This window comes from Enterobacter sp. Acro-832 (genome assembly GCF_011752745.1).
In the GTDB taxonomy this organism is placed as follows: domain Bacteria; phylum Pseudomonadota; class Gammaproteobacteria; order Enterobacterales; family Enterobacteriaceae; genus Enterobacter; species Enterobacter quasiroggenkampii.
Genome location: NZ_VWWX01000001.1, coordinates 459,956 through 516,362 on the forward strand (window position 1 = coordinate 459,956; position 56,407 = coordinate 516,362).

Below are 56,407 nucleotides of genomic sequence, written 5' to 3' on the forward strand. Positions count from 1 at the left end.
GAACGTGATGTTGGCGACTGGCTGTACGCACGCTTCCTGCAGGATAAAGCCGGTACGGATACCCGTTTCGCCGCAGAAATCATCGATATCAGCCGCGGAGGGATGCGCGTCCGTCTGGTCGATAACGGTGCTGTCGCGTTTATTCCTGCGCCATTCCTGCATGCTGTGCGCGATGAAATGGTCTGTAGTCAGGAAAACGGTACGGTGCAAATTAAAGGTGAAACAGTTTACAAAGTCACCGACGTGATTGACGTCACCATTGCTGAAGTCCGTATGGAAACCCGCAGTATTATCGCGCGTCCTGTCGCCTGATAATCTGTTCAATTGTCGGTCATTTCCTTTCCGGAAGTGCCGACAATTTTTCTTTTTACCCCCGCCACAAAAGCATTATTTTTTCTTACTATTTTCAGTCTCCCTTCGCCCAAATTCGCCATAATTATCTACAGTAAAAGAGTGTTGTTATATTCGGTTACGTGAATTTTTATACGCCCAGTATCCTTTTTAACCTGACTCGTTTTATTATCAGAAATCAGGGAAAAACAATAAGTTCACTTCGGTTTTACCGCTGTTTCTCAACGGAAAAGTCGACTGCAAATGAATAATTTGTGCGCTAATGAACAGCTGCGGGAGAAAACATGATGGACGATCTGGAGCAGAATTTGCTGTTTCGCTACATGGGGACTCACAGCCCATGGTGGCGTTTGTCAGCTGACAGCAATGCTCTGCACCTTGCCGCCAGTGAAAATGCCGATGTCACTCAGGTGATTGCGCTGGACGACGATCAGGCCGATCTTATCCGTCACTTAACCGTGATTACCTCCAGCATTTCCATGACGCTCTCGTTGTTCGGGGAAGACCTCCCGGTTCACCTTGTTGGGCGGAAAATTACCCGTAACGAGTGGGCCGGTACCGCTTCCGCCTGGCATGATACCCCCTCCGTGGCGCGCGACCTGGCTCAGGGGCTCTCTTTCGCGGAACAGGTCGTTTCAGAGGCTAACTCCGTGATTGTTATCCTCGATCAGAACGGCAATATTCAGCGCTTTAACCGACTGAGCGAAGAGTATACCGGCCTGAAAGAGCAGGAAGTGATTGGCCAGAACGTGTTTAAGCTGTTTATGAGCCGCAGCGAAGCGGCAGCCTCAAAGCGCAATATTTCCGGTTTCTTCCGCAACGGCAGTTCCTATGAAGTCGAGCGCTGGATCAAAACGCGTAAAGGGCAACGACTGTTTCTGTTCAGAAACAAATTCGTTCACAGCGGCAGCGGTAAAAATGAAATTTTCCTTATCTGTTCCGGTACCGATATTACCGAGGAACGCCGCGCTCAGGAACGGCTGCGCGTGCTGGCCAATACCGATACCATCACTGGCTTGCCAAACCGCAATGCAATCCATGACCTGATTTCTGACGCCATCACTCACCGCGGCGACACGCAGGTTGGCGTGGTGTATCTCGATCTGGACAACTTTAAAAAGGTCAACGACGCTTACGGCCATATGTTTGGCGATCAGCTGTTACAGGCTGTCGCGCTCGCCATTTTGAGCTGTCTGGATGAGGAACAGGTGCTGGCGCGACTTGGCGGTGATGAGTTTATCGTCATGGCCACCAATACCTCTCAGGGCTCTCTGGAAGCGATGGCGTCGCGCATTTTAACCCGCCTGCGCCAGCCGTTCCGAATCGGCCTGATTGAGATTTACACCGGCTGTTCCCTGGGCATCGCCCTCGCCCCGCAGCATGGCAACGACCGGGAAAGCGTGATTCGTAACGCCGATACCGCCATGTACACCGCCAAAGAGAACGGCCGGGGCAAGTTCTGCGTCTTCTCGCCCGAGATGAACCAACGCGTGTTTGAGTATCTCTGGCTGGATACCAACCTGCGTAAAGCGCTGGATAACGATCAGCTCCTGATCCACTACCAGCCAAAAATCACCTGGCGCGGCGAGGTCAGAAGCCTGGAAGCGCTGGTCCGCTGGCAATCACCCGAACGCGGTTTGATCCCACCGCTGGAGTTTATCTCTTATGCCGAGGAGTCGGGGTTGATCGTGCCGCTGGGCCGCTGGGTGATGCTCGATGTGGTTCGCCAGGTGGCAAAATGGCGCGATAAGGGAATAAACCTGCGCGTGGCCGTGAACGTCTCTGCGCGTCAGCTGGCCGACCAGACTATCTTTAGCGACTTAAAGCAGGCGCTGAAGGATCTTAACTTTGAATACTGCCCGGTGGATGTCGAATTAACCGAAAGCTGTCTTATCGAGAACGAAGAGCTGGCGCTCTCCGTGATCCAGCAGTTCAGCAGGCTGGGGGCGCAAATTCATCTCGACGATTTTGGTACCGGCTACTCCTCCCTTTCGCAGCTGGCCCGCTTCCCTATTGACGCCATAAAACTCGATCAATCGTTTGTCAGGGATATTCATAAGCAGTCCATCTCCCAGTCACTGGTGCGCGCCATCGTCGCGGTGGCGCAGGCGTTAAACCTGCAGGTGATTGCCGAAGGGGTCGAAAATGCAAAAGAAGACGCCTTTCTGACCAAGAACGGCGTCAACGAACGGCAGGGTTTTCTGTTTGCTAAGCCGATGCCCGCTGCCGCATTCGAGCGATGGCTAAAACGATATCAGGCGCGAAAGCAGCATTAACTGGCTTTACGCAAGCCCGCCGCGTGATGGCGGTTTTGCAGCATCACCAGACGCTCCATATAGGCGATATCTTTCGGTTCAAGGCAGAAAGCCGCGTCTACCCAGTCCTCCGTGATGTCCATCAGTTCACTGCGCGGCAATTGCAGAACGCGCGTCCGGGCGCGCAGCATCGCCCTCACGCCATTCAGTTTTGGCCGTAGCGTGTCGATGAAGGTTCGGGTGGAGACATAGCTTTGTCCGGGTTCAAACAGGAGATCCACCAGGCCGTGCTGTTCGTACCATTCCGCCGTATGGGATTCCCCTTTGTAGATGAGCTCCTCTGCCAGCTTCATGCCTGAACGGCGTGCAACCAGGGAATATCCCCCCATGCCCGGAAACAGGTTAAAGGCAATTTCGGGGAAACCTAAACGGGCATCGCGCTGAGCCAGAACGAAATGGTGCGCAAGAGCGGCCTCAAACCCACCTCCTAACGCGCTGCCTTCGACCATGGCCAGAGAGATGGCCCCCGTATCAAATCCCCGTGAGGCTGCATGCACGCAATCAACGCAGGCGCGCGCATAGGCCCGTAACGCTTCACGTCGACCGTGCTGAATGCACTCAACGAAGAACTGCAGGTCACCGCCCGCGTTATACATTTCGGGAACCAGCGATCCGGTCACCCAAAAATCAACCGCAAAACCAGACTGGCGGACGAGCCATGAAAAATTCATGATCTCCTCTATCAACGCATGGTTAAAGCAAGGCCGTGGCTGAGCCCGTAACATCATCCAGACGGTATGTCGCTCCGCCTCGTAATACCCTGACAGCTGGGTGAACCGTTCAGTATCGGTAAACAGTGTACAGGTAGGCTGATTGATAACTGTCATAGTCTACTTCCTCCTATAAAAAAGCGCGTTGCGCGCAGTTTTAGACTAATCCACTCAATAAGCCCGCTGTATGAGGGGGAATAATTTTATCACTTCCGTTTATGTAATTTAGTTATTGCATTTTTTCCCTTCTCTTTTGAACCCAATTTCTGCATCATTGAAAATATTAACTTTTCGCGCCTGGGGTGAGATTATGTCTACGATTGACGCACAAGCTGTAGCACAACGAATTGATACCGTGCTGGATATCCTGGTGGCGGGCGATTATCACTCTGCTATCCGTAATCTTGAGATCCTGAAGTCTGAACTTCTTGCTCAGCATGGCGCTGACGCTGCGCCCGAAAACAGACAGCCAAAAGCGCCGTGGGAAGTTTAACGCCCACCGTTTCCGACCTCGTTTCGCTTTATTAAATGGATGCTATGAATTCCCGACAACAACTCATTTTGCAGATGGTCATCGATCAGGGACGCGTAAGCGTAGTCGATCTCGCGAAAACCACTGGCGTTTCTGAAGTCACCATCCGTCAGGATCTTAATCTGCTGGAAAAACAGAGCTACCTGCGTCGCGCGCACGGCTATGCGGTCCCGCTGGACAGTGATGACGTTGAGACGCGCATGATGAACAACTATGCGCTCAAACGTGAACTGGCGGAATTTGCTGCCTCCCTGGTGAACAACGGTGAGACCGTCTTTATTGAAAACGGCAGCAGTAATGCCCTTCTGGCGCGAACACTTGCCGATCAAAAAGACGTTACCATCATCACCGTCAGTAGCTATATCGCGCATCTGCTTAAAGAGACGCGCTGCGAGGTGATTCTGCTCGGCGGTATTTATCAGAAAAAAAGCGAAAGCATGGTTGGCCCGCTGACCCGTCAGTACGTCCAGCAGGTTCATTTCAGTAAGGCCTTTATCGGGATTGACGGCTGGCAGCCGGAGACAGGTTTTACCGGCCGGGATATGATGCGCTCTGACGTGGTCAATGCCGTACTGGAAAAAGAGTGCGAAGCCATTGTGCTCACCGACAGCTCTAAATTTGGAGCCGTTCATCCTTACACGATGGGTCCCGCTTCACGCTTTAGCCGTGTGATTACCGATGATCGTTTGAGCGAAGCACATCGCAATAAACTCGAAGAGAGCGGTCTGATCGTCAATATTATTGAAACCAGCGCCTGATTTCCCTCCGCGCCCGAATTTCGGGCGCGCATGTTCTTTCTCTGAGATGATTCTTAACCCTGCTTTAAGAGTTTTTACCTGTATAACCTGCCCTAAAGTCGTAAAATTACTGTTAGCGATATAACAGGAAGTGACTATCACCTGCGTGATGAAGTAACGCCTGCGCGACCAGCTTTCACGGGGAAAAGAATTAAGTATTCGATTCGTCTATACTTAACGTGTACATCTTTCCGTGAATCGATAATTCAGGAGAAAGTATTATGACCTTAACCAGCAAAAAATTAGCCGCCGCTGTTCTGGCAATCACTGTAGCAATGTCCCTGAGCGCATGCTCTAACTGGTCTAAACGTGACCGTAACACCGCGATTGGTGCCGGTGCCGGTGCTCTCGGTGGTGCAGTATTAACGGATGGTAGTACGCTGGGTACATTAGGTGGCGCTGCTGTCGGTGGTATTATCGGTCACCAGGTTGGCAAATAATTATTATCTAAGCCTTCCTCGATATTGCGATATTTAAACGCATTTCAGGTCTGACATACGCACGTATATAACACGAGCCACGGCATTTGCCGTGGCTCATTTATTTTAGCCGCCTGCCAGTTTAACTTTCATGCCTTTGGCTTCCAGCAGTGATTTTATTAAATCACGTTTATCACCCTGGATTTCAATAACCCCGTCCTTTACGGCACCGCCGCAGCCACATTTCTTTTTCAGCTCGGCAGCCAGCTTAGTCAGTTCTGCATCATCCAGATCAATGCCTGAGATAAGGCAGACCCCTTTCCCCTTACGTCCGCTGGTTTGACGCTGAATCCGAACGATACCGTCTCCCTTTGGACGCTCCACTTTGGCTTTCGGTTCGTCTATCCGCCCGGAATCGGTTGAGTAGACCAGACGGCTGTTGGAATCGGTCATTACGCCCCCTTGTTCAGCGATGCATTGATAGCCTTAAGCGTCTCAGCCGGGTTTACAGACTGCGTCACCGGACGCCCGATAACCATATAGTCAACGCCCGCTGCCAGCGCCTGCTCAGGCGTCATAATGCGGCGCTGATCGCCCACATCGCTGCCCGCAGGGCGAATCCCTGGCGTGACGAGTTTAAAATCCTGGCCCAGTGCTGATTTGAAACGTACCGCTTCCTGCGCGGAGCAGACAACACCATCCAGGCCGCACTGCTGCGTCAGACGCGCGAGACGTTCAGCATGTTCCGCAGGTGACAACGTCACGCCGAGGTCGCGTAAATCACTTTCGTCCATACTGGTCAGCACGGTGACGGCGATCAGCAACGGCGCGTCCTTACCGAACGGCAGGAGCGCCTCACGGGCGGCGGTCATCATTCTTGCCCCACCCGACGCATGGACGTTGACCATCCATACACCCAGCTCTGCGGCTGCAGCAACGGCGTGGGCCGTGGTATTCGGAATATCATGGAATTTGAGGTCGAGGAAAACGTCAAAGCCGCGCTGTTGCAGATCGCGAACGATTTGCGGTCCAAACAGCGTGAACATCTCTTTGCCAACTTTCAGACGGCAGTCGCGAGGGTCGATACCGTCGACAAACGCCAGTGCAGCGTCACGCTTATTGTAATCAAGCGCAACAACAACAGGAGAATCCGTAATTACGCGGGAAGTGGAGGATGTAACAGACGTCATGACCAGCCCTTTTCGTCTATGGGCGCGCAGCGGCGCGGAACAGATAAACGGCCAGCATTCTACCTGCCGCCGCCGCAAATTGACAGAAGCCATTTATGTCCCTGCCAGGCTGGCAAACCGCACGGTGTTGAGAAAGTGCTAAAAGCTATCAGTATGTTGTAACTAAAATGAAGGCTTTTAAAAAATCACTGCCCGTCCAGGCCGCGGATTGGCTTGATGGTTGACCAGGCCCGGCATGAAGGACAATGCCAGTAGAGGGTATAAGCGGTAAAACCACACTTCTGGCAACGGTAGCGCGGCTTGCTGCGCACCTGTTCGCCAACCATGTCGCGCAGCACCATCAGGCTCTCTTTGGCGCGCCCTTCTTCCGCGTCGTTCAGGTGGTAATCCATCAGCTTATGGAAGACCCGCATCGTCGGATGACGCTGAAGCTGTCGGGTGATATAGACTTGCGCGGTGTCGCCACCCTCATACTGCTCAACAACGTCAGCGAGCATCAGTTCCGCGGTTGCGCCGGTATTCTCTTCCACGCAGCGACGCAGGAACGACACCCATTCTTCCTGCTTGTCCAGCTGTTGATAGCAGGTTTGCAGCATCTCCAGCGTTTCACTGACCAGCTCTTTGTCCTGATCGATAACCCGCAGCAGGCTTTCAACGGCTTTGGCGTAGTCGCCATTCGCCATAAAGACGCGCCCCATCATGATAGAGATACGGGCGCTGTTGCGGTCCGCGGCGGCACCTTTCTTCAGCAACGTCATGGCTTTATCCATGTCGTCGTTGCCCATCTGCTGAAGGGCAAGTTCACAGTAGAAATGGGCTATCTCAACGCGCTGCTTATCTTTACCCAGCTTCACCAGACGTTCGGCCGTATCAATGGCTTTTTGCCAGTCGCTGGTGGCCTGATAAATCTGCAGGAGCTGCTGCAACGCGCCGATGCGGAAATCTGTTTCATCCACCAGCTGAGCGAACATATCTTCAGCGCGATCGTATAACCCCGCGGCCATGTAATCTCGTCCCAGCTGTTGTACGGCCAGGAGTCGTTGATCGTAGGTCAGCGAGGCGCTTTCCATCAGGGTCTGGTGAATACGAATGGCGCGGTCAACCTCGCCGCGCGAGCGGAACAGGTTACCCAGGGTAAGATGCGCTTCAACGGTCCCCGTATCCTCTTTCAGCATGTCGAGGAACAGGTCCACCGCTTTGTCCTGCTGATTGCTCAGGAGGAAGTTGACCCCCGCAACGTAGTCGCGGGAGAGTCGGTTGGCCTCATCCTGTTTTGTTTGTTGCGCACTTCTGCGGCCCATATACCAGCCATAGGCTGCGGCGACAGGCAAAAGCAGAAACAACAACTCCAGCATCGTCGATTATTCCTTCACGACCGGCACGCCAGAGCTTTCCGGCATGTCGGACGCAGGCGCAATGTGATGTTCGAGTCGTTTGATTTTACGTTCTGCGCGCGCAAGCGAAACACGGACTTTTAACCAGAACAAACCGCAAACCAGCCAGCCAATGGCAAAGCCTGCAGCAAATAAGACCGCGAGCAGGCTCGACACACGGTATTCACCCTGAGCCAGCAGATAGTTAAACGTCACCTGCTGATCGTTTTGTGCACCCAATGTGACTGAAATGACAAAAATCGCCAATACCAGTAAGAAAATGAGTAAATATTTCACATTACTTCCCGTTATGTGGTTCAAGCGAATAAAGTGTGTTCAACTTAACGCAATCAGCCTTATAAACTACCATTTTAGTGACGGGCGCGAAACGGAAAAAGTGACGCGCACGTCATGGATCTATGGGCAAAATGCGGAATATCAACCGTCAGGCGTCCGTTTGGTCCCTTTCGGCTATTTCTTCTTTCTCTTCCGGCGGTGGCGTTAGCGGGCCGCAGAATCGTTCAGCCAGCCAGGTCGCCAGCATCACCAGCAGCCACGAGATGAGCGTGGCAACGACCAGATCCCGTGGCCAGTGCATCCCCAGCAGTAAGCGGCTGCCCATGACCGCTGTCGCCCAGCCCAGCAGAATCACGATAGTGACCGTTCGGCGTCTTGGCCAAAGCAGCCCAACCCCCAGCAGCGCCCAACTGGCGGCAAACATGGTATGGCCAGAAGGAAACGCGAACCCGGTCTCTTTCTGCCAGTGTTTTCGCAAGAATTTCGGGATATCCTGCTGTTCAGCAAGCTGTTCTTTGACCAGCGCGCCGCGATCTTTACGCTTTAAAGTGTAGAACTCATCCACCGGAACATGGTGCGTTTTTTCCAGCCAGACGACAAAAGGACGCGGCTCCTGAACGCGATCTTTCACCCAGGATTTTACGCCCTGACCGATAAGGATAGCGCCACCGAGGATCGCAAAGAGCATCAGCGCGGCGCGCAGACGAAAGCGCAGGCACCACAGAAACCAGGCGCAGAGGAGAACGTGGGTAATAATTCCCCAGGGCTGGGTGACCGTTTCCGTAATCCAGTATAACGTTTTCAACCACGTGGCGTTCTGCCCGGGCTGCCACATCCACCCGGAAAGCCATACGGCCAAAGGCATAATCAGTAAAATGGCCGCACCTGCTGCCGTACGTCTGGCGATTGAATGCATGTCTTCTCCTTTTTCGCTAAGCGTCACAATCATAACTGAAATTTATTCACCTGGTGGAGATGTCGGATCGTGCGTTTAACGTTCATATAGCATGGTGCCCATTAGGCGAACATGCTGAGCTTGTGGCAAAATAAACTGATACAGAAAGCAAAACAGGGCACAGGCACGAAACGTGTCAGCCTACTCTGGAGAATCACATGCAGCTTAAACGTGTGGCAGAAGCCAAACTGCCAACCCCATGGGGCGATTTCCTGATGGTGGGTTTTGAAGAACTGGCAACCGGACAGGATCATGTCGCACTGGTGTATGGCGACATTTCAGGGCAGACACCGGTGCTGTCCCGCGTCCATTCAGAGTGTCTCACCGGCGATGCGTTGTTCAGCCTGCGCTGTGATTGCGGTTTCCAGTTGGAAGCAGCCCTTTCTCATATTGCTGAAGAAGGCCGCGGCGTGCTGCTTTATCACCGTCAGGAAGGACGTAATATTGGTTTGCTGAATAAAATTCGCGCCTACGCGCTTCAGGACCAGGGCTACGATACGGTTGAAGCGAACCATCAGCTCGGTTTTGCCGCGGACGAACGTGATTTCACCCTGTGCGCCGATATGTTCAAGCTGCTGGGCGTGGACGAAGTACGTCTGCTGACCAATAACCCGAAGAAAGTGGAGATCCTGACCGAAGCCGGGATCAACATCGTTGAACGCGTACCGCTGATTGTCGGCCGTAACCCGAAAAACGCCCACTACCTTGATACCAAAGCCGCCAAAATGGGCCATCTGCTGAAAGAGTGATGCTACCTGAAATTGATGACAAACCCTGTTATCAACAACTTAGCCGTTTTTTGCCGGGTGACGCTGCGCTTACCCGGCCTACTGTAATTTGTAGGCCCGTGCAAGCGTAGCGCCGCCGGGCGAAACGTACATCAAGCACTTTGTCAGCAGTCTGAGCCCGGCACGCGTGCCGGGCTCGTTCATCAATCCAGCATCTTACGAATCACGTAATGTAAAATGCCGTCGTTCTGGTAGTAGGTCAGCTCGGTTGCCGTATCAATACGGCACCGGCAATCCAGCACCTCGGTTTTCCCGTCTGCCCGCGTTAACGTTACCGGCACCGTTTTACCCGGCTGCAGGTTTTGCAGGCCGCTAATGTCAATCTGCTCTTCCCCGGTCAGGCCCAGCGTTTTACGCGTCACGCCCTGCGGGAACTCAAGCGGCAGGATCCCCATGCCGATCAAATTCGAACGGTGAATACGTTCGAACGATTCGGCGATGACCACCCGAACGCCAAGCAGGCGCGGACCTTTCGCCGCCCAGTCGCGGCTGGAGCCGGAACCGTACTCTTTCCCGGCAATCACCGCCAGCGGCGTCCCTTCCTGTTGGTATTTAACGGCCGCATCATAGATCGACACGACTTCCGTTCCAGGCAGATGACGCGTCATGCCCCCTTCCACGCCCGGCACCATTTCGTTACGAATGCGGATGTTGGCAAAGGTCCCGCGCATCATGACTTCATGGTTACCGCGGCGCGAGCCGTAAGAGTTAAAATCGCGGCGTTCGACACCCCGGCTTTGCAGGTAACGGCCTGCCGGGCTATCGGCTTTGATGCTCCCCGCCGGAGAGATATGGTCCGTCGTGACGGAATCCCCCAGCATGGCCAGGATACGCGCGCCGTGGATATCCTTAAGCGGCGCGGGCTCGGCCTGCATCTCATCAAAGAACGGCGACAGACGAATATAGGTCGAGTCATCCTGCCAGCCATAGGTATCCGAACCTGCAACATTGATGGCTTTCCATTCCGGCGTGCCTTCAAAGACTTCCGCGTACTCTTTGCGGAACATCTCGGTAGAGACCTTCTCAACGGCCAGCGCGATTTCTCGCGAGGATGGCCAGATATCTTTCAGATAGACAGGGTCATTCTTGCGATCGTGACCAATCGGATCGGTCACCAGGTTGATATTCATGTTCCCTGCGAGAGCGTATGCCACGACCAGCGGCGGCGAAGCAAGCCAGTTGGTTTTTACCAGCGGGTGAATGCGCCCTTCAAAGTTTCGGTTACCGGAAAGAACGGCGCCTACCGTCAGGTCACCCTGCTTGATCGCCGTTTCGATGGGTTCAGGCAGTGGCCCGGAGTTACCAATACAGGTCGTACAGCCGTAGCCCACGAGGTTAAAGCCCAGCTCGTCCAGGTACGGCGTCAGTTTGGCCTGAGCCAGGTAGTCCGACACCACTTTGGATCCCGGCGCCAGCGAGGCCTTAACCCACGGCTGAGGTTTTAACCCAAGCTCGACCGCCTTTTTAGCCAGCAGACCGGCTGCCATCAATACGCTGGGGTTGGACGTGTTGGTGCAGGAGGTAATGGCGGCAATAACAACCGCGCCATCCGGAAGCTGATACTGATGCCCGTTCAGAACATAATCGACGGGACGATGGTCTTTCTGCGCCACGTTCACTTCCAGGGCATTGCTGGCGGCAAACGCTTTCGGCACGTCCGACAAAGCAACCCGATCCTGCGGACGTTTCGGCCCTGCGAGGCTCGCTTCGACGCTTCCCATATCAAGTTCAAGCGTGCTGGTGAAAACAGGCTCATCGCCCGGATTGCGCCACATGCCCTGCGCTTTGGTGTACGCTTCCACCAGCGCGACCTGCTCTTCGCTGCGGCCGCTAAGGCGCATGTACTCCAGCGTGACGTCGTCAATGGGGAAAAAGCCGCAGGTAGCACCGTATTCCGGCGCCATATTGGCAATGGTGGCGCGGTCGGCCAGCGGCAGCGAATCCAGACCGTCACCGTAGAATTCAACAAACTTGCCCACCACGCCATGCTTACGCAGCATCTGGGTGACGGTCAGCACCAGATCGGTGGCGGTAATGCCTTCAGAAAGCTTTCCGGTCAGCTTGAAGCCCACCACATCCGGGATAAGCATGGATACCGGCTGGCCGAGCATGGCGGCTTCCGCTTCAATACCGCCGACGCCCCAGCCCAGCACGCCCAGACCGTTGATCATGGTGGTATGCGAATCCGTGCCCACCAGCGTGTCCGGATAAGCGACCCACTCTTTATCCTGCAATTCGCTCCAGACGGCTTTACCCAGATATTCAAGGTTCACCTGGTGGCAAATGCCGGTGCCTGGCGGGACCACGCTAAACCGACTGAACGCCTGCTGTCCCCACTTCAGAAATACATAGCGCTCGTGGTTACGCTCCATCTCCAGACGCACGTTTTCGCCAAAGGCGTCATCATCACCGAAGTGGTCAACGGTGACGGAGTGGTCAATGACGAGGTCAACCGGGGAAAGCGGGTTAACTTTTGCCGTATCCCCGCCGAGACGCTTAACGGCTTCGCGCATCGCGGCCAAATCAACCACGGCCGGAACACCGGTAAAGTCCTGCATCAGCACCCTTGCCGGGCGGTAGGCGATTTCTCTGTCGGCATGGGCCTTCTCAAGCCACCCTGCCAGCGCCTGGATATCATCGAGTGTGACAGAGTCACCGTCCTGCCAGCGCAAGAGGTTTTCCAGTAAAACTTTCAATGACTTGGGTAAACGCGAAATGTCCCCAAGCGTTCTGGCAGCCAGCGGCAGGCTGTAGTAGTGCCAGGTTTTATTTTCTGCCTGTAATGTGTCCTTACTGGCTTCGCGTAGGGTTAACGACATAAGCTCCTCCTTAATCACAGAGATGCCCTGACAATCATCAGGGCCGTAATTAAAGATAACACAAAGATGTCGTAACGTTTTGATAACAACCCAAATTGATAAATTTAGGATTGGTCCAGCGCGGGGAAACAAAAAACCCCGCCGTAGCGAGGTTTTACAATTTAGTGGAGCGCCAGCCAGATGAGCTGACTCCAGAACAGAATCGACACGGTAAAAACGCCGATCCACGACCAGTATTTGTGAGACGTCATGTTATTCATCATAGGGACACCAGGCATTATTTATAAAAATTCCGAGGTCGTTCCTCAGTGCTATATTGCTGATGTGTATTTATTAAAGAGTACAAAAGCGCAGAGTCGATATTCAGACTATTTGCATCATTACGCAATAAACTAAATTATTGTTTTTTGGGTTCGTCTTCTGCGAACACATCAATAAAAGCCTGCTGCTGCGGCGTCAGTTTCCAGGACGCGGGTACAACAGTCGCAGGTGCTTTACGCCCTCTGTGGCCGCTGTCACGATGCTGACACATCTGTTTTACCGAAGCTGTACGTACCGTCACTGACATATTTAACCCCAATATTTCCAGGCCAGGAGAGCAACCACCACCCAAAACAGGGTAGAGACGAGAAAGACCGCCAGCCAGGCTTTACGCTTGAGCGCAGGATCCCTTTGCGGTTCTTCACTTCCTGAAGGCATTGCTAACCTCATACAATCGACATCGCTTATCATTTAGGACCAAACAATTGGTACAATTAATCATCTGTTGAGATAAATCCTAAAGAAACTTTAGCCGAAAAGCCAGTGAATTTACGCACTGGGAGGTATGAAATATTCAATCTTTTGACCAGAAATAAATAATTGAAAAGAAAAATTTGCGAAGGCGTAAATTAGTTTCTACTTTTGTCGCCAATTCACGACATTATAACCTTACGTATTAAATGGATAATGACATTATATGGCAGGGGAATCGCAGATGATGATAATTCTAATTTAGCTTTGAGAGGTTATTTCGGTATCTTTCCCTGGGGGAAAGATACCGGGTGTGATTATTTTTCGGGAAGTTTGATGTCTTTAAACATCTCTTCAATATCTTCATTTGAGCGTAATGCCACGGCGGTATCAACCACATCACGCGTTAAATGAGGGGCAAAGCGCTGAATAAAATCATACATATAGCTGCGCAGGAAGGTGCTGCGGCGGAAACCAATTTTTGTGGTGCTATGGCTGAAAACGTCGTGCGCATCAAGACGCACCAGGTCAGGGTCTGACACCGGATCCACCGCCATGCTGGCAATGACGCCCACCCCCAATCCAAGCCGGACATAGGTCTTAATCACGTCGGCGTCCGTCGCGGTAAAAACAATGCGCGGCATTAACCCTGCCCGGTTAAAGGCCGTATCAAGCTCAGAACGCCCGGTAAAACCAAAGGTATACGTCACCAGAGGATACTGGGCCAGCTCTTCGATAGTGACCGACCCTTTACCCGCCAGGGGGTGATCGGGGGTCACCACAATAGAACGGTTCCAGTGGTAGCACGGGAGCATGACCAGATCGTCATAGAGGTGAAGCGCTTCGGTGGCGATGGCAAAGTCTGCATTCCCCTTGGAGACGGCTTCAGCGATTTGCGTTGGCGAGCCCTGATGCATATGCAACGAGACGCGAGGATAACGCTCGATAAAGCCTTTGATCACGCCGGGCAGCGCATAGCGCGCCTGCGTATGCGTGGTGGCAATATACAGCGAGCCTTTATCCGGCCATGTATGCTCCCCTGCCACAGACTTAATCGCATCGACTTTGGAGAGGACTTCCCGCGCAATGCGGATGATTTCCTGCCCCGCCGGCGTCACCTGGGTAAGATGCTTACCGCTGCGGGCGAAGATCTGAATGCCTAACTCATCCTCCAGCATACGAACTTGTTTGCTGATGCCCGGTTGCGAGGTATACAACCCCTCGGCGGTAGAAGAGACGTTAAGGTTATGATTCACCACCTCAACGATATAACGAAGCTGCTGTAATTTCATGCCAGACCATCCGATTTAGCGCATGCGGTCAATCGCTTAAGACGATTTAATAATAAGAAACAGGTTAACTATAACCACTATATCATTTATAGCCTGACTGTATAGTACGGAACAAAAAATAATAACAAGGTAATAAAAAAGGGCCGGAAATCCGGCCCTTTCACAGGTAAGTTACGGTTAGGGAAGATTATTTCTTGCCTTCAACCCATTTGCCATCGACAAAGAAGGCTGACCATCCGGTCGCTTTACCCTCTTTCTCTGCCGCAACGTACTGCTGCTTAGTTTTACGGCTAAACCGCACCACGGTTTTGTTGCCTTCCGGATCCTGCTGTGGCGCATCGGCCAGATAACGCAGTTTCTCCGGCAGACGATCGCGGAAGCGATGCAGCTCTTCCACCAGCGGCGCGCGGGTTTCACGCGATTTCGGGAAGGTGTTGGCGGCCAGGAAGACACCTGCCGCGCCGTCACGCAGCACGAAGTGCGCGTCGGATTTCTCACACGGCAATTCTGGCAGCGGAACCGGATCTTCCTTCGGCGGAGCCACTTCACCGTTACGCAGAATTTTGCGCGTGTTTTTACATTCGTCGTTGGTGCAGGCCATGTACTTACCGAAACGCCCCATTTTCAGGTGCATTTCAGAACCACACTTCTCGCACTCCACAATCGGGCCGTCATAGCCTTTAATGCGGAACTCGCCCTCTTCGATCTCATACCCGTCACACGTTGGGTTATTACCACACACGTGCAGCTTGCGTTTTGGATCGATCAGGTAGCTGTCCATTGCCGTGCCGCATTTTTTGCAGCGGCGCTTGGCACGCAGAGCGTTAGTTTCCGCATCGTCACCTTCCAGCACGTTGAGAACTTCGTTCTCCGGCACCAGGTTAATGGTGGTTTTGCAGCGCTCTTTTGGCGACAGCGCATAGCCGGAACAGCCCAGGAACACGCCCGTGGTGGCAGTACGGATCCCCATCTTGCGGCCACAGGTTGGGCAGTCGATGCTGGTCAGTACCATCTGGTTAGGCAGCATGCCGCCTTCTTCAGGGTCTTTCTCCGCTTTTTCAAGCTGGTCGGTGAAATCGCTGAAGAAGCTGTCGAGGACCTTTTTCCATTCCGCCTGATGGCTGGCAACCTGGTCGAGACTGTCTTCCATTTGCGCGGTGAAATCGTAGTTCATCAGCTCGCGGAAGTTGGCTTCCAGACGATCGGTGACGATCTCACCCATTTTTTCCGCATAGAAACGACGGTTTTCAACACGGACGTAACCGCGATCCTGAATCGTCGAGATAATTGACGCGTAGGTAGACGGACGGCCAATACCGCGCTTTTCCAGCTCTTTTACCAGAGATGCTTCACTGAAGCGTGCAGGTGGCTTGGTGAAGTGCTGAGCCGGGATCAGCTCAACCAGAGACAGTTCATCACCTTTGTTCACCGCAGGCAGCGTTCGATCTTCATCACCTTTACGCAGCGCAGGCATCACTTTCGTCCAGCCGTCGAAACGCAGAATACGACCGCGCGCCTTGAGACGGAAATCACCCGCCCCGACGGTCAGCGTGGTGGAGTCGTACTGGGCCGGGGTCATCTGGCACGCCACAAACTGACGCCAGATCAGCTGATACAGCTTCTGCGCGTCGGCTTCCATATCTTTCAGCGATTCAGCGAGCACAGAAACATCAGAAGGACGAATCGCTTCGTGCGCTTCCTGAGAATTCTCTTTGCTGGCAAACTGGTTAGCGCTTTCCGGCAGGTATTTCTTACCGAAGTTGTCGCTGATGTAGCCACGCACCATGTTGACCGCGTCCTGACTCAGGTTGGTTGAGTCGGTACGCATGTAGGTGATGTAACCCGCTTCATACAAGCGCTGGGCCATCATCATGGTCTTCTTCACGCCGTAACCCAGACGGGTGCTTGCCGCCTGTTGCAGGGTGGAGGTGATAAACGGCGCACCAGGCTTGCTGCTGGTCGGTTTGTCTTCACGTTCCAGTACCTGATAGCGTGCCTTTTCCAGCAGCGCCACGGCGGCCATGGTCTGGTCGCGGTTTTCCGGGCGGAAAGGCTTATCGTTCTGATGGCTTACCTGCAGCGGCAGAGCGTCACCGCCCGGCGTGGTCACATTGGCATCGACTTCCCAGAACTCTTCCGGCACGAAGGCTTTAATTTCGCGCTCACGCTCAACGACCAGACGCACGGCGACGGATTGCACGCGACCTGCGGACAGGCCACGGGCAATCTTCTTCCACAGCAGTGGAGAAACCATGTAACCCACGACGCGGTCCATAAAGCGACGCGCCTGCTGGGCGTTGACGCGGTCGATATTCAGCTCGCCCGGCTTCTCAAACGCCTGACGAATCGCATTCTTCGTAATTTCGTTAAACACTACGCGGCTGTAGCGTTTGTCATCACCCCCGATCACTTCCCGCAGGTGCCACGCAATGGCCTCCCCTTCGCGGTCAAGGTCGGTTGCGAGATAGATGTGGTCTGCTTTTTCAGCCAGCTGCTTCAGCTCGTTAACGACTTTTTCTTTCCCTGGAAGCACTTCATATTGTGCATCCCAGTTATGCCATGGGTTAACACCCATGCGGTTGACAAGCGCGCTACGTTCATCCTTTTTAGGCTTTTTAGCCCCTTTGGTGGAGGTAGAGTCTGCGCTCTTTTTGCTGGCTGAGCCACTGGTCGGCAAATCGCGGATATGACCAACGCTGGACTTAACCACGTAGTCATTACCCAGATACTTATTGATCGTTTTGGCTTTTGCCGGGGACTCAACGATGACGAGAGCTTTACCCATATTCACCTTTACCTAATTTAATTCTTCCAGGAATACGCCGCACGTTGATTTCCCTTCCGCTGACGACGAGCCAATGATATTGCGACTGCGTCAGGAGATATCAACCCCTTTGTCTTACCGGGCGTTAAAGAAAAGCCGCCCAGGTGATTGAGTTCTCGGGTATTTTTCTCACATCTCGTGTAATTCGTGACGAATTCCCGGTTGAATGTCAAGCAATTCTGTTGCCAGAATGACGAAAGCGCACACTCTACCTGATAAAATTCGTTACGCAACTTTATTAGCATGCAAAAGCAAATCCTGCCAGCCAGGCCCCTGCAGCTTATCCCCTCACATTACAGGGAAAATTTGCCCCCAAAGCGCCCTCGGCGTAGACTATTGTCACTGTTTAAGGAGTGGATTATGCAGAATACGACCCAACCTATTGACCGAGCCTCTCTGCTTATCGAAGCAAACAAGCTTATTCGTGACCATGAAGATACGCTGGCAGGCATTGAAGCCACCGGCGTAGAGCAGCGAAATGGCGTGCTGGTTTTCAGCGGCGAATACTTCCTTGATGAACAGGGCTTACCGACCCCGAAAAGCACCGCCGTGTTTAACATGTTTAAATACCTGGCGCACACGCTTTCCGAGAAATATCACCTGGTCGATTAACGCAAAACGCGAGGCATAAGCCTCGCGTTTTTGTTTACAGCAGCGGTTTTTGTCCGCGCTGAAGCCAGCGGAGCAGCAGGCGGTCCGCGCTTTCTGCGGCACTGTTGGTAAAGCGGTCAAGGAGTCGCTTGCGCTGGGCAAAGCGGACGCCTACCAGTTCCCGGCCTTCCATCAGGTTGAGCAGCAGATCGTCACTGGTTCCGACTTCATCCACCAGCCCTTTCTCCTGCGCCTGAACGCCGTACCAGTGCTCACCCGTCGCGACCTGCTCAATGTCCAGCGTCGGGCGCATACGGTGCACAAAGTCTTTAAAGAGATGATGCGTTTCGTTGAGATCCTCACGGAATTTTTGGCGCCCTTCTTCCGTGTTTTCACCCAGCAGCGTCAGGGTGCGTTTGTACTGACCCGCCGTGTGAAGTTCGATATCAATCTCTTTATTTTTCAGGAAGCGGTTAAAGTTCGGGATCTGCGCGACCACGCCGATCGAGCCAATAATAGAAAACGGTGCGGCCACAATTTTGTCCGCCACGCAGGCCATCATGTAGCCACCGCTCGCCGCCACTTTATCTACGGCTACGGTCAGCGGGATCTGTTTTTCACGCAGGCGCTGTAGCTGAGACGCGGCCAGGCCGTAGCCATGCACGACACCTCCCGGGCTTTCAAGACGAACAACGACCTGATCCTGCGGCGTCGCCACGGCCAGAACGGCCGTCACTTCCTCCCGCAAAGAGGACACTTCATGCGCATCCATGCTGCCCTTAAAATCGATCACGTAGACGCGGGGCGTGACCTTATCCTGTGGCGTATTGAGCTTCGCCTTTGCTTTTGCCGCTTTGGCTTCCTGTTTATGCTTTTTCTTCTGCGCTTTGAGCCACAGTTTCTGTTGATGACTGTCAAGCAGCGCCAGAGACATCTCTTCCTGCATCTCTTTATACTGCTCGCTCAGGCGGGTGATGCGTAACTCCCCACGCTGACGCTTGCGCTGCGTCAGGTTGACAATCAGAACGGCAACCACCGCAATGGCAATCACCACCGTCGCGATTTTCGCCAAAAACAACCCATATTGAGAAAGTAATTCCACGCGTTCCACCTTGATTTAACCACGAATCTTTCACGGCAGTGTACAACAGCCCTGCCCATGCGTCTCGCTCGTGACATTACCTCTGCGAGGCCCCTTCAGGAATCCCCGGTCTGGCGTTTAAATATTTGCAAATTGTTAATTTTACAGCAATGCGTCCTGTAGACTGATTGTATTATCAGGCGAATTCGGGCATAAAGCCGAAAAGTCACAAAAGAAGGCGTCTTTGAGTCACCGTGCGCCGAGGAGTCACCTTGCATTATCAACCGCAAAAAAATCTGCTGCAGAACCGCATCATTCTTGTCACTGGGGCCAGCGACGGGATTGGCCGTGAAGCGGCGCTGACCTACGCTGAGTATGGCGCGAGCCTCATCCTGACCGGCCGCAACGAAGAAAAACTTAAAGGGGTGGCGCAGGAGATTGAAGCCGCAGGTGGGATTCCTGCTCGCTGGTACACGCTCGATCTGCTCACCTGCACGCCCGCGTCATGTCAGGAGCTTGCTCACCGCATCAGCACCCATTACCCGCGGCTGGACGGCGTGCTGCACAATGCCGGCTTGCTTGGCGAAGTTCGCCCGATGGATGAACAGGATCCCGAGATCTGGCAGGAGGTCATGCAGGTCAACGTCAACGGGACGTTTTTCCTGACCCAGGCACTGCTTCCTTTATTACTCAAATCGGATTCGGGTTCACTGGTGTTCACCTCCTCCAGCGTAGGCCGTGAGGGGCGTGCAAACTGGGGTGCCTATGCCGTATCAAAATTCGCGACCGAAGGCATGATGCAGGTGCTGGCAGAGGAGTACCAAAGCCGCCATCTGCGCGTAAACTGCATTAACCCGGGCGGTACGCGCACCAAAATGCGCGCCAGCGCCTTCCCAACGGAAGATCCGCAGAAGCTGAAAACGCCGGCAGACATTATGCCGCTCTATCTCTGGCTAATGGGCGACGACAGCCGCCGCAAAACCGGGATGACCTTTGACGCCCAGCCAGGCCGTAAACCAGGAATATCGCAATGAGTGAAGAACGTCACCAGCAGCGCCAGCAGCGTCTGAAGGAACAGGTTGATGCGCGCGTCGCGGCCGCTCAGGATGAGCGCGGGATCGTCATCGTCTTTACCGGCAACGGCAAAGGGAAAACCACGGCCGCATTCGGCACGGCGACACGCGCCGTCGGCCACGGACAGAAGGTCGGCGTTATCCAGTTTATTAAAGGTGAGTGGCCTAACGGCGAGCGTAATCTGCTTGAGCCTCACGGCGTTGAGTTCCAGGTGATGGCGACCGGATTTACGTGGGACACCCAGAACCGCGAAACCGATACCGCAGCCTGTCTGGCCGTCTGGGAGCACGCTAAAAGAATGCTGGCCGATCCTTCACTCAATATGGTTCTGCTGGATGAGATCACGTATATGGTCGCCTACGACTATTTGCCGCTGGACGCCGTGCTTAATGCACTGAAATACCGTCCCGCCCATCAGACGGTTATCATCACGGGCCGCGGGTGTCATCGGGATATTCTGGAACTGGCAGATACCGTCAGCGAGCTGCGTCCGGTTAAACATGCGTTTGATGCGGGAATCAAAGCGCAAATAGGGATTGATTACTAAAGAAAAAAGCCCGGTGTCTTCACCGGGCTTTTACATTAACCGTTGTTATTACGGCTGCCAGAGCGGCGGTTGCTGCTCACCTGGCTGTGACGCTTCACCGCACGGCGAATCTGGTTCGCCTTCATGCGGCGACGATCTTTTTCCACCGCCACTTTAGAGGTGGTTTCCGGCGTCAGGCCGACCAGCTCGCGCAGGTAGTTGGTCTGGGTCAGATCCAGTTCGGTATACCCCCCACGCGGCAGGCCTTTTGGCAGCAGGATGTCGCCGTAACGGACACGGATCAGGCGGCTAACCTGCACGCCTACCGCTTCCCAGAGACGACGCACCTCGCGGTTGCGGCCTTCGGTCAGGGTCACGTTGTACCACTGGTTGATGCCTTCCCCACCGGTAAATTTAATGGTTTTGAACGCCGCAGGACCGTCTTCCAGCTGAACGCCACGCGACAGGTCGCGCAGTTTATTCTCGTCAACCTGGCCGAACACACGCACGGCGTATTCACGTTCCACTTCACGGCTTGGGTGCATCAGACGGTTTGCCAGTTCACCATCGGTGGTAAACAGCAGCAGACCGCAGGTATTCACGTCCAGACGACCAACGGCAATCCAGCGAGCGCCACGCAGTTTAGGCAGACGGTCAAACACCGTCGGGCGACCTTCCGGGTCATTGCGGGTACACAGCTCGCCTTCCGGCTTGTAGTAAGCCAGCACGCGGCAGATTTGTTCAGCAGACTCTTTCACGGAGATAAGATGACCGTCGATACGGATCTTCAGCCCCGGTACGATTTCTACGCGGTCACCCAGCGTGGCGATTTTACCGTCCACACTCACGCGGCCCGCTTCAATAATGGCTTCGATTTCACGGCGTGAACCGTGGCCGGCACGCGCCAGCACTTTCTGTAACTTCTCGCTCATTGAGCTTCCTCAGGTGTCGCCTTCACAGGCGTCGAATCAGGTCAAAAGAGGGCTGAGCCCTGCTTTGATGGCCGCGTAGTATATCTGCTTATACCATTACAAGAAAGGCTTTACGTCACCCACGCCTTCTCGAATCACTTCCGGTGCATCTTCGGTTAAGTCGACCACGGTGGTCGGCTGCTGGCCGAGATAACCGCCGTGAATAATCAGCTCGACCACCTTCTCCAGACGATCTTTGATCTCTTCCGGATCGGACTCAGTAAACTCGCTGCCCGGCAGCATCAGCGAGGTAGAGAGCATCGGTTCGCCGAGGGTTTCCAGCAGCGCCTGCGCAATCGGGTTCGACGGCACTCGCATGCCGATAGTCTTACGCTTTTCCTGCAGCAGGCGGCGCGGCACCTCTTTCGTCCCTTTCAGGATGAAGGTGTAGTTGCCCGGCGTGTTGTTCTTGATCAGGCGAAACGCCACGTTATCCACATAAGCATAGGTGGATAGCTCAGAGAGATCGCGGCACATCAGGGTAAAGTTATGGCCGTCCGGCAGCTGGCGAATACGGCAAATGCGTTCCATCGCCCCTTTATCTTCAATTTTGCAGCCCAGCGCGTAGCCGGAATCGGTCGGGTAGACAATCACGCCGCCTTTGCGGACGATCTCCACGGCCTGGTTAATCAGACGTGGCTGCGGGTTGTCCGGATGGATATAGAAAAACTGACTCATACTTCCCTCTCTTCAATTTGCTGCGGCTGTTCCCAGAGCTGCCAGACCGGCTCAACGCCAGCGGGCAGCCAGAGCTTGCGCCCCAGTTCGATCCAGGCGCAGGGCTGATGGAAATCAGAACCCTGTGAGCCAAGCAGACCGTACTGTCGGGCATAGGTCGCGAGCTGCGCGCGCTCATTGGGCGCCTGCTGACACTGGGCGACTTCCATCGCCTCACCACCGTTTTCGGCAAAGTGCGCCAGCAGCCTTTTCAGCCATTTAGCAGAAAGATTATACCGCCCCGGATGGGCCAGCACGGCCTTACCGCCAGAATGATGAATCACATCAATAGCTTGTTTTATTGTACACCACTGTGGCGGAACGTATCCGGTTTTCCCGCGCGCCAGATACTTTTTAAAGACATCCGCCATCGTCGTGGCTTTACCCGCCTCTACCAGAAAACGGGCGAAATGACCGCGCGTGACCGCGCCGCCGTTCGCCAGCTTTTGGGCACCTTCCAGTGCGCCCGGAATATGCGCCTTTTCCAGACGCTCGCCGATCATCTCTGCGCGCTGGTTGCGGCGCGTTTTTTGTTCTTGCAAAAAAGCAGTCAGTGCCGGATGGTCTATATCGATGTTCAGGCCAACGATATGAATCTCATGGTTTTCCCAGACGGTCGAAATTTCGACACCGGAGACCAGATTAAGCGCCAGCCCACTGCGGGCGATCTCGGCGCGCGCCGCCGGAATGGCATCCGTCGTATCGTGATCGGTTATCGCCAGCGTACCGACGCGCATTTCAACGGCACGATGAACCAGGGCTTCGGGTGTCAGCAGGCCATCAGAGGCCTGAGTATGGCTGTGTAAATCATAAATAATAGCGTAGGTGGTATCGCTCAAAGCACTTCCCATAACAGATTGGAGACATCCGAAACCATCATGATACCGACTTATATCGAAATTCTGAAATCAAGGGTTGACAACACGCCATCGAACTAGTTAACTAGTACGCAAGTTCACACGAGAAAGGTATCTGAAAATGACAGCACATTTCACTCTGCACGGTTGGTGGCGTACTTCCTGATCATCGGGCAGTGTCACGCGTCTGCGAAATGCAAACAGATACCCGCCCGCTACCCAGCGGGCTTTTTTTTGAACAGAATAAATGAGAACACCAACATGCAAACAGCCAAACCCCATCTCGAATTGCTGACCTGCGAGGCGGCCTATCGCCACAACCCGACCGCGCTGTTTCATCAGGTGTGCGGGGCACGCCCGGCAACGCTGCTGCTGGAATCTGCGGACATCGACAGCAAGGACGATCTCAAGAGCCTGCTGCTGGTCGACAGCGCGTTGCGCATTACCGCTCTAGGTGACACTGTCACAATTAAGGCCTTATCAGACAACGGCGCCTCGCTGCTGCCACTGCTGGATGCCGCCCTGCCTTCAGGCATCGAAAACGAACGTCATCCAGAAATGCGTATTCTGCATTTCCCGCCGGTTAGCCAGTTGCTGGATGAAGACGCGCGCCTGTGCTCCCTTTCCGTCTTCGATGCCTTCCGCCTGCTGCAGAACCTGGTTACCGTTCCACACGATGAGCGTGAAGCGATGTTCTTTGGCGGGCTGTTTGCCTACGACCTGGTCGCCGGATTTGAAGATTTACCGGAAACCGAGCAGGGCAATCGCTGCCCGGACTACTGCTTCTATCTGGCCGAAACCCTGCTGGTGATCGACCATCAGAAACAGTACACCCGTATCCAGGCCAGCCTGTTCACGCCTTCGACCGCTGAGAAAAACCGTCTTGAGCATCGCATCGCACAGCTTCAGCAGCAGATGACGGAAGCGCCACCTGCACTGCCGGTACAGCGCGTGGAAAAAATGACCTGCGATGTGAACCAGACCGACGATCAGTACGGTGCCGTGGTTCGCCAGATGCAAAAAGCGATTCGCGCCGGGGAAATTTTCCAGGTTGTACCGTCCCGTCGCTTCTCTCTGCCCTGCCCGTCTCCGCTGGCCGCTTACGACGTGCTGAAAAAGAGCAACCCAAGCCCGTACATGTTCTTTATGCAGGACAACGACTTCACGCTGTTCGGCGCCTCGCCGGAAAGCTCGCTGAAATATGACGCCACCAGCCGTCAGATTGAGATCTACCCGATCGCCGGTACCCGTCCGCGCGGACGTCGCGCAGACGGCTCGCTGGATCGCGATCTCGACAGCCGTATCGAACTGGAAATGCGTACCGACCATAAAGAGCTCTCCGAGCATCTGATGCTGGTTGACCTGGCGCGTAACGACCTGGCTCGTATTTGCACCCCAGGCAGCCGCTACGTGGCGGACCTGACTAAAGTCGACCGCTATTCGTTCGTGATGCACCTGGTCTCCCGTGTGGTCGGTGAGCTGCGCCAGGACCTCGACGTGCTGCACGCCTACCGCGCCTGCATGAACATGGGCACCCTGAGCGGTGCGCCGAAAGTGCGCGCTATGCAGCTGATTGCCGCAGCCGAAGGGCGTCGTCGCGGCAGCTACGGCGGCGCGGTGGGTTACTTCACCGCCCATGGTGACCTCGATACCTGCATCGTGATCCGCTCCGCCTATGTTGAAGACGGTATTGCCACCGTCCAGGCGGGTGCCGGGATTGTTCTTGATTCTGTTCCGCAGTCTGAAGCTGACGAAACGCGCAGCAAAGCCCGTGCGGTCCTTCGCGCCATTGCTACCGCACACCACGCACAGGAGATTTTCTGATGGCTGACATTCTGCTGCTCGATAATATCGACTCCTTTACCTACAACCTGGCAGATCAGCTGCGTGCGAATGGCCATAACGTCGTTATCTATCGCAACCACGTACCGGCGCAGACCCTGATTGACCGTCTGGCCACCATGCAAAACCCGGTGCTGATGCTCTCTCCGGGGCCAGGCGCACCAAGCGAAGCGGGCTGTATGCCGGAGCTGCTGACCCGTATGCGCGGCAAGCTGCCGATTATCGGCATCTGCCTCGGTCATCAGGCGATTGTTGAAGCCTATGGCGGCTACGTTGGTCAGGCAGGTGAAATCCTCCACGGTAAAGCGTCCAGCATCGAACATGACGGCCAAGCAATGTTTGCCGGGCTGCCGAATCCGCTCCCGGTCGCGCGCTACCACTCGCTGGTGGGCAGCAACATTCCCGCCGGGCTGACGATCAACGCCTCGTTTGAAGGGATGGTGATGGCGGTCCGTCACGACGCGGATCGCGTCTGCGGGATGCAGTTCCATCCGGAATCCATCCTGACCTCCCACGGTGCCCGCCTGCTGGAGCAGACCCTCGACTGGGCGTTACAGAAGCTGGAGCAGACCAACACCCTGCAGCCGATTCTGGAAAAACTGTATCAGGCGCAAACCCTGAGCCAGCAGGAGAGCCACCAGCTCTTCTCCGCCGTGGTTCGCGGTGAGCTGAAGCCGGAACAACTGGCGGCCGCGCTGGTGAGCATGAAGGTCCGCGGTGAAAGCCCGCAGGAGATCGCCGGTGCCGCCACGGCCCTGCTGGAAAATGCCGCCCCGTTCCCGCGTCCGGACTATCCGTTTGCCGATATCGTCGGCACAGGCGGTGACGGCAGCAACAGTATCAATATTTCAACCGCCAGCGCCTTTGTGGCCGCAGCGTGTGGCCTGAAAGTGGCGAAACACGGTAACCGCAGCGTGTCCAGCCGGTCAGGCTCGTCTGATTTACTCGCGGCATTCGGCATTAATCTCGATATGAACGCCGAACGTTCCCGTGAAGCGCTGGATGACCTGGGCGTCTGCTTCCTGTTTGCGCCGAAGTATCACACCGGTTTCCGCCACGCAATGCCGGTTCGTCAGCAGCTTAAAACCCGCACGCTGTTTAACGTGCTCGGCCCGCTGATCAACCCGGCCCATCCACCGCTGGCGCTGATCGGTGTCTACAGTCCGGAACTGGTCCTGCCGATTGCTGAGACGCTGCGCGTGCTGGGTTACCAGCGTGCCGCCGTGGTGCACAGCGGCGGAATGGATGAAGTGTCACTGCATGCGCCGACGCTGGTAGCCGAACTGCGCGACGGTGAAATCCTGAGCTACCAGCTGGAAGCCGCTGACTTTGGTTTAACCCCGTATCACCAGGAAGCGCTGGCCGGCGGTACGCCGGAAGAAAACCGTGACATTCTGACGCGCTTATTACAAGGTAAGGGAGAGGTTGCCCATGAGGCCGCCGTTGCTGCCAACGTCGCCATGCTGATGCGTTTGCACGGCGAGGAAGACCTGAAGGCCAACGTTCAAAAAGTTCTGGATGTACTGCGCTCCGGTGCAGCTTACGATCGCGTTACCGCACTTGCGGCAAGAGGGTAAAGAATGCAGACCGTTTTAGCGAAAATCGTTGCCGATAAGGCCATCTGGGTGGAAGCCCGCAAGCAACAGCAGCCGCTTGCCAGTTTTCAGAATGACGTCGTCCCGAGCAGCCGTCGTTTCTATGACGCCCTGCAGGGTGCGCGCACCGCGTTTATTCTTGAGTGCAAAAAAGCATCTCCGTCTAAAGGCGTTATCCGTGACGATTTCGACCCGGCGCGTATTGCCGGCATTTATAAGCATCATGCGTCCGCTATCTCCGTGCTGACGGATGAGAAGTATTTTCAGGGCAGTTTCGATTTTCTGCCGATCGTCAGCGGCATCGCGCCGCAGCCGATCCTGTGCAAAGACTTTATCATTGATCCGTATCAGATCTGGCTGGCGCGCTTTTACCAGGCTGACGCCTGCCTGCTGATGCTCTCGGTGCTTGACGACGAGCAGTATCGCCAGCTCTCTGCCGTCGCGCACAGCCTGAAAATGGGCGTGTTGACCGAAGTGAGTAATGAAGAGGAGCTGGAGCGCGCGATTGCGCTGGAAGCCAAAGTGGTCGGCATTAATAACCGCGATCTGCGTGACCTGTCCATTGACCTGAACCGCACGCGCCAGCTGGCGCCGCGTCTGGGATCTGGCGTCACGGTGATCAGCGAATCCGGCATTAACAGCTACGCCCAGGTGCGCGAGCTGAGCCACTTCGCCAACGGTTTCCTGATTGGCTCCGCCATGATGGAACATGACGATCTCAATGCGGCAGTACGTCGCGTGCTGCTGGGTGAAAACAAAGTCTGCGGCTTAACCCGCGAACAGGACGCCCAGGCCGCGTATGAAGCCGGAGCGATTTATGGCGGGCTGATTTTTGTGGATTCCTCCCCTCGCGCGGTCAGCGAAGAGAAGGCGCGTAAGGTCATCGCCGCGGCACCACTCAGCTATGTTGGCGTGTTCCGCAATGCGGATATCGCAGAGGTGGTTGAAAAAGCCGACGCGTTATCCCTGAGCGCGGTGCAGCTTCACGGCGATGAAGATCAGGCCTATATCGATGCCCTTCGCGCCACGCTGGCGCCACAGGTACAGATCTGGAAAGCGCAACGCGTTGACGATACGTTGCCCCCGCGTAACCTGAACCACGTGGATAAATACGTCCTCGATAACGGCCAGGGCGGAACCGGCCAGCGTTTTGACTGGTCTCTGCTGAACGGCGAAAAGCTGGACAACGTCCTGCTGGCGGGCGGATTAAGCCCGGATAACTGCGTAGAAGCCGCGAAAACCGGCTGCGCAGGCCTCGATTTCAATTCAGGCGTAGAGTCCCAGCCGGGTATTAAAGATGCCAGCAAACTGGCCTCGGTTTTTAAAACTCTGCGTGCATATTAAGGAAGAGAAGATGACGACATTACTTAACCCGTATTTTGGTGAGTTCGGCGGGATGTACGTCCCGCAAATCCTGATGCCCGCGCTGCGCCAGTTGGAAGAAGCGTTTGTGAGCGCGCAGAAGGATCCGGCGTTTCAGGCTGAATTTACCGACCTGCTGAAAAACTATGCAGGCCGCCCAACGGCCCTGACCAAATGCCGCAACCTGACGGACGGCACGAAAACCACGCTGTATCTTAAGCGTGAAGACCTGCTGCACGGCGGCGCGCATAAGACTAACCAAGTGCTGGGCCAGGCGCTGCTTGCGAAGCGTATGGGCAAAACCGAAATCATCGCCGAAACCGGCGCAGGCCAGCACGGCGTGGCCTCGGCGCTCGCCAGCGCCCTGCTCGGTCTGAAATGCCGCATCTATATGGGGGCGAAAGACGTTGAGCGTCAGTCTCCAAACGTTTTCCGTATGCGTCTGATGGGTGCAGAAGTGATCCCGGTGCACAGCGGCTCCGCGACGCTGAAGGATGCCTGTAACGAAGCGCTGCGCGACTGGTCTGGCAGCTACGAAACCGCGCACTATATGCTCGGTACCGCGGCGGGCCCGCACCCGTTCCCGACCATCGTGCGTGAATTCCAGCGCATGATCGGGGAAGAGACCAAAGCACAGATCCTCGAAAAAGAGGGTCGTCTCCCGGATGCGGTCATCGCCTGCGTCGGCGGCGGATCTAACGCCATCGGTATGTTCGCAGACTTTATCGACGACACCAGCGTGGGTCTGATTGGCGTCGAGCCTGCGGGTCACGGCATTGAATCGGGTGAACACGGCGCGCCGCTGAAGCATGGCCGCGTGGGGATCTACTTCGGCATGAAATCCCCGATGATGCAGACCGATGAAGGCCAGATTGAAGAGTCTTACTCTATCTCTGCCGGCCTCGACTTCCCATCCGTCGGGCCGCAGCACGCCTATCTGAACAGCACCGGTCGTGCGGACTATGTCTCCATTACCGATGACGAAGCGCTGGAAGCGTTCAAAACGCTGTGCCGCAGCGAAGGGATCATCCCGGCGCTGGAGTCTTCACACGCTCTGGCCCATGCGCTGAAATTGATGAAAGACAATCCGGAAAAAGAACAACTGCTGGTGGTCAACCTTTCCGGACGCGGTGACAAAGATATCTTCACCGTTCACGATATTCTGAAAGCACGAGGGGAAATCTGATGGAACGCTACGATAACGTATTTGCAGAACTGAAATCCCGCCAGGAAGGCGCGTTCGTTCCCTTCGTCACCCTGGGCGATCCGGGCCCTGAACAGTCGTTGAAGATCATCGACACCCTGATTGAAGCCGGTGCCGATGCGCTGGAGCTGGGGATCCCGTTCTCTGACCCGCTGGCGGATGGCCCGACCATCCAGAATGCGACGCTGCGCGCGTTTGCCTCAGGCGTCACGCCGACCCAGTGCTTCGAGATGCTGGCGGCGATCCGTCAGAAGCACCCCACTATCCCGATTGGCCTGCTGATGTACGCCAATCTGGTGTTCAACCGCGGTATCGATGAGTTTTACGCCGAGTGCGCCCGCGTGGGTGTCGACTCCGTTCTGGTCGCCGACGTGCCGGTTGAAGAGTCCGCGCCGTTCCGCCAGGCTGCGATGCGTCACAATGTCGCCCCTATTTTCATCTGCCCGCCAAACGCGGACGATGAGCTGCTGCGCCAGATTGCCTCTTACGGGCGCGGTTACACCTACCTGCTCTCCCGCGCAGGCGTGACCGGTGCCGAGAATAAAGCCGCATTGCCGCTGCATCATCTGGTGGAAAAGCTGGCCGAGTACCATGCCGCACCGCCGCTGCAGGGCTTCGGGATCTCCTCTCCGGATCAAGTTACCGCGGCGATTGACGCGAAGGCTGCGGGTGCCATTTCCGGCTCTGCGATTGTGAAGATCATCGAGAAGAACGTGGACAAGCCCGAGCAGATGCTGGCCGAGCTGAAGGCATTTGTAACCGCCATGAAGGCGGCGACGCGTAAAGCCTGATCCCTCCACCGTCTGGCATCCCTGCCAGACGGTTAGCCTTTATTCCCCGCCATCAACAAAGGATGACGTTAAAATTGATCCTTTCGATATTTTCGGTGTGAATGGCTTTTCAAACCGTCATGTAAGCGTATGATCTGGACTCTTTTTTATCTTTAATCCTTCTGAGTTCAGAGGCTTATTCATGTCATGGCAATCCTTCAAACAGGCTTACCTGGTTAAGTTCTGGTCACCCGTTCCGGCCGTTATCGCGGCAGGCATTCTCTCTACTTATTATTTTGGCATTACCGGTACCTTCTGGGCCGTAACCGGCGAGTTCACCCGCTGGGGTGGCCAACTGCTGCAACTCGCTGGCGTACATGCCGAAGAGTGGGGCTACTTTAAACTCATTCATCTGGACGGTACGCCGCTCACCCGCATCGACGGGATGATGATCATCGGCATGTTCGGCGGCTGCTTCGCTGCCGCGCTGTGGGCAAACAACGTTAAGTTGCGTATGCCCAAAAGCCGGATCCGCATTGTGCAGGCGGTTGTCGGCGGCATGATTGCCGGATTCGGCGCGCGTCTGGCGATGGGGTGTAACCTTGCCGCCTTCTTTACCGGGATCCCGCAGTTTTCGCTTCACGCCTGGTTCTTTGCCGTCGCCACGGCCATCGGCTCTTACTTTGGCGCAAAATTCACCCTGCTGCCGCTGTTTCGTATTCCAGTGAAAATGACAAAAGTCAGCGCAGCATCTCCGTTAACCCAGAAGCCCTCTCAGGCCCGCCGCCGTTTCCGCCTCGGGATGCTGGTCTTTTTCGCCATGGTGGCATGGGCGCTCTGCACCGCCCTGAACCAACCTAAGCTCGGTCTGGCGATGCTGTTCGGTGTGGGTTTTGGTCTGCTCATTGAACGCGCGCAGATCTGCTTTACCTCCGCGTTTCGCGATATGTGGATCACCGGGCGCACGATGATGGCGAAGGCGATTATCGCCGGGATGGCGGTCAGCGCCATCGGCATCTTCAGCTATGTTCAACTGGGCGTCGAACCAAAAATCATGTGGGCCGGTCCTAACGCGGTCATTGGCGGCCTGCTGTTCGGCTTCGGGATCGTGCTGGCTGGCGGGTGTGAAACCGGCTGGATGTATCGCGCCGTCGAAGGCCAGGTGCACTACTGGTGGGTGGGTCTGGGAAATGTGATTGGCTCGACAATCCTGGCGTACTACTGGGATGACGTGTCTCCCGTCCTGGCCACCAACTGGTACAAGGTCAACCTGCTGAATACCTTCGGGCCTCTCGGCGGCCTGCTCGTCACCTACGCCCTGCTGTTGGTCGCTTTTTTACTGGTCGTCGCACAGGAGAGACGTTTCTTCCGCCGTGCGAGCGTTAAAACAGAAACGCAGGAGAATGCAGCATGAAAGAGATTGTGCCTGATTATCGTCTGGATATGGTTGGCGAGCCCTGTCCATATCCGGCGGTGGCTACGCTTGAAGCGCTGCCGCAGCTTAAGAAAGGTGAAATTCTGGAGGTAGTCAGCGACTGCCCGCAGTCCATCAACAACATACCGCTGGATGCGAAAAACCACGGTTATACGGTGCTGGATATCCAGCAGGATGGCCCAACCATTCGCTATCTGATTCAAAAATGATCGTTAAGGGCCTCGTCAGGGGCCTTTATCGTATTGAATTATAAGACATCTTGATCCACGGCAAAAACGTGATTTTTGACTTAAGTAAAATCTCATTTCCCTTTTGAAGGAGGTTTTCGCGGTTTGATGTATTTACGAGCTTTACTGGTTTTCGCCTTATTGATTCCCTTCCATGCGCTATCCCTGAATTTCTCTTCTACCTTCCTGCGCCTTAATTGTCCGCAAAGAGGACTTGTCGAGGTTATTCTGCACGTTTATGACCATACCCAGGAACGGTGGCACGGTCATTTTGAAACCGGCGCGGGACATAAACGTGCGGGTGACACCGAAATTATCCCGTTTGCCAACGGCGATATTCTCTTCCATTCCCTGTCCAGCGACGCTTTCAGCTATTTATATGATGGGGAAACGATCCTGAGGCACTGCGTAAAGCTTGATGAGCGGCCGGTTTATCCGTCGTTTTGAAGTGAGCAAAGCAAACTGGCCACCCTGTGGCCAGTTTGACGGGGGATCAGAAACGATAACCCGCAGAGAACATAAACACCCACGGATCCAGGCGAGTATTGATACTTTGCTGCTGGCCGCCCGCCTTGAAGCGTACGTCCGTATCAATATCCATATACCAGACCGAGGCGTTGATCAGCCAGTCGCGGTTAATCAGGTAATCCAGACCGACCTGTCCCGCCATGCCCCACGAATCTTTCAGGCTGAGGTCCGTCAGACCCGCCTCTTTACCGGTATCGTTGAATTTCTCATCAAAGAAGGTGGTGTAGTTCACACCGGCGCCAATATAAGGACGCACCTTACTGCTTGAGTCGCCAAAATACCATTGCGCCATCAGCGTTGGCGGTAAATGGTGAACCGTAGCGATATCACCGGTTGGTCCTAAACCGACGCGATGACGGAACGGCGTTGCGGCCAGAAGCTCAACGCCCACGTTATCCGTCGCCATCCAGGTAAAGGTTAAACCTAACTGGGTGTTATTACTGACGTTAAAACCGCCCATTCCCAGCACGTTATCCGATCCTTCAGTTGGGCGAACCGTAGCCGAACCGGCACGAATAAAGAATTCGCCTGCTTCATGCGCATACGCGCCGCCAGAGAGACTGCTTAATACAAGGGCTGCCACCGCTAATTTTTTCATATCCGCTCCATCGTTGTGGTTTTAATCGCGGATGAGAATATACTCACAAAAGGGTAATAAGTGATCTGCCACAGATCACATTAAAACCAGTAACTTAACATTCATTGATCTGGATTAATTTTTTGTTACGCATCCAAAACCAATAAGTTGTTTCCATGTCAATTTTTGGCATTTCACGGTTACAAAATTTTCCCTTTTCCCCCTCTTGCTCTTCCTCTGGCGGCTGGATAATTTATCGCTCTCACAAGTTGATTTGATGCGTTCTTCTTTTGCAGGTGTGCCATGAGTGATATTAACCCGTGCATGACGTGCGGAGCCTGTTGTGCGTATTTTCGAGTCTCTTTCTACTGGGCCGAAGCCAGCGATGGCGGCGGTACCGTTCCGGTTCATCTTACCGAGCCGTTAACACCCTTTCTGCGCTGCATGAGCGGCACGAACCAAAAGCAGGCCCGCTGTGTGGCGCTACAGGGTGAGCCTGGGGTCGCGACCCGCTGTTCCATCTATGAGGATCGCCCCAGCCCGTGCCGGGAATTTGCCATGTCGGGGGAAGATGGGCAGGTCAACGAAGCCTGTAACCGCGCCCGCGCCCGCGTTGGATTACCGCCGCTTTACAAAGATATGCTTTTCCATACAAGCCTTGATGCTGCCACAGCAGGTGCATCCGGTGTACAATTGCCGGCTAATTAACACCTGCAATACTCAAGGAGAGTGCATGTCTATCACGGCGAAGTCTGTCTACCGTGACACGGGAAACTTTTTCCGCAATCAGTTCATTACCTTTTTACTGATCGCGTTGCTTTGCGCCTTTATCACGGTGGTGCTGGGTCATGCGTTCTCACCGAGTGAAGAACAGATTGCCAGCCTGAGCCAGGGCGACCATCTTGCGGGTAGCGTGGGGTTGTTTGAGCTGGTGCAAAACATGACGCCGGAGCAGCAGCAAATTCTGCTGCGCGCTTCTGCCGCGTCCACGTTCTCAGGCCTGATTGGTAATGCGGTTCTGGCGGGCGGCGTTTTGCTGATGATTCAGCTGGTATCGGCAGGTCACCGGGTCAGCGCCTTACGGGCGATTGGTGCCAGCGCGCCGGTCTTACCTAAGCTGTTTATCCTGATCTTTTTGACCACCCTGCTGGTGCAGATGGGGATTATGCTGGTCGTGGTGCCGGGTGTATTACTGGCTATCGTGCTCTCATTTGCCCCGGTGATGGTCGTGCAGGATAAGATGGGTATTTTTACCGCGATGCGCAGCAGCATCAGACTGGCATGGGCTAATATGCGTCTGGTGGCGCCCGCCGTGATCGGCTGGCTGCTGGCCAAAACGCTGCTGTTATTGTTTGCGCCGAATTTTGCGGTTTTAACGCCTAATGTTGGCGCCGTGGTGGCGAATACGCTGAGCAATCTCATTTCAGCGGTACTGCTCGTCTATCTGTTCCGCCTGTATATGTTAATTCGTCAGTAATCCCGAGGCGGGGGGCATCGGTGTCTCCCGCCCCGCCTAGAAGATGGAATCACAGAATGAAGCAGTTTCTTGATTTTTTACCGCTCGCGGTGTTTTTCGCTGTCTATAAGTTGTACGACATTTTTGCTGCAACAAAAGCATTAATCGTTGTGACCGCCGTTGTGCTGATCTATAGCTGGATTCGCTATCGCAAAGTCGAAAAAATGGCGCTTATTACGTTCATCTTAGTGGCGGTGTTCGGTGGATTGACCATTGCCTTGCATGATGTTGAATTTATTAAGTGGAAGGTGACTGTTATTTATGCATTGTTTGCAGCAGCATTACTGTTCAGTCAATGGTTCATGAAAAAGCCCCTTATCCAGAGCATGTTAGGTAAAGAACTCACGCTGCCGCAGGTAGTCTGGTCGCGTCTGAATACTGCCTGGGCAATCTTCTTTATTCTCTGCGGTCTCGCTAATATCTATATCGCCTTCTGGCTGCCGCAGGATATCTGGGTCAACTTTAAGGTCTTTGGCCTGACTGCGCTGACGCTTATCTTCACGCTGTTAAGCGGTGTTTACATCTATCGTCATATGCCGCAGGACGACAACCACTGATTACTGACTGACCAGAACGTCAACGACGGGCGTTCTGGTCTATTCTCTCCGCACGCGAATCATAGTAGCATCCCGCCTGAAGTCTTCCGTTACGAGTTAAAACAATGACAACAACTAACGCCCCTCAGGGTGAACTGGTTTTACGCACACTGGCAATGCCCGCTGACACCAATGCCAATGGCGATATTTTTGGCGGCTGGCTGATGTCGCAGATGGATATGGGCGGCGCAATTCTGGCAAAAGAGATTGCCCACGGGCGCGTGGTCACCGTGAGAGTGGACGGTATGACCTTCCTGCGCCCGGTTGCGGTAGGTGATGTGGTTTGCTGCTACGCGCGCTGCGTGAAACGCGGCAATACCTCCATTTCCATCAACATCGAAGTCTGGGTGAAGAAAGTCTCTTCTGAGCCGATTGGGCAACGTTATAAGGCCACTGAAGCGCTGTTTATTTATGTCGCCGTGGACAGCGAGGGTAAACCTCGTCAACTTCCACAAGCCTGATCGACAGGCAAAAAAAAGCCTCCTTTCGGAGGCTTTTTTTATTCCATCTGCGCCCCGCCGTTCAGGCGGAAAACAATATTGACGATCAATCCGCTACCCGGCTTGCCTGGCTCATAGCGCCATCTGCGCATGGCAGATTTCACTTCGCGCTCAAACATATTAGAAGGTTGCGCAGATAAGATTTCCACGTTATCCACGCGGCCATCCGCAGTGACATCAAATTTCACCCGTACGCGGCCTTCAATACGCAAGGCCTGAGCTCGCGCCGGATACTGAGGCTGATTGCGGCTTACGGCTCGCGGGCCCGCTGGTGCGGTAACCGTTGGCTTTGAAGTCGTTGCCGTATTGTTCATCACCGGACGTGAAGGCGCTGCATTTTCGACCGGCTGGGTCGCGCGTTGTTCAACCGGACGTTCCTCGCGTTTCGGACGCTCCTCAACCTTCTTCACCGGCTTTGGCTTCGGCTTAGGTTTTGGCTTCGGTTCAGGTTTGTGGATCACCACCGGGGCTTCCTTCGGTGGCTCCGGAACGGGTTCGGGTTCTGGCTCCGGTTCAGCCACCGGCTGTGGCGGCGGAGGGGCAACCTGCGGCGGTTCAAGATCCGCTGGCGAGACCATCGTCACGGAAATCGGCTGCGCGGGCGCGGGCATTTCAATAACCTGATGAACCGAGGTATACAGCAGACCCGCCACAACGGCACCGTGAATCACGACAGAAAGCAGCGTCGGCCAGGGAAAGCGGCGAGGTAAATCAAGGGTCATCGAAGTCATAGTCATCAACGTTAAAAAACCGAACCCTGATTTTAAATGCAAATAGCAATCATATTCAATAAGACACTTTGCTCTGGCGCAACTTTAGCGCCTGAGAGGCCAAAAAAGGCGCATTCAGATCAGGGTATTAACATTGTTTTTATTTTACATTGCAGTCGTTTGCCCTTTCACATAACGTAACTGACACTTTTACCGGTTAAGGAGCTTCGCCGTGTTTTACGTGATTTACTCTGAAGATGTTGCTGATTCGCTCGAAAAACGCCAGTCTGTGCGCCCTGCGCATCTGGCACGTTTGCAGTTGCTTCAGGATGAAGGCCGATTACTGACCGCTGGCCCCATGCCCGCAGTAGACAGCAACGATCCGGGTGCTGCCGGTTTTGCCGGCTCCACGGTTATTGCTGAATTTGAATCCCAGGAAGCTGCTCAAGCCTGGGCTGACGCAGACCCGTACGTTGCAGCGGGTGTGTATGCAAAAGTGACGGTCAGACCGTACAAGAAAGTGTTCTGATACCAAAGCGGCTCCGAAAGGAGCCTTTTTATGGCGGCGATTACGCGCCTCTGTACCGGGTAAACTGCTGCTCTGTAATCAGGCTCCCCCACTGGTCGCCTTCCCACTCCTTTACCAGCGTAAACCCAAACGACTCGTACAGACGCCGGGCGGCGGTCAGCTTATTGAACGTCCAGAGGTGCACGGCAGAAAAACCGGCACTGTCGCAGAACCGCATCGCTTCATTCAGCAGTTTTTTCCCCACGCCGAGTCCCCGGCAGCCATCATCAAGAATAAACCAGCGAAGATGGGCTTCACCCGGTGCCAGATCCTCGCCATCGATTGCCACCGAGCCGACAATTTTGTCGTTGAGTACTGCCAGCCAAATCTGGTTACAGGGCTTCTCCAGTCTTTCACTGAACTCGGCCAGCCCTGAAGCCACTTTGGCCTCGAAGAAGCGACCAAAGTTATGCTCCCGCGAATAATAGCTGCCATGCATCTCCGCGATACGGCCAATCATGCCGGGGATGTACCCCTGCACTATCTTCAGCTCGTCGGGCTGCATATCGCTGCCCGCCTCACGGCATGCCAGCAGCGCGTTGGCATAAAGGGAGAGCCCCTCAGAAATGGTCTGCTGCTGGGCAGGAGCAAGACGCTTTATTGCTGTGACCACGCGCTCATTGCTGAAGGCATTAATTTTGCTGACCGTCTCGTGACCTTTCGCGGTCAGCCTGAGGCTCTTCGCTCTCGCATCCTCAACAGAAATGACTTCCTCGAGTTCGCCTGCGGCAATCAGGCGAGCCAGCATCCGGCTGACGCTGGACTTTTCCAGGCCCAGCAGTTGCACCAGCTGACTCGCCGTCATCTCCTTACGTAGAGCAATTTCAACCAGAGTATGGACGGCCGAAGGCGAGTAATTCGTTGAGGCCAGGGTAGACCCCATAAAACCTAACTCTCGCACCATCAGGCGCGAGGAACGTCGAATAACACTGACTACCGGGGTTTCGCTGTGCATGTTGTGTCCTCACCATTTAGTTGTACTATACAACTAAATGGTGAGGGATTGTCAAACAGAATTAAAAAGGCTCCCGCAGGAGCCTTTCATCAATCAATGCAGCGACGCCAACCTCGCCGCAAACCCGACAAACAGCAGCCCTATCAGCCCGTTCCCCAGCTTTGCCAGTTTCTTTTTCGTTTTGAGATAACGCGTGACAAACGCACCGGAGAAGATCAGGAAGCTCATGTACATGAAGCTGATTAACTCAAGCGTCGTCGCGAGGATCAGGAAAGAGGTGCCAGTGCTCTGTGCGTTCACGTCAATGAACTGAACGAAGAACGATACGTAGAACAGAATCGCTTTTGGATTCGTCAAGCTCAATACCAGCGAACGTTTCATGATCGCGCTGGCAGGCTCGGTACCGCTTTCCTGAGCGTGATTCTGCCGGGTAATGACCGACCAGAGCATTTTGCCGCCCAGCCACAGCAGATAGAAGGCGCCGAGATAGCGCACGATATTAAACAGTACCGGCGTGGTCTGGATTAATGCCGCGACGCCCGCCCAGGCCAGAAACATCAGTACCGCATCGCCGATAAATACACCCGACGCGGCAAGGTACCCTTTTTTAACGCCGTGTCCAATTCCGGTTTTAAGCACAAACAGGGTATTCGGCCCCGGTACGAGCACGATAAAAAACGCGCCAACAACATACGTCCAGAAATTCAGTACGCCAAACTCCGCAAACACTTCTTCTCCCTCCTTTTGCTCAATACAGCAGGAGTAGCGCTGCAAATACGCTACTCCTAAAAATCAGACTCTATAAAATCATTGGGCACCATTACGGTGCCCTCATGGTACTCAGATATCCTGGACTGCGAACAGCAACGCGTTGCGATGCCGGGTCATTCCACATTTTCTGATGGCGTGAATACGCATATTGCGGCGGGATTGTGCTTCCAGCCAACGAGCCTTGCGACGACTCACCTGTCGCAACATGCGCCAGCGCCCTACTTCTGTTCTACTGCGCTTCATGTCTACAACTCTTTCTCTAACAGAGACGACATTATAAACCCATGCGGGCAGCAAACCAGCGCTTTTACCTGGCGTTTTTATTTGCCAGATGAATCCTGATGCGTACACTCATAACAATACGCTTTCAAAAGGATTTTTTTACCTATGACAACCTTCTACACCGTGGTGAGTTGGCTGGTCATTTTAGGATACTGGCTGTTAATCGCGGGTGTGACGTTACGCATCCTGATGAAGCGCAGAGCCGTACCCTCTGCCATGGCCTGGCTTCTGATCATCTACATCCTGCCGCTGGTGGGGATTATTGCCTATCTCTCTTTCGGTGAGCTTCATCTCGGCAAACGCCGCGCCGAGCGTGCCCGCGCCATGTGGCCTTCAACCGCAAAGTGGCTAAACGATCTTAAGGCCTGCAAGCATATCTTTGCCGAGGAGAACAGCAGCGTCGCCTCGTCACTGTTTAAGCTGTGCGAGCGCCGTCAGGGGATTGGTGGTGTTAAAGGCAATCAGCTCCAGCTGCTGACCTCGTCCGACGACGTCATGCAGGCATTAATCCGCGATATCCAGCTGGCGCGTCATAATATCGAGATGGTTTTTTATATCTGGCAGCCTGGCGGGATGGCTGACCAGGTCGCTGAATCGCTGATGGCCGCGGCGCGACGCGGCATTCACTGCCGTCTGATGCTTGACTCCGCAGGCAGCGTGGCATTTTTCCGCAGTCCATGGGCGGGCATGATGCGCAATGCCGGTATCGAGGTGGTTGAGGCGCTGAAGGTCAATCTCCTGCGCGTGTTTCTGCGCCGGATGGATCTCCGTCAGCATCGCAAAATGATCATGATCGATAACTATATTGCCTATACCGGCAGCATGAACATGGTTGATCCGCGCTTCTTCAAGCAGGACTCGGGCGTGGGCCAGTGGGTGGATTTGATGGCGCGAATGGAGGGGCCGATTGCCACCTCGATGGGCATCGTTTACTCCTGCGACTGGGAGATAGAAACCGGCAAACGCATTCTGCCGCCACCGCCGGACGGCAATATTATGCCGTTTGAAGAGGCCAGCGGTCACACCATTCATACCATTGCTTCCGGGCCGGGCTTCCCGGAGGATTTGATCCATCAGGCGCTGCTGACGGCGACGTACTCGGCGCGTGAATACCTGATCATGACGACGCCCTACTTTGTCCCCAGCGATGACCTCCTGCACGCGATCTGTACCGCGGCGCAGCGCGGCGTCGATGTGAGCATTATTTTGCCGCGCAAAAATGACTCTCTTCTGGTGGGCTGGGCCAGCCGGGCATTCTTTAGCGAACTGCTGGCTGCAGGGGTTAAGATCTACCAGTTCGAAGGCGGATTGCTCCACACCAAAAGCGTGCTTGTCGACGGCGAGTTAAGCCTGGTGGGGACAGTGAACCTGGATATGCGCAGCCTGTGGCTCAACTTTGAAATCACGCTGGTTATTGATGATGCCGGCTTTGGCGGCGATCTCGCGGCGGTGCAGGATGATTATATCTCCCGCTCGCGGCTGCTGGATGCCAGACTGTGGGTAAAACGTCCGCTGTGGCAGAGAATTGCCGAACGACTGTTTTACTTCTTTAGTCCGTTGCTGTAAAACGTGCCCAACGATGTTAAACAGGTAGTCATCATGGAAATGGATCTGAACAATCGCCTGACCGAAGACGAAACGCTCGAGCAGGCCTATGACATTTTTCTCGAACTGGCGGTTGATAACCTCGATCCCGCAGACGTGATCCTCTTTAATCTGCAGTTCGAAGAGCGCGGCGGTGCCGAACTGTTCGACCCTTCAGAAGACTGGGCTGAACATGTGGATTTCGATCTGAATCCTGACTTCTTTGCCGAAGTGGTCATCGGGCTGGCCGATGAAGACGGTGGCGAGATTAACGATATTTTCGCCCGCGTCCTGCTCTGTCGAGAGAAAGACCACAAGCTGTGCCATATTCTCTGGCGCGAATAATAAAAAAGGCTGCGATTGCAGCCTTTTTATTTACTCCGGTAACGCACTTCCGCAGCGGTTACAAAACCGCGCGTTAAGGTCATGTTCACCCTGGTGACATGCCGGACATTTGCGCTGCTGCTTGCGGCTCTGAAATGCGCTGCTCATGTGCGTGGTAATAAGCCCGGTCGGAATAGCAATGACCGAATAGCCAATCAAAATCAGCACTGAGGCCACAATGCGGCCCAGCGGCGTATGGGGCGTGATATCACCGTACCCCACGGTCGTCACGGTCACTATCGCCCAATAAACGGACGCATTGAGCGTCGTGAAACCATATTTCGGCCCTTCTATCAGATACATCAGCGCGCCAAAAACGATCATGACGATGGCAATAAACGAGTAGAAGAGAATAAGCTGATGACGCGCGCTGACAATTGCGCTCCAGAACACGCGCAGTGAGGGCATAAAGCGCAGTAATTTCAGGATACGTAATACGCGAATAACGCGCATCGCCCGCCAGGCAAAGACATAACTCAGGCTGATTTCCGGCCACAGCCACATGACGTAGAGCGGCAGAATGGTGGCTAAATCAATAAATCCCCAGAAGCTGAAAACATATCGGGCCGGGTTGGGCCAGGCCATTACTCTGAGCAAATATTCAGCGGTAAAAACCAGGGTAATCGCCAGCTCAAGCCAGACAAAGACATGCCATTCGTCAAACGTCAGGTGGTATTGCGTCCCGGCGCCTGACTCAATAAAGATGACCACCACGCTGAGGAGCGCAAATAAACCACAAAGACCTTCGAAGCGTCGCCCGGATACCGTTTCAGGATCGAATAAAACATGATAAAGCCGCCGACGGGCTGACGTGAATAAACGCGACACAGTAACCTCGCAAAATATAAGGGCTGACATCATGTCAGCCCTTGCGATTATAACGGGTCTACTTTCAGGCAGGAAACCGCATGTCGGAAACTGCCTTCCAGAACCGGTCGCGTTTTCGCACATTCCGGCCCGGCCATTGGGCAGCGCGTGCGGAAGACGCAGCCCGACGGCGGGTTAATCGGTGAAGGCAATTCCCCTTCCAGAAGCTGGATGGTCTTATTCTTTTCCAGATCGGGATCGGGGATCGGCACTGCCGACATCAGCGCTTTGGTGTAAGGGTGCAGCGGGTTGTGGTACACCTCGTCATAGGTGCCCAGCTCCACGGCGTGCCCCAGATACATCACCAGCACGCGGTCAGAGATGTGTTTCACCACGGCCAGGTCATGCGCGATGAAGATCAGCGACAGCCCCATTTCGCGCTGCAGCTTCTGCAGCAGGTTAACCACCTGCGCCTGAATGGAGACGTCGAGCGCGGAAACCGGCTCATCACAGATAATCAGCTTCGGTTCGAGGATCAGGGCGCGCGCAATACCAATACGCTGACACTGACCGCCGGAGAACTCGTGCGGATAGCGGTTGATGAGGTTAGGCAACAGCCCGACTTTCAGCATCATCGCCTTAACGCGATCGCGCACTTCCTGACGGGACATCTTCGGATGATAGGTCCGCAGCGGCTCGGCAATAATCTCACCGATGGTCATACGCGGGTTTAACGACGCCAGCGGATCCTGGAAAATCATCTGGATATCGCTGCGCACGTCGCGCCACTCATCGGGTTTCATGCCCAGCAGATCTTTACCCAGCCAGGCCACTTTGCCGTCGGTGGCTTTCACCAGACCGATAATGGCGCGCGCAAAGGTCGATTTACCGCAGCCGGACTCGCCCACCACGCCCAGGGTCTCCCCCTCATACAGGCGCAGCGTGACGCCGTCCACCGCTTTCAGGGTCTTCGACGGCTGCCAGAACCACTGTTTGCCGTCTTTGATGTCGAAATGCACCTTAAGGTCAGCAATCTCGAGCAGCACGTTGCGTTTTTCATCTAATGCGTTCATACCAGCTCCTCCTGCGGCTTAAAGCAGGCGCGCAGGCGGCCTGGTGCAAACTCTTCCAGCGGCGGTGCGCTGTTGCAGATTTCCATCGCGTGCGGGCAGCGCGGCTGGAACGGACAGCCTTTCGGCAGGCGCAGCAGGTTTGGCGGGTTGCCCGGAATGGTGAGCAGGGACTCCCCTTCCGCATCGAGACGCGGTACCGCGTTCAGCAGGCCAATCGAGTAAGGATGCGCTGGCTGATAGAATACGTCACGCGCTTTGCCGTATTCCATGGTACGGCCGGCATACATCACCAGCACTTTGTCACAGATGCCCGCCACCACGCCCAGATCGTGGGTGATCATGATAATCGCCGTGTTGAACTCACGCTTCAGCTCGTTCAGCAGGGTCATGATTTGTGCCTGAACGGTAACGTCCAGCGCGGTGGTCGGTTCGTCGGCAATCAGCAGTTTTGGCCGGCACAGCAGCGCCATCGCAATCATCACGCGCTGACGCATACCGCCAGAGAACTCGTGCGGGAACATGCGCATGCGCTTACGCGCTTCCGGCATTTTCACCGCATCGAGCATTTTGACCGACTCTTCAAAGGCTTCGGCTTTGCCCAGACCTTTGTGCAGCATCAGGACTTCCATCAGCTGCTCACCGACGCGCATGTACGGGTTCAGCGAAGTCATCGGATCCTGGAAAATCATCGAGATCTGCTCGGCGCGCAGCTTGTTCAGCTCGTGCTCCGGCAGGTTGAGGATTTCGCGACCGTTGAATTTAGCGGAACCGCCAATCACACCGTTAGCGGCCAGCAGGCCCATTAGCGCAAAGGCGGTCTGGGATTTCCCGGATCCGGATTCACCCACGATGCCGAGCGTTTCGCCCGCGCGCAGGTTGAAGTTGAGATCGTTCACGGCGGTCACATCCCCGTCCGGGGTCTTAAAGGTGACGCGAAGATCTTTTACGTCCAGCAGAAGGTCGCTCCGCTGCTGCGCCTGTGGCGCGGTTGCCGTTTCAATCATTGTCATGACGGCGCTCCTTAACGGTCTTTCGGGTCGAGGGCATCACGCAGGCCATCGCCGATAAAGTTAAAACAAAACAGGGTAACGACCAGGAAACCCGCCGGGTATAACAGCAGCCACGGTGACACTTCCATTGAGTTTGCACCGTCACTCAGCAGCGCGCCCCAGCTGCTCAGCGGCTCTTGCGTACCCAGACCGAGGAAGCTCAGGAAGGATTCAAACAGGATCATGCTTGGCACCAGCAGTGAGGCATAAACCACCACCACGCCCAGCACGTTAGGAACGATATGGCGAACCACGATATTCCCGGTAGAGACACCGCCGACCTGCGCGGCTTCGATAAACTCTTTGCGTTTGAGGCTCAGCGTCTGGCCGCGGACAATACGCGCCATATCCAGCCAGGAAACCATCCCGATGGCCACGAAGATTAACAGGATATTCTGACCGAAGAAGGTCACCAGCAGGATGACGAAGAACATAAACGGGAAGGAGTTCAGGATTTCCAGCAGACGCATCATCACCGAGTCCACTTTACCGCCAAGGTAGCCGGACAGTGAGCCGTAGAGCGTCCCCACGATCACCGCCACCAGCGCGGCAGCAATCCCGACCATCAGCGAGATACGCCCCCCGATAGCGACACGCACCAGCAGATCGCGTCCGGAAGAGTCCGTGCCGAAATAGTGGCCAGACTCCATATCCGGCGCGCTGGACATCATGCCCCAGTCGGTGTCGAAATAGGTAAATTGCGACAGCATCGGCGCCAGGGTCACAAACAGCGCGATGATCACCAGAACCACCAGACTCGCCACCGCCGCGCGGTTGTGCATAAAGCGACGGCGCGCGTCCTGCCAGAGGCTACGACCTTCCACTTCCAGTTTTTCACTGAAGTTTTCCAGCGCCTCGCTGTTTTTCTTACTCAACATCATGGCGTGCTCCAGTTAGTAACGGATTTTCGGGTCGATGACGGCGTACAGAACATCGACGATTGCGTTAAAGAGAATGGTCAGCGCACCGACGAGAATGGTCAGGCTCAGCACCAGCGAATAGTCGCGGTTGAGCGCGCCGTTAACAAACAGCTGACCAATGCCCGGCAGGCCGTAGATTGTTTCGATAACCATCGAGCCAGTGATGATCCCGACGAATGCCGGTCCCATGTAGGAGAGCACGGGCAACAGCGCCGGTTTAAGCGCGTGGCGGAAGATAATCCGACGCATCGGCAGCCCTTTCGCGCGCGCGGTACGAATGAAGTTCGAGTGCAGCACTTCGATCATTGAACCACGGGTGATACGCGCGATACTGGCGATGTACGCCAGAGATAATGCCACCATCGGCAAAATCATGAACTTGAGTGCCCCGCCGTTCCAGCCGCCGCCAGGCAGCCACTTCAGCGTGATGGCAAATATCATCACCAGTAATGGCGCGACAACGAAGCTGGGTATGACTACCCCGGTCATTGCCACCCCCATTACGGCATAATCCCATTTGGTATTTTGTCTGAGCGCGGCGATGACGCCAGCGGTGACCCCGAAAACGATCGCCAGAATGAATGCCGCAGCACCCAATTTCGCCGACACCGGGAAGCTGGACGCCACCAGGTCGTTAACGGAATAGTCTTTATATTTAAATGACGGTCCAAAATCCCCGTGCGCCAGCTGCTTCAGGTAGTTGAAGTACTGGGTGGAGATAGGATCGTTTAAGTGGTATTTCGCTTCGATATTCGCCATGACTTCTGGCGGCAGCGTACGCTCACCGGTAAATGGACTTCCCGGCGCAAGGCGCATCATGAAGAAGGAAATCGTGATGAGAATAAATAGCGTCGGAATCGCTTCCAGACAGCGACGTAGGATAAATTTCAACATTGCCCGTACCTTCTGGCGTGTGCCTATATAATGTGACGTTGGTTAGACACCGTGGGGCGAGCATGCCCGCCCCACTCATTGCCATTAATGCTTGATAATATACAAGTTTTTAACGTAGATATTATCCATCGGGTCTTTACCGGTGTACCCACCTACCCACGGTTTCACCAGACGGGCGTTAACGTAGTAGTAAACCGGAACGATCGCGGAATCTTTATCCAGCTGCTGCTCAGCTTTAGAGTACAGTTCAGTACGTTGTGCTTCGTCAGTGGTTTTCAGCGTGTCGGCGATCAGCTTGTCAAACGCCGGGCTCTTATAGTGCGCGGTGTTGTTTGAGCTGTCACTCAGCATGGTGTTCAGGAAGGAGGTCGGTTCGTTATAGTCCGCACACCAGCCAGCACGCGCCACGTCAAAGGTGCCCTGATGACGGCTGTCGAGGAAGGTCTTCCACTCCTGGTTCTCCAGCTTCACGTTCGCGCCCAGGTTCTTTTTCCAGATCGAGGCAACGGCGATAGCCAGTTTTTTGTGCAGATCGGAGGTGTTGTACAGCAGGCTGAAGGTCAGCGGCTTATCCGCGGTATAGCCCGCTTCGGCCAGAAGTTTCTTCGCTTCTGCGTTACGCTGTTCCTGCGTCTGTTTGAACCAGTCTGGCTCGGTCAGTTTTGCGCCATCGGTGTATGGAGGGGTATAGCTGTATGCCGGCAGATCGCCCTGGTTTTTCACTTTGTTCACGATGATATCGCGATCCAATGCCAGCTTCAGCGCAGTACGAACGCGTACGTCGGTGAACGGTGCTTTCTGGTTGTTGATTTCATAGTAGTAGGTGCACAGGTACGGGTCGACGTGAACTTCTTTAGGGATCTCTTTCTTCAGTTTCTGGAACAGTTCAATCGGCATGTTGTTATAGGTCATGTCGATTTCGCCGCTGCGGTAGCGGTTAACGTCAGTCACTTCGGACGAAATTGGCAGGTAGGTAACCTGATTAATCACGGTTTTCGCGTTGTCCCAGTATTGCGGGTTACGCTCAAGCACCATACGCTCGTTGACCACCCAGTCTTTCAGCTTGTAGGCACCGTTGGTCACGATATTGGCAGGCTGGGTCCATTTTTCACCAAATTTTTCCACGGCGGATTTTGGTACCGGGGAGACGGACGGGTGAACCAGCAGCTTATAGAAGTACGGAACAGGTTCGCTCAACGTGACTTCGAAGGTATTGGCATCGATCGCCTTAACGCCCAGATCGGTGATCGGTTTTTTGCCCGCGATGATGTCATCAATATTGGCAATATGGCCATATTGCAGGTAGCTCGCATACGGAGAGGCGGTCGTTGGATTCGCCAGACGCTGCCAGCTATAAACGAAATCTTCAGCCGTCACCGGCGTACCGTCGGACCATTTCGCATCTTTACGCAGATGGAAGGTCCAGACTTTGAAATCTTTGTTTTCCCATTTTTCTGCCACACCCGGTGCCGGGTGGCCGTCTACGTCCGTTACCAGCAGACCTTCGAACAGGTCGCGGTTGACGTTAGACTCAGGAACACCTTCAATTTTGTGCGGGTCGAGAGACTGAACTTCCGCACCGTTGTTACGCACCAGCGTTTGCTTCTCCGCCAGCTGAACACCTGCAGGAACGTCCGCAGCCATTGCAGCGTTTCCCGCGATTAGCGCAGTTAAAATCCCCGCCGCTACCAGATTTTTTTTTGTGATGATGGACATTGTGTTGGTACTCCACTCATTATAATGACTGGCCTTCGCCAGCTGTGTAATCCCCTGTTGGGGCCTGTACAGCGCAGGAGTTTTTTTTGCTGCTGTCAGGTTCTTCTTTTACTGCTTGCTATCACCGACTTTTTTATTACTGACCGCTCGTATGGCCGTCTTGCGTCGATTCTTTACAGGCCTCCCCTGTTTGAGGCCTGCGCTGGATATCTGAGAAGAGAACTATATGAAAATAATTCTCATCTGATTGTTTTATGCTGCAAAATATTAGGCCGGAAAGTATCAAATGGCGTAAACGTGCGCCAATACATTTTGCAAATTTGTTAAGCAATTCTCTTTTACGGTGAGTACCGTATCGTTGAGGGCAGCCCTGCCAGACATCGAACATCAGTAAAACGACATGACATTCAACAGGATAGAGAAAATTTTCTCTACAAGCGCGTCGCTGCGCTATCATCGAGTGACTTTGTACAAAAATTTAACAACTGGTTATTATTTAGCACATTCGTCTAGGGGAATGTTGAAATTACTAATATCATTTCGGTTATCTCTCAGCAAGCCCAAGAGTATCATGTGAGTAAAATAACAGAGCGATCGAAGATTTTCTGTGCAGGCGGGTTGAAGCGGAATTAATAACCTATTGAAATACAAGCAATGAACATTATTAGTAGAATTTATTATGATATGTGAGCATTTCAACTTTAGTTATATGATTTGCTGATAATCACGTAAAAAAACGGAGCCGTCGCTCCGTCCTTTCATATGAAGTTTTAATGCAACAAACCGGGGAAAATGCTTTTAATACCCGTGACGATGAATTCGATCCCTAATGCCATCAGCAACAGGCCCATGATACGCGTAATGACGTTGATGCCCGTTTGACCCAGCAAGCGCACCAGCCAGGGTGCCATGCGGAACACCCCCCAACAGCAGAGCGCAAAAATGGCAATAGCCACTGAAAAGCCAATCAGGTGCATCAGGCTATGGTAACGCGTCCCCCAGACGATGGTTGAACTGATGGCACCCGGACCGGCCATCAGCGGTAAGGCCAGCGGCACTACGCCAATGCTTTCGCGGATAGCGGTTTCTGACTTCTCTTGTTTATTCTGCTTATCCTCGCCCAGCTTACCGCTGATCATGGACATGGCGATGGTCACCACCAGGATCCCGCCGGCAATACGGAATGAATCAATGGAAATCCCGAACAGCTGAAGAATCGTGTCGCCGAGAAAAAGAGAGGTCAACAATATGATCGCTACCGACAGGTTAGCGGTGAGGTTGGTTTTGTTCCTGGCCGCCGCTGTCTGGTAACTCGTCATACTAATGAAGACAGGAATGATCCCCACCGGGTTGACCAGGGCAAACAAACCAATAAAAAATTTAAAATACGTTGGAAAATCAAAGAGCGTTTGGATCACGTTTTGCTCCGCTTATACACATGCCCTGGACTGACAATTTGTCGTGAGAAATCGCGCTGAAGATACCCTTTTTATCAGCATACTTCACTTGAAATCTGTACCAAAACGTTATCATTTCAGGATGTTAAACATATGTATAATCAATGATAGCGCTGCTTCCAATACTTACGTAATTATTTAACACTGGAAAAATCAGCACGAAATAACCCTGCTGAAAGGTATCAGCTTGGGGGAAAATTGACACAGATCATGATTTTCGTACTCAGAAGTGAGTAATCTTGGTTACACCCCCAGGGAGGTCACCTGACAAAAAGGGATGATGCTAAGGTAAGGCTCTTTTAGTAAATTAGTGTGCTGACGCAGAAAGTAACTCTTTGTTTTACTTTGTGTTACGCAAGTCGTATCGGCTCTGTCTATACTGTGTGACGTATCGAGCGCTGGTTTACTAAAAGAGTTTAAACATTATCAGGAGAGCATTATGGCTGTTACTAATATCGCTGAACTGAACGCCCTCGTCGAGCGCGTTAAAAAAGCCCAGCGTGAATATGCCAATTTCACCCAAGAACAGGTTGATAAAATCTTCCGCGCGGCCGCACTGGCTGCTGCAGATGCTCGAATCCCTCTCGCTAAAATGGCCGTTGCCGAATCCGGCATGGGTATCGTGGAAGATAAAGTGATTAAAAACCACTTCGCTTCCGAGTATATCTACAACGCCTATAAAGATGAGAAAACCTGTGGCGTGTTGTCCGAAGACGACACCTTCGGTACCATCACCATCGCTGAACCTATCGGCATCATCTGCGGTATTGTTCCGACCACTAACCCAACGTCTACTGCAATCTTCAAATCACTGATTAGCCTGAAGACTCGTAACGCAATCATCTTCTCTCCACACCCACGTGCGAAAGACGCGACTAACAAAGCTGCAGATATCGTCCTGCAAGCGGCTATCGCTGCGGGTGCACCAAAAGACCTGATCGGCTGGATCGACCAACCTTCTGTTGAGCTCTCCAACGCGCTGATGCATCACCCGGACATTAACCTGATTCTGGCGACCGGTGGTCCAGGCATGGTTAAAGCCGCATACAGCTCCGGTAAACCTGCTATCGGCGTGGGCGCGGGTAACACCCCTGTTGTTATCGATGAAACCGCTGATATCAAACGTGCTGTCGCGTCTGTGCTGATGTCTAAAACCTTCGATAACGGCGTGATCTGTGCATCTGAACAGTCTGTTGTGGTCGTGGATTCCGTATATGACGCGGTTCGCGAACGTTTCGCCAGCCACGGCGGCTACCTGCTGCAGGGCAAAGAGCTGAAAGCAGTTCAGGACATCATCCTGAAAAATGGCGCGCTGAACGCCGCTATCGTGGGTCAGCCAGCCTACAAAATTGCTGAACTCGCAGGCTTTACCGTTCCGGCAACAACCAAAATCCTGATCGGTGAAGTGAAAGTTGTTGACGAAAGCGAGCCGTTTGCTCACGAAAAACTGTCTCCTACGCTTGCCATGTACCGTGCGAAAGATTTCGAAGACGCGGTTGAGAAAGCAGAGAAGCTGGTTGCCATGGGCGGTATCGGTCACACCTCTTGTCTGTACACTGACCAGGACAACCAGCCAGAGCGTGTTGCTCACTTCGGTCAGATGATGAAAACTGCACGTATCCTGATCAACACCCCTGCTTCTCAGGGTGGTATCGGTGACCTGTACAACTTTAAACTCGCACCTTCCCTGACTCTGGGTTGTGGTTCCTGGGGTGGTAACTCCATCTCTGAAAACGTTGGTCCAAAACACCTGATCAACAAGAAAACCGTTGCTAAGCGAGCTGAAAACATGTTGTGGCACAAACTTCCGAAATCTATCTACTTCCGCCGTGGCTCTCTGCCAATCGCGCTGGATGAAGTGATTACTGATGGCCACAAGCGTGCGCTCATCGTGACTGACCGTTTCCTGTTTAACAACGGCTACGCTGACCAGATCACCTCCGTGCTGAAAGCGGCTGGCGTCGAAACTGAAGTATTCTTCGAAGTTGAAGCTGACCCAACCCTGAGCGTTGTACGTAAAGGTGCTGAGCTGGCTAACTCCTTCAAACCAGATGTGATTATCGCACTGGGTGGTGGTTCCCCAATGGACGCCGCGAAAATCATGTGGGTTATGTACGAGCATCCTGAAACGCACTTCGAAGAACTGGCGCTGCGCTTTATGGATATCCGTAAACGTATCTACAAGTTCCCGAAAATGGGCGTAAAAGCGAAAATGATCGCGGTCACCACCACTTCCGGTACCGGTTCAGAAGTTACGCCATTCGCGGTAGTAACCGACGATGCAACAGGTCAGAAATACCCACTGGCTGACTATGCGCTGACGCCAGACATGGCTATCGTTGATGCGAACCTGGTCATGGAGATGCCGAAGTCACTGTGTGCGTTCGGTGGTCTGGATGCGGTGACTCACGCCCTGGAAGCTTACGTTTCTGTGCTGGCGTCCGAGTTCTCAGACGGTCAGGCCCTGCAGGCTCTGAAACTGCTGAAGGAAAACCTGCCAGCGTCTTACAACGAAGGCTCTAAAAACCCTGTAGCACGTGAACGTGTCCACAGTGCAGCAACCATCGCCGGTATCGCGTTTGCCAACGCCTTCCTGGGTGTTTGCCACTCAATGGCGCACAAACTGGGCTCACAGTTCCACATTCCTCACGGTCTGGCGAACGCCCTGTTGATCAGCAACGTTATCCGTTATAACGCTAACGACAACCCAACCAAGCAGACAGCTTTCAGCCAGTACGACCGTCCACAAGCCCGTCGTCGCTATGCTGAAATCGCTGACCACCTTGGTCTGAGCGCACCGGGCGACCGCACTGCTGCGAAGATTGAGAAACTGCTGGCATGGCTGGAAAGCCTGAAGGCTGAACTGGGTATTCCTAAATCAATCCGTGAAGCGGGCGTACAGGAAGCTGACTTCCTCGCTCACGTAGACAAACTGTCTGAAGATGCATTCGATGACCAGTGTACTGGTGCTAACCCGCGCTACCCACTGATCTCCGAGCTGAAACAGATTCTGCTGGATACCTACTACGGTCGTGAGTTCAGAGAAGGTGACGTTGCCGCTGTGAAAACAGAAGCCCCAGTCATCAAAGCTGACAAGAAAGCGAAGAAAAGCGCTTGATTGACAGCAGCAGATGAAAAACCCGCCTTAATGGCGGGTTTTTTTATGTCTGAATAATAAGATTGAGTTATTTTCTGTTGTCGTGCTGAATCGCCGTCAGCGAGCCTACAGACAACGCTTCTTTATAATGCTTACGGCAGACCGAAACATAGCGTTCATTGCCGCCTATCACCACCTGCTCACCATCTGCATAAGGTTTCCCGGACTGGTCGAGACGAAGCACCATACTCGCTTTACGACCGCAGAAGCAGATCGTTTTCAGTTCGACAAGTTTATCCGACCAGGCGAGCAAATACTGGCTCCCTTCAAAAAGCTCCCCGCGGAAATCCGTACGCAGGCCGTAACAGAGCACGGGGATATCAAGCTCATCGACCACCTCTGACAGGGCATGGACCTGTTCACGCGTCAGAAACTGGCTCTCATCGACCAGTACGCAGTGAATGGGCTGTGCCGCATGTTCTGCACGAATGTCTTCAAACAGATCGGTTTTCGGGTTAAACAGCCTGGCAGGCGACGAGAGCCCTATTCTGGAGCTCACCTTCCCTGCGCCAAAGCGATCGTCAATTTCAGCCGTATAAACAACGGTACGCATCCCGCGTTCCTGGTAATTGTACGAGGATTGCAGCAGCGCGGTGGATTTCCCGGCATTCATTGCCGAATAGTAGAAATAAAGTTGTGCCATTGGCCGTAAAACCCTAATCAATGTGTAATATTCCCGATGAGTCATTGTACCATATTTTGTCCGGTCATCAGCGATGCAGCGCACAGAGGATGCGGTTCAGTGCCGCGTTCAGTACCTTCTGTTTATGAAAATAACCCGTTAAAACATGAAGTAAACCCATTCAGCCACGCCAATATGTTATAAGTTAAGCCAAACATAACACTTCTTTTTATAGTGGAATCCCGGCCCTTTAAAATTCACTATTTATTAACTATTTCAGGCTTAACACCAGGGGTGAGAACTAATACAAAAGGCTGATATTTCTCCGCCGCAACTATAATTCCTGCGGGAAATGTCACAAAAAAAAGACGCAATCGACCGGGTTAAGCAGGTTCCGGTGATAACAACCGAGACAGCGGAGTGGTGGAATTTAAGTTAGCGTAATTAATAATAGCGGCATTATTTAGTATTTTTTGAATTCCTTACATTCCTGGCTATTGCACATCTGAATTTATGGCTCTATTATTAGGTCAACAAACCACCCCCCATTATAAGTTTGAGATTACTACAATGAGCGAAGCACTTAAAATTCTGAACAACATCCGTACTCTTCGTGCGCAGGCAAGAGAATGCACCCTCGAAACGCTTGAAGAAATGCTGGAAAAATTAGAAGTTGTAGTTAATGAACGTCGCGAAGAAGAAAGCGCTGCTGCGGCTGAAATCGAAGAACGTACTCGTAAACTGCAGCAATATCGTGAAATGCTGATTGCTGATGGTATCGATCCAAATGAATTGCTGAACAGCATGGCTGCCGCTAAAACCGGTACTAAAGCTAAGCGTGCTGCCCGTCCTGCTAAATATAGCTACGTTGATGAGAACGGCGAAACTAAAACCTGGACTGGCCAGGGTCGTACTCCTGCTGTTATCAAGAAAGCGATGGATGAGCAGGGTAAACAGCTGGACGACTTCCTGATCAAGGATTAATCGAGCCTCATTCAGAAAAATCCCGCATATTGCGGGATTTTTTTTAACCTAAATTTGCCACAAACATCCTCTTACACTCTGTCATAAAGCATTATTTAGCAATTTCATCGACTGTACTTTCAGACAGGTTTTCGGGAGTGTTATGGGCATAAAAAAACCGGTGGGCAACGCCTCACCGGTTTCGAACATTTACAACCGTGGCTTATTTCTTAATACCTACGCTCTCTTTGAGCCAGGTTTTAAATTCTTCGCCAAGGGTATTGTGACGGATACCATATTCAACAAACGCCTGCATATAACCGAGCTTATTACCGCAGTCATGGCTCTTACCTTTCATATGGTAGGCCTCAACGGTCTCTTTCTCGATCAGCATATCGATGGCATCCGTCAGCTGGATCTCATCACCCGCTCCTGGAGGCGTTTTAGCCAGCAGAGGCCAGATTTCAGCACTCAGGACATAGCGACCTACAACAGCAAGGTTTGAAGGCGCGACATCGGCTTTAGGCTTCTCTACGACGCCCACCATTGGCACACTCTCACCCGGCTCCAGGTTAACGCCTTTGCAGTCAACCACACCGTATGCCGTTACGTCTTCAACAGGCTCAACCATAATCTGGCTGCTGCCGGTTTCGTCGAAACGTTTGATCATTTCAGCCAGGTTATCCTGAGAAAGATCGGATTCGTATTCATCCAGAATAACGTCAGGCAGAATTACCGCTACAGGCTCATCCCCCACGACAGGGTGCGCGCACATAACAGCGTGGCCCAGACCTTTAGCCAGCCCCTGACGAACCTGCATAATGGTGACGTGTGGAGGGCAAATAGACTGAACTTCTTCTAACAGCTGACGCTTAACACGTTTTTCCAGCATGGCTTCAAGTTCAAAGCTTGTATCGAAATGGTTTTCGATAGAGTTTTTAGATGAATGCGTAACCAGCACAATTTCAGTGATGCCGGCTGCGATACATTCATTCACGACATACTGGATTAATGGCTTATCAACCAGAGGCAGCATCTCTTTAGGAATCGCCTTAGTTGCTGGTAACATCCTGGTCCCCAATCCCGCTACCGGGATAACGGCCTTTCTGACTTTCGAATTTAGGGCAGCCATTCAAATTCTCCTGAGCTGTTCAAGTTTTGAACTTTTATGCAATAAATAACGCGTTGAGTATATCAGTCTCGCCCCGCAGTCCGGGTCTGAAAAGAACGCGTTGCCGATCAATTAGGATAAATACGCATGAAACCGGGCAGCGATAGTAGCACTCCCCGTAAAACACAGGTAAAGCAATCTTAAAATGACGATCCAATTGCTTATTCCGTGGACAACATTAAGCGTAACCGTCCCCCGGCACCCCAAATTTGGCACTGCCACGAGGAACAGCGGTGGCTAATTTGATTAAGATACGCCGTTCCCAACGTCCCAAGCGGTACACCGTTACTCACCTGAATATGGTGTTCACCGGTATTCAGTGATGCATTGAGACCGGCTGAAACGAGGATCAGATTTTTTAAACCGCTATGGTAATAGCCAACCAATAGCGGGAACTGTCCAGGCAGATTGGCCTGACGAAAAAGCTGGTTTACCTGTTTGAGTAAACTGCCTAACTCAGGCAACCGTTGTCCCTGATGGGATAACTGTTCCTGCAACAAACCATTAAATAGCGCACGAAGAAGTAACGCCGCTAATACACCGTTATCCCCGGCCCGGGTGACATCCAGAGAATAAAACGCAAGATCGGAATCTGACAGTGGCGCAATATCCAGCACCAGTCCTGGCTGGTCAGCGGCCACCAGCTGCCGATAATTTACGCGACAGTGTGAAATAGTTTGCTGAACGGGCGGCTGGAGTTCTTGCAACAGTTTCGCCGCGGCAGGCGGATTACTCACCAGAGCGTCCCAATCCTGGAAAAGACGCTCCTCTTCCTCTACCCGGGAATTAAACATATTCGGATAAAGGCACGCCAGGACCGTTTCTCGCAGCCGGTGCAAATCTTTGACCGGCTTAAGCAGAATATCCTGTACCCCAAGACGTAATGCTTTTGCGATGTCCGCCATGTTCTCGGTGGCAGAGATCACCAGTATCGGCGTCTGATTGCCTTCGTTACGCAGATGTTCAACCAGCTTCAGTCCATTCATGCGCGGCATCGCAATGTCGCAAATCATCAAATCGGGCGTAATGCTGATCATTTTTTCCAGGGCGTCGATGCCATCTTCAGCCAGCGACGTCATTGCGCCCAGCGAGGATAACCACGAATCCAGTAGCGATCGGAAAACGGGCTCGTCTTCAACAATCAAAATGTGTTTTCCGGCCAATGGCTGCGTCATGGTTCCTCCCCTGGCTGACAGTAACTAAATAGTGGCATGCGATCGGCACTATCGCCTGTCAGATTTTGCTGAAGTAGTCAAAAAAAGGTGCTTAACGTGCGGTCTGCACAAAAGGCAACAATTCGTCCATTTTCTTTTCGACGGCTAACGAGCCCGCTGCGATGGCGGCCTCAGCCCGATGGAAATCAAGGGTAGAGATTTGCGGACAGTACGGCTGAATAAGAATATCCGGAGGATCGCCTGCCATACGGTTACGTTTAAGGCGGTTCTCGAGAACCTGAATTGACGTGGTCATGATTTCTATCGCCGTCGGCGCGGCAACCGAACGACGCGCGGCCAGACGCCCGATTCTTCCGCGCAGGCGTTCATGCCAGGCCAGTTTCTCGCCCTCAGCATCTTCGCTCTGGAGATTGACCGGCATGAGATCCTGCTGCATCAGGTGGGCATCGTGCTGCAAGTCGACGGCAATCACGATGTCCGCCCCCATAGCACGCGTCAGAGAGATGGGAACCGGGTTAACGACGCCACCATCGACAAGCCAGTAACCGTTGTGTGGGACAGGCGCCATGAGTCCCGGCATACTGCAGGAGGCACGCACGGCAAGATGGATATCGCCTTCGGTGAGCCAGAGCTCGCGTCCTGTGCTGAGGTTTGTCGCGACGGCGCCGAAAGGCATCTGACAATCAGTGAAGTCTTCGAGAGGCATGACCTGGCGGAACTGGTTAAAGACGCGTTCGCCGCGCAGCAGTCCACCACGCTGCCAGGAGAGGTCCATCAGACGCAGCA

57 protein-coding genes and 1 other annotated feature (2 of these 58 cut by a window edge) are annotated in these 56,407 nt (G+C 53.8%); of the genes, 26 read left to right on the forward strand and 31 right to left on the reverse strand.

The annotated features are described in order from the left end of the window. Together F3J31_RS02135 and pdeR are read left to right on the forward strand one after the other, a co-directional pair. Nucleotides 1-312, forward strand: the end of a protein-coding gene (locus F3J31_RS02135) for an exoribonuclease II (protein ID WP_032647557.1). The gene continues 1,623 nt to the left of window position 1, outside the view; only the last 312 of its 1,935 coding nucleotides appear in the window; its start codon lies beyond the left edge, outside the window; its stop codon occupies nucleotides 310-312. Between the two features lie 323 nt (nucleotides 313-635). After that, the gene (gene pdeR, locus F3J31_RS02140; RefSeq protein ID WP_045908882.1) at nucleotides 636-2,627 is read left to right on the forward strand and encodes a cyclic di-GMP phosphodiesterase; all 1,992 of its coding nucleotides are present in this window, start codon (nucleotides 636-638) and stop codon (nucleotides 2,625-2,627) included. Here pdeR and F3J31_RS02145 read toward each other — a convergent pair. Beyond that, nucleotides 2,624-3,493 carry a crotonase/enoyl-CoA hydratase family protein gene (locus F3J31_RS02145; protein ID WP_032674921.1) on the reverse strand — a complete coding sequence of 290 codons (870 nt, stop codon included), beginning with the start codon at nucleotides 3,491-3,493 and terminating at the stop codon, nucleotides 2,624-2,626. The genes pdeR and F3J31_RS02145 overlap by 4 nt on opposite strands. A gap of 193 nt (nucleotides 3,494-3,686) precedes the next feature. Between F3J31_RS02145 and F3J31_RS02150 the strand changes: the two genes are divergently transcribed. The 3 genes from F3J31_RS02150 to osmB all read left to right on the forward strand — a co-directional run bounded on the left by F3J31_RS02150 (nucleotide 3,687) and on the right by osmB (nucleotide 5,145). Continuing rightward, on the forward strand, nucleotides 3,687-3,869 hold the full coding sequence (locus tag F3J31_RS02150) for a hypothetical protein (protein ID WP_045908883.1): 183 nt from the start codon (nucleotides 3,687-3,689) through the stop codon (nucleotides 3,867-3,869). 44 nt (nucleotides 3,870-3,913) lie between these two features. Further along, on the forward strand, nucleotides 3,914-4,666 hold the full coding sequence (locus tag F3J31_RS02155; RefSeq protein ID WP_045908884.1) for a DNA-binding transcriptional regulator YciT: 753 nt from the start codon (nucleotides 3,914-3,916) through the stop codon (nucleotides 4,664-4,666). Between the two features lie 260 nt (nucleotides 4,667-4,926). Beyond that, nucleotides 4,927-5,145: an osmotically-inducible lipoprotein OsmB gene (gene osmB, locus F3J31_RS02165; RefSeq protein WP_008501216.1), complete on the forward strand. Its 219-nt coding sequence runs from the start codon at nucleotides 4,927-4,929 to the stop codon at nucleotides 5,143-5,145. 105 nt (nucleotides 5,146-5,250) lie between these two features. Here the strand turns inward: osmB and yciH are convergent, their stop codons facing one another. From yciH to pgpB, 5 genes are all read right to left on the reverse strand, one after another. Next, nucleotides 5,251-5,577 carry a stress response translation initiation inhibitor YciH gene (yciH, locus tag F3J31_RS02170; protein WP_045908885.1) on the reverse strand — a complete coding sequence of 109 codons (327 nt, stop codon included), beginning with the start codon at nucleotides 5,575-5,577 and terminating at the stop codon, nucleotides 5,251-5,253. Continuing rightward, nucleotides 5,577-6,314 carry an orotidine-5'-phosphate decarboxylase gene (gene pyrF, locus F3J31_RS02175; RefSeq protein WP_126533741.1) on the reverse strand — a complete coding sequence of 246 codons (738 nt, stop codon included), beginning with the start codon at nucleotides 6,312-6,314 and terminating at the stop codon, nucleotides 5,577-5,579. The genes yciH and pyrF overlap by 1 nt, the downstream gene beginning before the upstream one ends. 185 nt (nucleotides 6,315-6,499) lie before the next feature. After that, nucleotides 6,500-7,669 carry a lipopolysaccharide assembly protein LapB gene (lapB, locus tag F3J31_RS02180; protein WP_167211101.1) on the reverse strand — a complete coding sequence of 390 codons (1,170 nt, stop codon included), beginning with the start codon at nucleotides 7,667-7,669 and terminating at the stop codon, nucleotides 6,500-6,502. Between the two features lie 6 nt (nucleotides 7,670-7,675). Then, a complete protein-coding gene (locus tag F3J31_RS02185; RefSeq protein WP_008501212.1) occupies nucleotides 7,676-7,984 on the reverse strand; it encodes a LapA family protein in 309 nt (102 codons plus the stop codon). A gap of 148 nt (nucleotides 7,985-8,132) precedes the next feature. After that, entirely contained in the window at nucleotides 8,133-8,900 is a 768-nt protein-coding gene (pgpB, locus tag F3J31_RS02190; RefSeq protein ID WP_126533740.1) for a phosphatidylglycerophosphatase B, read from the reverse strand. A 197-nt stretch (nucleotides 8,901-9,097) separates the two neighbouring features. Here pgpB and ribA point away from each other — a divergent pair, with 197 nt between their 5' ends. Next, nucleotides 9,098-9,688, forward strand: coding sequence for a GTP cyclohydrolase II (gene ribA, locus F3J31_RS02195; RefSeq protein ID WP_008501210.1), 591 nt, complete (start codon nucleotides 9,098-9,100; stop codon nucleotides 9,686-9,688). A 182-nt stretch (nucleotides 9,689-9,870) separates the two neighbouring features. On the opposite strand, the gene acnA is transcribed toward ribA, so the two are convergent. From acnA to topA, 5 genes are all read right to left on the reverse strand, one after another. Further along, a complete protein-coding gene (gene acnA / locus F3J31_RS02200) occupies nucleotides 9,871-12,546 on the reverse strand; it encodes an aconitate hydratase AcnA (protein ID WP_032674926.1) in 2,676 nt (891 codons plus the stop codon). A 161-nt stretch (nucleotides 12,547-12,707) separates the two neighbouring features. After that, a complete protein-coding gene (ymiC, locus tag F3J31_RS23350) occupies nucleotides 12,708-12,806 on the reverse strand; it encodes a small membrane protein YmiC (RefSeq protein WP_032623144.1) in 99 nt (32 codons plus the stop codon). A 310-nt stretch (nucleotides 12,807-13,116) separates the two neighbouring features. After that, entirely contained in the window at nucleotides 13,117-13,257 is a 141-nt protein-coding gene (locus tag F3J31_RS02205) for a YmiA family putative membrane protein (RefSeq protein ID WP_213327741.1), read from the reverse strand. Between the two features lie 338 nt (nucleotides 13,258-13,595). Continuing rightward, nucleotides 13,596-14,570 carry an HTH-type transcriptional regulator CysB gene (gene cysB, locus F3J31_RS02210; RefSeq protein ID WP_167211104.1) on the reverse strand — a complete coding sequence of 325 codons (975 nt, stop codon included), beginning with the start codon at nucleotides 14,568-14,570 and terminating at the stop codon, nucleotides 13,596-13,598. Between the two features lie 187 nt (nucleotides 14,571-14,757). After that, nucleotides 14,758-17,355 carry a type I DNA topoisomerase gene (gene topA / locus F3J31_RS02215; protein WP_167211108.1) on the reverse strand — a complete coding sequence of 866 codons (2,598 nt, stop codon included), beginning with the start codon at nucleotides 17,353-17,355 and terminating at the stop codon, nucleotides 14,758-14,760. A 399-nt stretch (nucleotides 17,356-17,754) separates the two neighbouring features. Here topA and F3J31_RS02220 point away from each other — a divergent pair, with 399 nt between their 5' ends. Next, a complete protein-coding gene (locus F3J31_RS02220; protein WP_003856804.1) occupies nucleotides 17,755-18,006 on the forward strand; it encodes a YciN family protein in 252 nt (83 codons plus the stop codon). Between the two features lie 34 nt (nucleotides 18,007-18,040). Here F3J31_RS02220 and sohB read toward each other — a convergent pair whose 3' ends face one another. Further along, entirely contained in the window at nucleotides 18,041-19,087 is a 1,047-nt protein-coding gene (gene sohB / locus F3J31_RS02225; RefSeq protein ID WP_167211111.1) for a protease SohB, read from the reverse strand. Between the two features lie 251 nt (nucleotides 19,088-19,338). Here sohB and F3J31_RS02230 point away from each other — a divergent pair, with 251 nt between their 5' ends. Then, the gene (locus F3J31_RS02230; RefSeq protein ID WP_167211115.1) at nucleotides 19,339-20,100 is read left to right on the forward strand and encodes a YciK family oxidoreductase; all 762 of its coding nucleotides are present in this window, start codon (nucleotides 19,339-19,341) and stop codon (nucleotides 20,098-20,100) included. Further along, on the forward strand, nucleotides 20,097-20,687 hold the full coding sequence (cobO, locus tag F3J31_RS02235) for a cob(I)yrinic acid a,c-diamide adenosyltransferase (protein ID WP_167211119.1): 591 nt from the start codon (nucleotides 20,097-20,099) through the stop codon (nucleotides 20,685-20,687). The genes F3J31_RS02230 and cobO overlap by 4 nt, the downstream gene beginning before the upstream one ends. A gap of 35 nt (nucleotides 20,688-20,722) precedes the next feature. On the opposite strand, the gene rluB is transcribed toward cobO, so the two are convergent. The 3 genes from rluB to rnm form a co-directional block, all read right to left on the reverse strand. Then, the gene (rluB, locus tag F3J31_RS02240) at nucleotides 20,723-21,598 is read right to left on the reverse strand and encodes a 23S rRNA pseudouridine(2605) synthase RluB (RefSeq protein WP_008502809.1); all 876 of its coding nucleotides are present in this window, start codon (nucleotides 21,596-21,598) and stop codon (nucleotides 20,723-20,725) included. A gap of 96 nt (nucleotides 21,599-21,694) precedes the next feature. Next, a complete protein-coding gene (locus F3J31_RS02245) occupies nucleotides 21,695-22,315 on the reverse strand; it encodes an L-threonylcarbamoyladenylate synthase (RefSeq protein ID WP_003856793.1) in 621 nt (206 codons plus the stop codon). Then, nucleotides 22,312-23,193, reverse strand: coding sequence for an RNase AM (gene rnm / locus F3J31_RS02250; protein WP_045908893.1), 882 nt, complete (start codon nucleotides 23,191-23,193; stop codon nucleotides 22,312-22,314). The genes F3J31_RS02245 and rnm overlap by 4 nt, the downstream gene beginning before the upstream one ends. A 160-nt stretch (nucleotides 23,194-23,353) precedes the next feature. Beyond that, nucleotides 23,354-23,447 (forward strand) — a sequence feature (Trp leader region). Nucleotides 23,448-23,472: 25 nt separating this feature from the next. On the opposite strand from rnm, the gene F3J31_RS02260 reads away from it, so the two are divergent. From F3J31_RS02260 to F3J31_RS02295, 8 genes are all read left to right on the forward strand, one after another. Continuing rightward, on the forward strand, nucleotides 23,473-25,035 hold the full coding sequence (locus F3J31_RS02260; RefSeq protein ID WP_063621873.1) for an anthranilate synthase component 1: 1,563 nt from the start codon (nucleotides 23,473-23,475) through the stop codon (nucleotides 25,033-25,035). Further along, nucleotides 25,035-26,630 carry a bifunctional anthranilate synthase glutamate amidotransferase component TrpG/anthranilate phosphoribosyltransferase TrpD gene (gene trpD / locus F3J31_RS02265; protein WP_008502806.1) on the forward strand — a complete coding sequence of 532 codons (1,596 nt, stop codon included), beginning with the start codon at nucleotides 25,035-25,037 and terminating at the stop codon, nucleotides 26,628-26,630. Before F3J31_RS02260 ends, trpD begins: the two co-directional genes overlap by 1 nt. 3 nt (nucleotides 26,631-26,633) lie before the next feature. After that, on the forward strand, nucleotides 26,634-27,992 hold the full coding sequence (gene trpCF / locus F3J31_RS02270; RefSeq protein ID WP_167211122.1) for a bifunctional indole-3-glycerol-phosphate synthase TrpC/phosphoribosylanthranilate isomerase TrpF: 1,359 nt from the start codon (nucleotides 26,634-26,636) through the stop codon (nucleotides 27,990-27,992). Nucleotides 27,993-28,002: 10 nt separating this feature from the next. Beyond that, a complete protein-coding gene (gene trpB, locus F3J31_RS02275) occupies nucleotides 28,003-29,196 on the forward strand; it encodes a tryptophan synthase subunit beta (RefSeq protein ID WP_167211125.1) in 1,194 nt (397 codons plus the stop codon). After that, nucleotides 29,196-30,005: a tryptophan synthase subunit alpha gene (trpA, locus tag F3J31_RS02280; protein ID WP_023312082.1), complete on the forward strand. Its 810-nt coding sequence runs from the start codon at nucleotides 29,196-29,198 to the stop codon at nucleotides 30,003-30,005. The genes trpB and trpA overlap by 1 nt, the downstream gene beginning before the upstream one ends. A gap of 181 nt (nucleotides 30,006-30,186) precedes the next feature. Continuing rightward, entirely contained in the window at nucleotides 30,187-31,398 is a 1,212-nt protein-coding gene (gene yedE, locus F3J31_RS02285) for a selenium metabolism membrane protein YedE/FdhT (protein WP_167211128.1), read from the forward strand. Next, nucleotides 31,395-31,628 (forward strand): sulfurtransferase-like selenium metabolism protein YedF, encoded by a 234-nt coding sequence (yedF, locus tag F3J31_RS02290; RefSeq protein WP_003856774.1) that lies wholly within the window; start codon nucleotides 31,395-31,397, stop codon nucleotides 31,626-31,628. Before yedE ends, yedF begins: the two co-directional genes overlap by 4 nt. 126 nt (nucleotides 31,629-31,754) lie before the next feature. Beyond that, nucleotides 31,755-32,093 (forward strand): hypothetical protein, encoded by a 339-nt coding sequence (locus F3J31_RS02295; protein WP_063621876.1) that lies wholly within the window; start codon nucleotides 31,755-31,757, stop codon nucleotides 32,091-32,093. A 46-nt stretch (nucleotides 32,094-32,139) separates the two neighbouring features. Here F3J31_RS02295 and ompW read toward each other — a convergent pair whose 3' ends face one another. Further along, complete coding sequence (ompW, locus tag F3J31_RS02300) at nucleotides 32,140-32,772, reverse strand: outer membrane protein OmpW (RefSeq protein WP_032674934.1); 633 nt, start codon at nucleotides 32,770-32,772, stop codon at nucleotides 32,140-32,142. 282 nt (nucleotides 32,773-33,054) lie between these two features. On the opposite strand from ompW, the gene F3J31_RS02305 reads away from it, so the two are divergent. The 4 genes from F3J31_RS02305 (at nucleotide 33,055) to yciA (ending at nucleotide 35,324) form a co-directional block, all read left to right on the forward strand. Beyond that, nucleotides 33,055-33,459 (forward strand): YkgJ family cysteine cluster protein, encoded by a 405-nt coding sequence (locus tag F3J31_RS02305; RefSeq protein WP_032674935.1) that lies wholly within the window; start codon nucleotides 33,055-33,057, stop codon nucleotides 33,457-33,459. A 25-nt stretch (nucleotides 33,460-33,484) separates the two neighbouring features. Continuing rightward, nucleotides 33,485-34,228: a YciC family protein gene (locus tag F3J31_RS02310; RefSeq protein ID WP_033145752.1), complete on the forward strand. Its 744-nt coding sequence runs from the start codon at nucleotides 33,485-33,487 to the stop codon at nucleotides 34,226-34,228. Between the two features lie 56 nt (nucleotides 34,229-34,284). Then, nucleotides 34,285-34,824 (forward strand): septation protein A, encoded by a 540-nt coding sequence (locus F3J31_RS02315; RefSeq protein ID WP_028018783.1) that lies wholly within the window; start codon nucleotides 34,285-34,287, stop codon nucleotides 34,822-34,824. 104 nt (nucleotides 34,825-34,928) lie between these two features. Further along, nucleotides 34,929-35,324 carry an acyl-CoA thioester hydrolase YciA gene (gene yciA, locus F3J31_RS02320; protein ID WP_008502796.1) on the forward strand — a complete coding sequence of 132 codons (396 nt, stop codon included), beginning with the start codon at nucleotides 34,929-34,931 and terminating at the stop codon, nucleotides 35,322-35,324. Nucleotides 35,325-35,362: 38 nt separating this feature from the next. Here the strand turns inward: yciA and tonB are convergent, their stop codons facing one another. Next, on the reverse strand, nucleotides 35,363-36,085 hold the full coding sequence (gene tonB / locus F3J31_RS02325) for a TonB system transport protein TonB (RefSeq protein WP_167212023.1): 723 nt from the start codon (nucleotides 36,083-36,085) through the stop codon (nucleotides 35,363-35,365). Nucleotides 36,086-36,305: 220 nt separating this feature from the next. On the opposite strand from tonB, the gene F3J31_RS02330 reads away from it, so the two are divergent. Continuing rightward, on the forward strand, nucleotides 36,306-36,602 hold the full coding sequence (locus F3J31_RS02330; RefSeq protein WP_023327637.1) for a YciI family protein: 297 nt from the start codon (nucleotides 36,306-36,308) through the stop codon (nucleotides 36,600-36,602). A gap of 40 nt (nucleotides 36,603-36,642) precedes the next feature. Here F3J31_RS02330 and F3J31_RS02335 read toward each other — a convergent pair whose 3' ends face one another. The 3 genes from F3J31_RS02335 to F3J31_RS02345 form a co-directional block, all read right to left on the reverse strand. Further along, the gene (locus F3J31_RS02335) at nucleotides 36,643-37,596 is read right to left on the reverse strand and encodes a helix-turn-helix domain-containing GNAT family N-acetyltransferase (RefSeq protein ID WP_167211131.1); all 954 of its coding nucleotides are present in this window, start codon (nucleotides 37,594-37,596) and stop codon (nucleotides 36,643-36,645) included. A gap of 93 nt (nucleotides 37,597-37,689) precedes the next feature. Continuing rightward, entirely contained in the window at nucleotides 37,690-38,325 is a 636-nt protein-coding gene (leuE, locus tag F3J31_RS02340; protein WP_048029752.1) for a leucine efflux protein LeuE, read from the reverse strand. 111 nt (nucleotides 38,326-38,436) lie between these two features. Further along, entirely contained in the window at nucleotides 38,437-38,610 is a 174-nt protein-coding gene (locus F3J31_RS02345) for a YciY family protein (RefSeq protein WP_021240326.1), read from the reverse strand. A gap of 144 nt (nucleotides 38,611-38,754) precedes the next feature. Between F3J31_RS02345 and cls the strand changes: the two genes are divergently transcribed. Both cls and F3J31_RS02355 read left to right on the forward strand, forming a co-directional pair. Next, nucleotides 38,755-40,215: a cardiolipin synthase gene (gene cls / locus F3J31_RS02350; protein WP_008502791.1), complete on the forward strand. Its 1,461-nt coding sequence runs from the start codon at nucleotides 38,755-38,757 to the stop codon at nucleotides 40,213-40,215. Between the two features lie 33 nt (nucleotides 40,216-40,248). After that, nucleotides 40,249-40,578, forward strand: coding sequence for an HI1450 family dsDNA-mimic protein (locus tag F3J31_RS02355; protein ID WP_006810881.1), 330 nt, complete (start codon nucleotides 40,249-40,251; stop codon nucleotides 40,576-40,578). 30 nt (nucleotides 40,579-40,608) lie between these two features. On the opposite strand, the gene F3J31_RS02360 is transcribed toward F3J31_RS02355, so the two are convergent. From F3J31_RS02360 to F3J31_RS02390, 7 genes are all read right to left on the reverse strand, one after another. Continuing rightward, nucleotides 40,609-41,478 (reverse strand): ion transporter, encoded by an 870-nt coding sequence (locus tag F3J31_RS02360; protein WP_196364456.1) that lies wholly within the window; start codon nucleotides 41,476-41,478, stop codon nucleotides 40,609-40,611. A gap of 14 nt (nucleotides 41,479-41,492) precedes the next feature. After that, entirely contained in the window at nucleotides 41,493-42,497 is a 1,005-nt protein-coding gene (gene oppF / locus F3J31_RS02365; protein ID WP_008502789.1) for a murein tripeptide/oligopeptide ABC transporter ATP-binding protein OppF, read from the reverse strand. Next, complete coding sequence (locus F3J31_RS02370) at nucleotides 42,494-43,507, reverse strand: ABC transporter ATP-binding protein (protein ID WP_024907097.1); 1,014 nt, start codon at nucleotides 43,505-43,507, stop codon at nucleotides 42,494-42,496. Before F3J31_RS02370 ends, oppF begins: the two co-directional genes overlap by 4 nt. An 11-nt stretch (nucleotides 43,508-43,518) precedes the next feature. Then, a complete protein-coding gene (oppC, locus tag F3J31_RS02375) occupies nucleotides 43,519-44,427 on the reverse strand; it encodes an oligopeptide ABC transporter permease OppC (protein ID WP_008502787.1) in 909 nt (302 codons plus the stop codon). 12 nt (nucleotides 44,428-44,439) lie between these two features. Beyond that, entirely contained in the window at nucleotides 44,440-45,360 is a 921-nt protein-coding gene (oppB, locus tag F3J31_RS02380; RefSeq protein WP_008502786.1) for an oligopeptide ABC transporter permease OppB, read from the reverse strand. 84 nt (nucleotides 45,361-45,444) lie between these two features. Next, nucleotides 45,445-47,076, reverse strand: a complete 1,632-nt coding sequence (gene oppA / locus F3J31_RS02385; protein WP_008502785.1) for an oligopeptide ABC transporter substrate-binding protein OppA — start codon at nucleotides 47,074-47,076, stop codon at nucleotides 45,445-45,447. 770 nt (nucleotides 47,077-47,846) lie between these two features. Continuing rightward, nucleotides 47,847-48,494: a YchE family NAAT transporter gene (locus F3J31_RS02390; protein ID WP_008502784.1), complete on the reverse strand. Its 648-nt coding sequence runs from the start codon at nucleotides 48,492-48,494 to the stop codon at nucleotides 47,847-47,849. A gap of 478 nt (nucleotides 48,495-48,972) precedes the next feature. Between F3J31_RS02390 and adhE the strand changes: the two genes are divergently transcribed. Continuing rightward, the gene (adhE, locus tag F3J31_RS02395) at nucleotides 48,973-51,651 is read left to right on the forward strand and encodes a bifunctional acetaldehyde-CoA/alcohol dehydrogenase (protein ID WP_167211137.1); all 2,679 of its coding nucleotides are present in this window, start codon (nucleotides 48,973-48,975) and stop codon (nucleotides 51,649-51,651) included. 67 nt (nucleotides 51,652-51,718) lie between these two features. Here the strand turns inward: adhE and tdk are convergent, their stop codons facing one another. Next, complete coding sequence (gene tdk, locus F3J31_RS02400) at nucleotides 51,719-52,333, reverse strand: thymidine kinase (RefSeq protein ID WP_021240332.1); 615 nt, start codon at nucleotides 52,331-52,333, stop codon at nucleotides 51,719-51,721. 549 nt (nucleotides 52,334-52,882) lie between these two features. Here tdk and hns point away from each other — a divergent pair. Continuing rightward, a complete protein-coding gene (hns, locus tag F3J31_RS02405) occupies nucleotides 52,883-53,296 on the forward strand; it encodes a histone-like nucleoid-structuring protein H-NS (protein ID WP_008502781.1) in 414 nt (137 codons plus the stop codon). A 202-nt stretch (nucleotides 53,297-53,498) separates the two neighbouring features. Here the strand turns inward: hns and galU are convergent, their stop codons facing one another. The 3 genes from galU to rssA form a co-directional block, all read right to left on the reverse strand. Next, entirely contained in the window at nucleotides 53,499-54,407 is a 909-nt protein-coding gene (gene galU / locus F3J31_RS02410; RefSeq protein ID WP_008502780.1) for a UTP--glucose-1-phosphate uridylyltransferase GalU, read from the reverse strand. 200 nt (nucleotides 54,408-54,607) lie between these two features. Then, nucleotides 54,608-55,621, reverse strand: coding sequence for a two-component system response regulator RssB (gene rssB / locus F3J31_RS02415; protein WP_032647605.1), 1,014 nt, complete (start codon nucleotides 55,619-55,621; stop codon nucleotides 54,608-54,610). Between the two features lie 91 nt (nucleotides 55,622-55,712). After that, nucleotides 55,713-56,407, reverse strand: partial view of a patatin-like phospholipase RssA gene (rssA, locus tag F3J31_RS02420; RefSeq protein WP_045908968.1) — the 3' portion only. The gene runs 208 nt beyond the window's last position; the window shows 695 of its 903 coding nt (coding positions 209-903); the start codon falls outside the window, past its right edge — the gene reads right to left on this strand; the stop codon is at nucleotides 55,713-55,715.

Coding starts and splice junctions, on each gene's coding strand:
- pdeR (WP_045908882.1), top strand. CDS start 636: ATGATGGACGATCTGGAGCAGAATTTGCTGTTTCGCTACATGGGGACT.
- F3J31_RS02145 (WP_032674921.1), bottom strand. CDS start 3,493: ATGACAGTTATCAATCAGCCTACCTGTACACTGTTTACCGATACTGAA.
- F3J31_RS02150 (WP_045908883.1), top strand. CDS start 3,687: ATGTCTACGATTGACGCACAAGCTGTAGCACAACGAATTGATACCGTG.
- F3J31_RS02155 (WP_045908884.1), top strand. CDS start 3,914: ATGAATTCCCGACAACAACTCATTTTGCAGATGGTCATCGATCAGGGA.
- osmB (WP_008501216.1), top strand. CDS start 4,927: ATGACCTTAACCAGCAAAAAATTAGCCGCCGCTGTTCTGGCAATCACT.
- yciH (WP_045908885.1), bottom strand. CDS start 5,577: ATGACCGATTCCAACAGCCGTCTGGTCTACTCAACCGATTCCGGGCGG.
- pyrF (WP_126533741.1), bottom strand. CDS start 6,314: ATGACGTCTGTTACATCCTCCACTTCCCGCGTAATTACGGATTCTCCT.
- lapB (WP_167211101.1), bottom strand. CDS start 7,669: ATGCTGGAGTTGTTGTTTCTGCTTTTGCCTGTCGCCGCAGCCTATGGC.
- pgpB (WP_126533740.1), bottom strand. CDS start 8,900: ATGCATTCAATCGCCAGACGTACGGCAGCAGGTGCGGCCATTTTACTG.
- ribA (WP_008501210.1), top strand. CDS start 9,098: ATGCAGCTTAAACGTGTGGCAGAAGCCAAACTGCCAACCCCATGGGGC.
- acnA (WP_032674926.1), bottom strand. CDS start 12,546: ATGTCGTTAACCCTACGCGAAGCCAGTAAGGACACATTACAGGCAGAA.
- ymiC (WP_032623144.1), bottom strand. CDS start 12,806: ATGAATAACATGACGTCTCACAAATACTGGTCGTGGATCGGCGTTTTT.
- F3J31_RS02205 (WP_213327741.1), bottom strand. CDS start 13,257: ATGAGGTTAGCAATGCCTTCAGGAAGTGAAGAACCGCAAAGGGATCCT.
- cysB (WP_167211104.1), bottom strand. CDS start 14,570: ATGAAATTACAGCAGCTTCGTTATATCGTTGAGGTGGTGAATCATAAC.
- topA (WP_167211108.1), bottom strand. CDS start 17,355: ATGGGTAAAGCTCTCGTCATCGTTGAGTCCCCGGCAAAAGCCAAAACG.
- F3J31_RS02220 (WP_003856804.1), top strand. CDS start 17,755: ATGCAGAATACGACCCAACCTATTGACCGAGCCTCTCTGCTTATCGAA.
- cobO (WP_167211119.1), top strand. CDS start 20,097: ATGAGTGAAGAACGTCACCAGCAGCGCCAGCAGCGTCTGAAGGAACAG.
- rluB (WP_008502809.1), bottom strand. CDS start 21,598: ATGAGCGAGAAGTTACAGAAAGTGCTGGCGCGTGCCGGCCACGGTTCA.
- F3J31_RS02245 (WP_003856793.1), bottom strand. CDS start 22,315: ATGAGTCAGTTTTTCTATATCCATCCGGACAACCCGCAGCCACGTCTG.
- F3J31_RS02260 (WP_063621873.1), top strand. CDS start 23,473: ATGCAAACAGCCAAACCCCATCTCGAATTGCTGACCTGCGAGGCGGCC.
- trpD (WP_008502806.1), top strand. CDS start 25,035: ATGGCTGACATTCTGCTGCTCGATAATATCGACTCCTTTACCTACAAC.
- trpCF (WP_167211122.1), top strand. CDS start 26,634: ATGCAGACCGTTTTAGCGAAAATCGTTGCCGATAAGGCCATCTGGGTG.
- trpB (WP_167211125.1), top strand. CDS start 28,003: ATGACGACATTACTTAACCCGTATTTTGGTGAGTTCGGCGGGATGTAC.
- trpA (WP_023312082.1), top strand. CDS start 29,196: ATGGAACGCTACGATAACGTATTTGCAGAACTGAAATCCCGCCAGGAA.
- yedE (WP_167211128.1), top strand. CDS start 30,187: ATGTCATGGCAATCCTTCAAACAGGCTTACCTGGTTAAGTTCTGGTCA.
- yedF (WP_003856774.1), top strand. CDS start 31,395: ATGAAAGAGATTGTGCCTGATTATCGTCTGGATATGGTTGGCGAGCCC.
- F3J31_RS02295 (WP_063621876.1), top strand. CDS start 31,755: ATGTATTTACGAGCTTTACTGGTTTTCGCCTTATTGATTCCCTTCCAT.
- ompW (WP_032674934.1), bottom strand. CDS start 32,772: ATGAAAAAATTAGCGGTGGCAGCCCTTGTATTAAGCAGTCTCTCTGGC.
- F3J31_RS02305 (WP_032674935.1), top strand. CDS start 33,055: ATGAGTGATATTAACCCGTGCATGACGTGCGGAGCCTGTTGTGCGTAT.
- F3J31_RS02310 (WP_033145752.1), top strand. CDS start 33,485: ATGTCTATCACGGCGAAGTCTGTCTACCGTGACACGGGAAACTTTTTC.
- F3J31_RS02315 (WP_028018783.1), top strand. CDS start 34,285: ATGAAGCAGTTTCTTGATTTTTTACCGCTCGCGGTGTTTTTCGCTGTC.
- yciA (WP_008502796.1), top strand. CDS start 34,929: ATGACAACAACTAACGCCCCTCAGGGTGAACTGGTTTTACGCACACTG.
- tonB (WP_167212023.1), bottom strand. CDS start 36,085: ATGACCCTTGATTTACCTCGCCGCTTTCCCTGGCCGACGCTGCTTTCT.
- F3J31_RS02335 (WP_167211131.1), bottom strand. CDS start 37,596: ATGCACAGCGAAACCCCGGTAGTCAGTGTTATTCGACGTTCCTCGCGC.
- F3J31_RS02345 (WP_021240326.1), bottom strand. CDS start 38,610: ATGAAGCGCAGTAGAACAGAAGTAGGGCGCTGGCGCATGTTGCGACAG.
- cls (WP_008502791.1), top strand. CDS start 38,755: ATGACAACCTTCTACACCGTGGTGAGTTGGCTGGTCATTTTAGGATAC.
- F3J31_RS02355 (WP_006810881.1), top strand. CDS start 40,249: ATGGAAATGGATCTGAACAATCGCCTGACCGAAGACGAAACGCTCGAG.
- F3J31_RS02360 (WP_196364456.1), bottom strand. CDS start 41,478: ATGATGTCAGCCCTTATATTTTGCGAGGTTACTGTGTCGCGTTTATTC.
- oppF (WP_008502789.1), bottom strand. CDS start 42,497: ATGAACGCATTAGATGAAAAACGCAACGTGCTGCTCGAGATTGCTGAC.
- F3J31_RS02370 (WP_024907097.1), bottom strand. CDS start 43,507: ATGACAATGATTGAAACGGCAACCGCGCCACAGGCGCAGCAGCGGAGC.
- oppC (WP_008502787.1), bottom strand. CDS start 44,427: ATGATGTTGAGTAAGAAAAACAGCGAGGCGCTGGAAAACTTCAGTGAA.
- oppB (WP_008502786.1), bottom strand. CDS start 45,360: ATGTTGAAATTTATCCTACGTCGCTGTCTGGAAGCGATTCCGACGCTA.
- oppA (WP_008502785.1), bottom strand. CDS start 47,076: ATGTCCATCATCACAAAAAAAAATCTGGTAGCGGCGGGGATTTTAACT.
- adhE (WP_167211137.1), top strand. CDS start 48,973: ATGGCTGTTACTAATATCGCTGAACTGAACGCCCTCGTCGAGCGCGTT.
- tdk (WP_021240332.1), bottom strand. CDS start 52,333: ATGGCACAACTTTATTTCTACTATTCGGCAATGAATGCCGGGAAATCC.
- hns (WP_008502781.1), top strand. CDS start 52,883: ATGAGCGAAGCACTTAAAATTCTGAACAACATCCGTACTCTTCGTGCG.
- galU (WP_008502780.1), bottom strand. CDS start 54,407: ATGGCTGCCCTAAATTCGAAAGTCAGAAAGGCCGTTATCCCGGTAGCG.
- rssB (WP_032647605.1), bottom strand. CDS start 55,621: ATGACGCAGCCATTGGCCGGAAAACACATTTTGATTGTTGAAGACGAG.